The organism is Xanthomonas fragariae (genome assembly GCF_017603965.1).
Taxonomy (GTDB): Bacteria; Pseudomonadota; Gammaproteobacteria; order Xanthomonadales; family Xanthomonadaceae; genus Xanthomonas; species Xanthomonas fragariae_A.
On record NZ_CP071955.1, the window covers coordinates 3,794,829 to 3,852,499 of the forward strand.

The window sequence follows — 57,671 nt, forward strand, 5'->3', positions numbered from 1 at the left end:
GCAGCAGCAAGCCGCGCTAGCCAATCGCTCAAGGCGAGGCGATACGCCGCCTGTTCTGCTGCATCGAGCGTGTTGCACAGGTAGCCCAGCGTGATGTGAAATTGGAAGTTGGTGTAATCCGGTCGCTGCAAGCGGGTCAGCGTCATCAGCGCCTGACGTGCCGCTTGCAGGCGCTGCGCGGTCTGCGCATCAGCGGGCCGTAACGGAATGAGCAGATTGTCGTTGCCACCGGCCCTCGCAGCAGCGGGATCGACCAGGAAGCGGCATGCGCCCAGCGGCGCAGCGGTGCGGTGCGTCAGCCGCGCAAGGAAGCTGGCATTGATGTCGCTCAACGCCACATCGCGCCCCAGATCGCTCGGCCACGGCCCGCGCGCGCGGTCGATCTCATTGACCCCACCGAATAACGTCACGTGGTAACTGCTCGGCGGCAGCAACGCGAGCTTGTTGGCGAAGCGGTGCTCGGGCAGTTCGCGGTAGATATCCAGCACGCGGTCGAAGCTGTCATAGCCATCGCCCTGCTGTTCAAGATGGCCAACAAACGTATTGCCGGCAAACGACATCGGCCGTCTGGAGCGCAGGAACTTGCGGCCCACATCCGGCAGTGGCGGTGTCTTGGCGAGCGTTGGCAGAGCGGTGGCCGACACCGCGGCGCCGGCAGCGGCAGCCAACAGGCGGCGTCGGCTGATGGTGGTGTCCAGAAATGACGACATGCGGAGTTCCTCAGAGTTTGACATTGACACCGACCATCACGGTGGGGGCCATCTTCCAGGCCGATTGCACATATTCCTGATGGCGACCGATGCGGTATTCGTAGCCCTGGCCGGCCAGATTGAGGACGTCCAGGCTCACTGCCACCGCTGGCGATACATCCCAGGCCAGCTTCAGATCGATGCGATCCAGCGGTTGCTGGTAGCGGTTGCGATAGAACTCCTGCTGGTTGCTATAGTTGGGGTAGCGGTCGTCCCATAGCTCGCCGGTATGGCTCCAGGCCAGCGAGGTGCGCAGCGAGCCACGGGCATAGTTCAGAGTCAGATTCCATAGCTGCTTGGGCTGCTGTGGCAGCACCGCCAGCGTGGTGCGGGTGCCATCGCCGAGCATCACTGGGTAGTCCACATCCAGGAACGTGACATTGGCACCGACCGACAGGCCGGCGAGTGCGGGCAGCCACGGGCCTATTTCCTTGACCGCACCGAGTTCGGCACCACGCATGCGCACCGGCCGGTCGGTATTGCGTGGCTGGGTGACCAGTACCTGCTGGCCGTCGATGGTTTGCAGCTGGCCGTAACGGAAAATCTCATCGTCGATGGTCTTCTGGAACAGCGCGATCGACAGCAGGCTGCCGCCATCGTCGAAGGTCCAGTCGTGGCCAAGGTCCAGATTCTGCGAGCGGCGCGGTTGCAGGTCAGGGTTGCCCCGGTTGAGCGTTGGCGGGGTGCTGCCCAGCGTGAGCACACCGCCGTTCAACGCCATCTGGTCCAGGCGCGGTCGCCCGATCGAACGAGACACTCCAAAGCGCAGCGTGCCGTTGGCGCTGGTCTGCAGTTGGCCAGCAAGCGATGGCAGCCAGTTGCGGTAGGTGCGCACCGCAGTAACCGGTGTCCAGGCGGTTCCGTTCAATTGCTGGCCGGTGCTGCCAAAACGCGTCTGCTCCAGGCGCACGCCACCAGCCAACCGCCAGCGTTCACCGCGCCATTGCGCCTGGGCGAAGCCGGCGCGCACCTGCTCATCGACGCCGTAACTGCCGCTGTTATGCGCATTGGTGTCCACTACCCCGCGCGCATCGCCGGCGACGGCATCCCAGCGTGCGTCAGCCAGTGCCGGGTCGATGGTCATCATCGGCATGGTGCAGCCCAGGGCGCAGGTCGGGCTGCCCAGCACGTCGGCCAATGTGTAAGGCAACCCATTCCAAGTGGTGCGCTGTACCGATGTCTGCATGTGCGTGCGCACCTGTCGCACGCCCCACGCCAGACCCAACCCACGACTATCCTCGTCCATGTTGCGACGCAGCTCCAGTTGCAGGTCGCTGACCCGTTCGGCGTAGCCGGTGCGCTCCTGCTGGTGATAGAGGTTTGCATAGCGCGCCGGGTCGTCGGCCAGCGCGGGGTCCAGGGGCGTGAATGCGGGCAGGCTGCCGCTCCAGTCGAAACCGTATGCCAGGCGATTTTGCTGGAAGCGATCCCAGGTTTGCGGGTTGTCCACCGTGGCGCGCGAGGTGCTTGCCCGCAGTGCGCCGCGCCACTGTGCCGGCAGCTCGGCCAGCAGCTCGCCATTGATACCGGTCAGCCCGCGCTTCCAGCGCAGCTGCCCCAGCTCGACGACCTGGTTGAGGTTGTCCAGCGTGCCGCTTTGCGGGCCAGTGCGGGTCAGGCGTGCGTCGTTCTGCACCTGGGCGGACTGCGTGTCGCGGTCGGAGGCCTCGCGCTGGCGGAACGCATAACCGGACACATGGCCGCTGAGCGGGCCATCCGGCTGCCAATCCACACGCATGGTCACGCCGCGGCGTTCGCGGGTGTTGTCGTAGTTGTACCAACGGCGTTCACTGGGCACTGCATCACCAACCCCGCCATAGGCCACCGGAGCGCGCGTGCCATCGGCGTTGTACCAGTTCAAGCCGCCACCGTTTTCCTGCTGCGGCACCGAGATCACCCGACGCCAGACGCTAGCGGCGCCTAAAAAAGCAAACTCACCGTCGCGCCCGAAGCGCTTGCCCCACTTCAGCTCTCCTTCGCCCACCGGCGTACGGCCGCCATAACGCTGTTCCATCAAGTTGGCGCCACCCTTTGCCGAGAAGGTCAGCAGGCCGTCTGGGCGGCCAAAGCCAGTCGCGGTGACCAGGTTGGTGACACCACCGATCGCGCCGCCGTCGTTTTCCGGCAGCAGCGACTTCACCACATCGATGCGGTCGACAAAGTTAGCCGGCAGCACATCCATCATTGCCTGGCGGCTGCCGATGTCGTTGCTGGCGAAAGCAAAGCCATCGATCAGCATGCTGTTGTAGTTGCCGTTGAGACCGCGCACCGTCACGTAACGCGGTTCGCCCTGGTACTCCACGGTGCTCACGCCGGTGACGCGTCGCAGTGCATCGCCGACGTTAAAATCCGGCAGTTGCCCGATGCTGTCGGCGGCGACCGAATCCACGATGGTGGGTGCGGCCTGCTTGGTGGCGATGGCACGTGTGTTCTGCGACTGGAACGAGGTGCGTACCTGCACCGCATCCATCGTTTGCGCGTCGGCCTCGGCGGGCGCCTCGGCAGCGCTGGCCGATGGGGCAAGCCAGCCGGTCAAAGCCAGCCCCAGCGCAAGCGACAACGCATGCCGGGCCTGTGGGTAAGGCCGGGGGGGACGATGAGGGCGGGAATAAGAATGCAACAAGCACATGGCACGATCCGACGTCGGGCGGCCCCAGCGTGGGGTCGCAGGCGGATCAAATTAAGCGGCTTATTTAAAACGATTATGACAACGGCGGACGTTTCGCCCCGCACGCGCCCTTTCTTCGCAAAAGAGGCCATCCGCTCGCATTACCGTCGCCGCAGCGAGCGCATGCTGCTGGATCCGATCCGACGCACCGGGCAGGTCACGCGCGCCAGTGGACTCAGCGTTCCCGGTAGCGCCGGTCTGGGGGACAACGATACCCATTGCGCAGCATTGGCGGAGGCCGGTGTACGGGATTGGCAGCCAATCGCCGGACTTGGTCTATCCGTACATCGCCGAAGGGTTCGCCGCTGGTGTGATCGCTGCGGGTAGCGTGCGCTGCAATGCGCATGCAAACGCGGCGCGCTTGGCCGGATCGTTGCATCGCCGTATCCGGCGTTTCTGGTCGGGCAGGTGCAGGCACACATCACCGCGCTGCTGGGCGCGGCCATGCTGTCGTTCAAGGAAACGCTGTTCTAAGAGCGGCTAACGAAACGTAGCGAGCAGTCGTCAGGTGGGTGCGGACGGCGCGCAGGAACCGCAGTGTACGCGTGGTACATGCCGATTCCGAGCACCGGCTGCGCCCACCTGGCGGTGAGCGCAGTCGTTTTGTTAGCCGCTCTAAACCAATCGATGGACCACCTGATGCGGTGCGCCGGCGTTGCCGTGAGGCGTCGTTTCGCATCGCAGCGGCATACTTCGCCTCGGTTGCGAATTGTCATATGGCAAGCGGTTTACTGGCTGCCCCTGTGCTCTCGAGGTCTTCATGCGTATTGGTCCTCCGCAACTGTCTGCCGCGCATACCACCGCGCTGGCGACACCGACCCACACCAGCGCGAGCATGCCAATGGAGGTGCCGCACGTACCAGGCGGCGACCAGCCACTGCGTGCACGTCCTCGTCGGTCGGTCGCCATTGCACCACCGCTGGTGCCATTGAACGAAAGCGGCATGAGCGGCAAGCAGGCGTTGGTGGCGCTAGACAGCGAGTTCTCCGAGCAGCGCCTGGCCGAAGTGCAGGCGCGGCAGATCACCTTGCAGGCAGCGCAAAGCAGGCTTGCCACGCATCTGGGGCCGGCCGACACAGGCAGCATCGCGGCACGCTTTGCCGCCGGAACGCTGGAGCCGGTCTACCTGGATACCGCCGTATTCAAGCAAATGGCGAGCGGCCTGACCAAGCGTGCACGTGCAGCGGCAGGTCCGGTTCTGGTCGATGCGCAGCAAGGCCGTATCACCTTCGATATGCAGCGTGCGTTTGCGCCTGGCGACAGCTTCAGCGACGCAGCACTTGTCGCATTGAGCAAGGCGCTGGATCTGCCAAGCCATGGGCTGACAACTCCGGATTGTCTGCAGCCCGCCCCCCCCCAGCTGCACCGCAAGTTGCAGCAAGCCGCGCGATACCACGGCCACGAGATGCCAGCGCGCGACGGCGGCGCAGCGTTCTTCAAGGCCAACGACCATCATCTGGTGGCTGGCAAGGAAGCGCTGCTGCGCAAGCGCCGCAAAGAGCTGGTTCACGGCAACTATTTCCAGGCGCCCAGCACGCGCGCACTGGGCAAGGACGTGATGATACATCGTGGCTTGTTCGACAACCACGCCGGCATTCCGGAAAACTCGCTTGCCGCCATTGATCGCGCCTACGCGCAGGGGTATCGCACCCTGGAGCTGGATGTCGAAGTCAGTGCCGACGGCGTGCCGGTATTGATGCACGACTTCACCATTGGCCGCATGACCGACGACCCGCAGAACAAATTGGTCTCGCAGCTGCCGTTCGCCCAGTTGCGCGACATGCAGCTGGTGATCCGCAACCCGGTCGATGGCAACTTCATCAAGACCGATCAGACCATTGCCGCCGTGGAGCAGGCGCTGGAGCACGCGTTGCAAAAGCCGGAGGCGATGTCGGTGGCGCTGGATTGCAAGGAAGACACCGGCGAGGCGGTGGCGATGCTGCTGATGCGTCGGCCGGATCTGCGCAAGGGGGCCGCGATCAAGCTGTATGCCAAGTACTACACGGGCGGCTTCGATCAATTTCTGTCCAATCTGTACAAACATTATCAGATCAATCCGCTGCACTCCGAGGATGCGCCCCGCCGTGCTGCGCTCGATCGCCTGCTGGCCAAGATGAACGTGGTGCCGGTCTTCAGTCAGGGCATGCTCGCCGACCCGCAGGTGCGCGATTTCTTCCCGGGCAAGGACGACGGCCCCGAGGGGCTGGCCGAGACCGCGGTGCAATGGCTGGAGAGCTGGAACAGGATGCGCCTGGTCACGGTGGAGGCGGTGTCCACCGATCAGCAAAGCGATGCGGGCAAGGCCATGGAACTGACACGCACACGGTTGCGTCAGCCGGACTCTTCTTATGCGCATGCGGCATTTTCGGCCGGCTACCGCTATGAGGATTTCTCCCTGCCGCGCGCCAACCACGACAAGGACTATTACGTCTGGCGCAACTTCGGCGAGATGCAAAAGATCAGCGGCGAAGCCTTTGGTATCAAGCGCACCACCGCCGGTGCCTTTCGCGACGCTGGTGAAAGCCTGTTGACGGACCAAGTCGAAGAAGAACTGCTCGCGCTGCTGGAAAACCGCACGCTGGCGCGCGGCCATACCGGCGTGGAACTGGACCTGCCGCCGGAAACGCCCATCGATACCGCACGCGATGCGGACATCGTGCAGCAGCGCACCCGCGAATTTCGCGACGCGTCCAAGCCAGCCGACCCGATCGCGATTGGGGCAGTCCGCGAAGGCCGCGTTCTGGATCGCTCGGCAGACCTCCCGTACGACGCGGCGGCAAGACGCGCAGTGGATGCCCGCGCCGAATCCCTGGGGCTACTGACCGATAAGTACCGTGGCGCACCGGTGACCCATTACCTCAACGAGCAAGCCAAGCAGAGCGAGCCTGAGTGATGCCGAAAGGAGCGCGCTGACGCGCGGTCGCGGTATATGCGCCCTGCGCTCGCCAGCGCAGCGGGCGGTCTGACAGCCGCTCTTGGTGGCTCGCGGTGATGCAGCAGCATTGCCGCCTGCGCTTGCGCCAGCGCATCACTGCAATGCAAGTGCCGCTCGATGGTGGACAGCTTGCAATTTTCCCAGGTGCCGCGATAACGCCGCCGCGTAGGCAACAACAGATTCACATGGTCCAGTGCGGAAATCGGGTCGCCCCGCCCCGCCGCGCCAGCCGGTAGCGCGTCTTCAAGCAGCGGCCGTTGTAGCTGGACAGCACCGTCTGCGGCGACAGCCAGATAAGGCAAGCGACAACGCTTCACGCGGAATCGGTTGCGGCACAAAGGCTTCGATCAGATGCAGGCCAGGAGCCATTTCTTTGCCGGGCAAATGCCGGTTGGTAGAGGCTGTACGCACTGGCGTGTGCGGCCAGACCGCACGCTCGCGCAGACCGATCATTTTGCGTAAACCGGCGATGTTGGCGCCTTGCTGCGGTGCAGGTATCGGCGCGATAGACATTGCACGCGATGTAAGCGGACGCTTTGCGGCATTGGCCGTCGACAGCAATGGCCGCTTGTGGCGCACGTGGTGCTCCACCCACGCAAACACAGAGGATCGCGCGCAGGCGGTGCAGCCGCCGGCAACTGCAGCGCATCCGCATCGAACAACAGAGCCAGTACCGTCAACACCAGCGACCTGGGCGATTGGCCTTTGCCTTCTTCATGCGCGGCCAGCACCGGCCCTACGCAGGCCGGGCAGCCGGCGCTGCAATCGCTTTGCAGGTCGCGCGCATCGCGCCATCACCGCGACGGTGCCACCACGTGGAGCGCATTGACCACAGACGGGTTCCACAGCAAGTCGTGATAGCGCCGTTGCAGGCGCTGGGTGAGCAGCGCGCCATCGCGGCTGGGCCGGCCATCGGTAGTGGCCAGCGTACGTTCGGCGGTTTCGGTGCGGGGAGGGAGCAAGGGCAAACGGAGGCATACGGCAAAGCTCCCAAAGACGGAGATCAAATAAAAAGGATGTCTCAGGGCATGAGACAAGCGACCAGCCCGCGTCACTGAGAAGATTCGGCAAGCCGGGTATCCTTCCCCCCCCACAGCGTCACCGTTGCCTCGCACGCTGTGGGCTCCCCCACATTGAAGAGCCGCCGTGCCCGTGTCCCACAACGTCACTGCTCCGCATTACAAGACCGCTTCCGCACGCCGCGCCGATGTCCTCGTGCATGCCGCCGGACTCTTTTGGGCCATTGTCGGCGGCGCATGGATGGTCTGGCGCGCCCACGCAAGCCAGACGATGCTGCCGGCCATCTGCGTCTACGCGCTGGGGCTGCTGGTGATGTTCGCCTGCTCGGCTGCCTACAACTTCGCCCCGTCGCAGCGCCAACCGATGCTGCGCAAGTTCGACCACGCCGGCATCTTCGTCATGATCGCCGGCTCCTACACACCGTTTTTTCTTGTCACGCTCGACGGCATCTGGTGCTGGGCGATGCTGGTGGCGGTCTGGAGCGTGGCCTTGTTCGGCGTGTTCGCCAAATTGTGCTTGCCCGGCATCGCCAAGAGCTTCTGGGTGGCGATCTACCTGTTGCTGGGCTGGGCCGGCATCGTGGTCATCAAACCGATCATAGCCGGCCTGGACAGTACCGTGCTCTGGCTCATCGCCGTTGGCGGCGCGTTCTACACCGTGGGCGTGACCTTCTACGTGCGTAAATCGATGGTGTACAACCGCGCCATCTGGCACGCCCACGTGCTGGGCGGCGCCTTGTCGCACTGGTATGCGATCTGGCTGTGTCTGCGGCCGTTGGGTGGGGTTTAGAGGGGCTAACAAAACTGCAGCTTTGAGTTTGCCTCAAAGCTGGCTCTTGACCGCGGTTTCTACCTGCCCCGGCGACTGGAAGCCGGGCAGGCGCGCCACTTCGCTGCCATCCTTGAACAACGCCAGGGTCGGCGTCTGCCGCAAGCCCAGGCCGCGGAAGAAGTCCTCGCCAACCACTTCCAGCTTCACCTTGAGAAGTGCAACGCCTATGGCGTCTTCGCTCGCGGCGAACTTGGCCAACGACATATCGAGCATCTTGCAGCCAGGGCAATTGTCCTTGTAGTAGTCGACCAGCAAGCGCGGATGCGCAGCCAGGGCGGCGACGTAGTCGTCAGGCGTGGAGGCGTGGAAGGTCTGCATAGGGGGATGTCTTTGTACAGGCAAGAATGTGGTCGGTCCAACGTTGGATCTTGGTGGCGTCGCGTTCGCCGTGGGGCATCTGTTCGATCTCCAGCCGCGGGTAGCGCGTACCGAAGAACGCGGCGATGCGCCGCGCCGCGCCACAGTAATTCTCCTCGCCCCACTGCGTCTCGCCGGTGCCGAACACCGCCAGGCGTTCCGGCTTGCCGACCGCATTGACGAGCTCTTCGATGAAGCGCTTCATCTCCGGCGGCGTGCGCCCGGCATTGATGCTCCAGCTGCCGAGGATGTAGAGGTCATACTCGGCGCCGTTGGGGCAGGCCTGAGCAAGCGTCTGGATGTCGGTATCGATCCAGGTTACCGCATGGCCCAGCTCTTCGCAGCGCGCGTTGATCGCACGCGCGACATCGCGCGTGTTGCCGCTGAGCGAGGTGTGGACGAGGAGGATGCGCATCTCGGAAAAGCAATCACTCAATAACGAGTTTCAGTTCTTCAAGTCGAATGGCCATTGCTTCGACGCTGACTCCAAAAGATTCGGACAACGATACGAAGTGGGAGCCGTTGTAATAAGTCGCGCTCGCAAGCTTCCTAGAGACGTGACGGAGAGTCGGAAGAGCTTCAATCACTTTGAAAATAGGCTTGCTCAGTAGAGCAAATGCGGTCTGCTCATCAAGGGCGAAAACACCCAGGAAGCGAGACTTAAATTCTTCAGTGAGAAGTTTCTCTGGCAGCAAAAAGTAGGTCGCGAACTTGTCTGCCTCAAGTTCGGTTCGATTGCGCGCTTGCCGAACTCGGTCTAACGGCTGATCCCGATGTAGCTCTGTTTGATCGGGATGAAGAATTGCGTGACCGATCTCATGAGCCGCAGTGAAACGCATGACTCTCGGGTCAGCATCCGTTGCGATTTTGATGGATCGAGTCGATTGATCAATCATGCCCGCGACCGAAACTTGGCGGCTGCCGTTGATCATCCAACCAAGACTAGAATGAAGGGTGAAGTCGAAACCCAGAAGCTCCGCGGCAAGCTGCGGATCTAAGACGTCAATCGGGTGCACGTTCTGGCTAAGCCCGAGATCTGTCCGCTTCTTCCAAATCGCGCGTTGCAACTCTTTAGCCTGTGCCTCTATCGACTCAAAGCTATGGCTTTTCTTTGTAGAGAAGGCCTTACCGTCCGAACTCGCAAATCGATACCGATTCTGGTCATTGCCCGCTTGCCAGCACGCCTCAATTTCTTCCATGTGCGCGTACGGGTTCTCCAGTCGTATGCGACTAGACGAGATGCGTGGATCCAATCGCTTGCTCATGGTGCCCCCGTACTTGTACAGAGAGGTGTTGATAGTTCCGCCTCAGAGATCGTCGAAGCCGTTATCCGAATTGGTCTTCTTGTAGCTGGCATTGCGCATTTCGAAGAAGTCGGTCTTGGTCTCGGTGAAGTTGTCGGCATAGGCCTTGATCCACGGCATCACATTGTCGTTGGCGCCTTCGTACAGCTTCTCGATGCCGAGCATGCCAGCCATCTTGTTGGCGCGGTACTTCACGTAGCGGATCATCTCGTCCACGTCGATGCCGTCGATGCCGTCCAGCACTTCAGCCGTCCACACCGTTTCCAGGTCGATCGCGTGCTCGAAGGCCTTGTGCACGTAGTCGGTGAGCTGGTCGCCCTGTAGCGCCTGGTTCTCGCCGATGATGGCGCGAATCAATTCGCTGATGAACTTCGAATGCGCCAGCTCATCGCGGTTGATGAAGCTGATGATCTTACCGGTGCCGGTCATGCGGTTCTGACGGACCAGATTGTAGAAATACGCAAAGCCGGAATAGAAGTTGATGCCTTCCAGGATCGAGGACTGGATCAACGCGCGGATCAGCGTTTCGGCGCTCTTGTCGCGCAGGAAGTCGTCGTAGGCGCCCATGATCGGCGCGTTGCGCTTGATGATGGTCGGGTGCGTGCGCGCAATCTCGAACACGCGATTCTGATCGGCAAGGCCGGTGATCGAGGCCAGCACATAGCTGTAGCTCTCGTTATGGATCACTTCCTGCTGGCCGATGATCGCAGCATTGGCATGCGCGGCCGGGTCGGTGATGTATTCGGCGACGTTGTAGATGAAGCGCGTCTGCGGCGAATCCAGCGTGGCCAGCAAGCCGATAATCGAATCGTAGGCGTTTTTCTCGCGCGCGGACAGCTCGTTGTACTGGCGTGCGTCGCCCTTCATATCCACCTCGTCGGGGATCCAGAAGTTGGTCGACAGTTCCTTGTAGGCCCGATAAAAGGACGGGTACGGGATGTCGTTCCAGTTGAGGATGCCGGAGGTCTGGCCATTGATGATGGCGGTGGAGCGATTGGGGTGACGCGGCTCCAGGATCTTGATGCGCTCAAGCGGTGTTGCGGACATGGGTCTCACTCGTATTTCAAGCGTTGCGCGTACAGAACGGGAACGACGGCGCAACAAATCAATCTGGAGGAAAGCCCCCCTGAGTCAGGGGGCGCGCCGAAGGCACGGGGGAACTGAAGCGCGATGCCCTTTCAGCTCGAACACCACTCGCATTCGCTGATGTCGATGTCGTTGGAACGCACGTAGTACGTGGTCTTCAACCCTTCGCGCCAGGCGGTCATGTGCAGATCCAGCAACGTGCTGGCGCGGATGGTGCTGGGCACGTAGAAGTTGAAGCTGATCGACTGGTCGATGTGACGCTGACGCCGCGCGTTCTGGCGCACGCTGGCGAACTGGTCGACCTTGTAGGCGCCCTTTTCGTAGTACGGCCAGGTGTCCAGCGACAGGCCCGGAGCGGCGACCGGACGACGGAAATCCTTCTTTTCTTCGTAGTAGAACGCGCTGTAGATCGGGTCGATCGAGGCAGTGGAGCCGGCGATCTGCGCGGTGCTCATGTTCGGCGCCACCGCCAGCATCCAGGCGTTGCGCACGCCATTGACGGCCACCTGCGCGGACAACTCCAGCCACTGCGGGCTGTTGTAGTCGCGCACACGGAAGTACTCGCCGGTGTGCCAGTCGCTGCCGCGGAACACGCTGTAGGTGCCCTTTTCCTTGGCCAGCTGCATGCTCGCCTGGATGGTCAGATAGTTGATGCGCTCGTACAGCTCGTCGCTGTAATCCTCGGCTTCCTTGGCATTCCAATGGATCGCCTTCTGCGCGAGCAGGTGGTGCCAGCCGAAGGTGCCCAGGCCGATGGCGCGGTACTTCTGGTTGGTGATGGTGGCCTGCGGCACCGGCAGCTGATTCAGGTCGATCACGTTGTCGAGCATGCGCACCTGGATCGGAATCAACCGCTCCAGCACGTCGGCGCCAAGCAGATCGGCCTGGTCGGCCTGCGCGGTGATCGCGCGGCCCAGGTTGATCGAGGACAGGTTGCACACGACGAAGTCGCCCGCCTTCTTGGTGGTGACGATCTGATTGCCGCTGATGATCTCCTGCATCATCCGCGTCGGGCTCATGTTCTGCAGGATCTCGGTGCACAGGTTGGACGAATAGACCATGCCTTCGTGCTTGTTCGGATTCTTGCGATTGACTTCATCGCGATAGAACATGAAAGGGTTCCCGGTTTCCAGCTGGCTGACCATGATCCGCTTGAAGATCTCGATGGCCTTGACCGTCTTGCGGGTGATCCGCTCGTCGGCGACCACTTCCTCGTACTTGCGGCGGAAGCTGCTGTTGGCGTCGCCCTTCTTCTCGTCGTAGAAGTCCTGCAGGTACCAGCCCTTGATCCGCTTCACTTCGTGCGGATCGAACAAGTACCAGTCGCCGCGACGCTCGACCGCTTCCATGAACAGGTCGGGGATGCACACCGAGGTGAACACGTCGTGCGCGCGCAGACGCTGGTCGCCGTTGTTCAGACGCAGGTCCAGGAACGACTCGATGTCGCGGTGGAAGATGTCCAGATAAACCGCGATGGCGCCCTTGCGCTGGCCCAGCTGATCCACCGACACGGCGGTGTTGTTGAGCTGCTTGATCCACGGCACCACGCCGCCGGACGAATTGGACACGCCGCGGATCGCCGACCCCGACGAACGCACATAGCCCAGATACGCGCCCACGCCGCCGCCGTGCTTGGACACGCGCGCCACGTCGGTATTGGAGTCGTAGATACCCTGCAGGCTGTCGTCAACGGTGTCGATGAAGCAGCTAGACAGCTGGCCACCGACCTTGCCCGCGTTGGCCAGCGTCGGGGTAGCCACGGTCATATAGAGATTGGACAGCGCCCAATAGGCCTCACCCACCAGCTGCATGCGGCGCTCGCGGCTGCCCTTGCCGTTGCCGGCTTCATCCTGCATCAGGTACAGCGCGATGGTCAGCCAGCGCTCCTGCGGCAGCTCGAACACGCCACGCGAACTGTCGGTGGCCAGGTAACGGGTGGCCAGCAGGTAGAGGCCGTTGTAGGCGAAGAAGGTGTCGCGCTCGGGCGCGATCATCTTGCCTGCTTCGATCAACTCTTCCTTGGAGTAGCTGCGCAGAATGTCGTTGGAATAGATATTGCGGTCGGCCAGGCTCTCCTGCAAGCCGACGAACGAGCCGTACTTCTGGCTGGCGTCGTAGAAACGGTTGCGGCTGGCGCGCTTGTACAGGCGGCGCAGATACAGACGCGCAGCGAAGTGCTCCCACTCCGGGGTGGTCAGATCGACGCGGGCCTCGGCCTCGCGGATCAGATGGTCGACCAGGTCGTCGGCATTGACACTGTCCTTGCGCTCCACGAAACCGAACACCGAACGCTTGTAGTCGGCCACGTCCAGCTGCGGAAATTCGGCATGGATCTGGTCGATGGCGCGCTCCAGACGCTGCGGCTCGAACGGGATCCGGCGGTTGCCGGCTTCTTTGGTGATCCAGGTGGCGACGGTTTGTTCTTCGATTGTCTGTGCGTGCATTGCAATGGCTTGGCGAGGAGGCGGCACGACATCCGACGGATCGGTCACTTCTGGCGCGCCGCGACCAGGCAAGCTGACACTGGCGGCACCGCTGGTGGTAGCTGGGGTAGCGGCGGCGATCGCGGCAAGGGTGTCGTTGGTGGTCATGCGTCTTCCCATATGTGGTTACACAAGCCCATCTCTTAGACGGGAACCGGAGCGTGGCGAATCTTTGTAGAGACTGCGGCGACCAACGCTCGATGCTCGCGGCCGTGCCACCACCTCCAAAAAGGCCATTACCGGCACCGCGCGTAGTGCATGCACGCAGCTTGGATAGGTCTGGAAGATGGGCGACATGAGGAACATGCGGACCATCACATTGCAGCTGCAAACTGAGCTTAAGGCTGAGTGATCCAGGACATCCAACACCGGGATTAAAACGCGATCAGATCCAGCGTGACCACAAGATAGTGTGGTTAGGGGCAGGAATCAACCCCAGCAGATGTGTATTTTTCTGACTGCGTAAAGGTCACAACATGCTTGTCACCCCAAGCTACCGAGCTAGCTGCACGGTAGACGCGTCGACTAAATTGCAAATTCTTAAGAGATCTTAAGGAGTCGAGTCGGGGCCGCCCGGACGAGATGTTGCTCGTCGCCCCGACCATCGCCCGCGCCCACATCAGATCTCAGTCGGGCCGACGTGGTGGCGCTTGCGGTAGCGGATCGAGGACCACACCGAGGCGGCGATGAAGGCCACACCGATCAGGCCGGTGAGCACTTCCGGCACGTGGTAGACGGTGCCCACCAGCATGATGATCGCCAGCACACCGATGGCGTAATGGGCGCCGTGCTCCAGGAATACGAATTCGTCCAACGTGCCCTTGTGCACCAGGTAGACCGTCATCGAGCGCACGAACATCGCGCCGATCGCCAGGCCCAGCATGATGATCACCACATCGCGGGTGATCGCGAATGCACCGATCACACCGTCGAACGAGAACGAGGCGTCCAGCACTTCCAGGTACAAAAAGGCGGCAATACCCGAGCGCTTGGCCGGGCCCATGCCATCTTCGCTCTCTTCAGCCTCGAACAGGGCGTCCACGCTGCCGACCAGCAGATACAGCAGGATGCCGCCCAACCCGGCGAACAGCACGCTCTGGAAGATGTCATTGGGCAAAAACAGCCTGGTGCCCAGCAGCACCGACACCGCCACGATCACCGACATCGCATCGGCCTTGCCCAGCTTGCCGACCAACCGCTCCAACGGGCCGAGCCAATGCAGCTTGCGGTCCTGATCGAACAGGAAGTTGAGGAACACCAGCAACAGGAACATGCCGCCGAAGGCGGCGATCGACGGGTAATGATCGGTCAGCACCTGGCTATAGCGGTCCGGCTCCTTCAGCGCCATCTGCATCACCGGCACCAGGCCCATGCCGGTGGCTACCGACACGATCACGATCGGGAACACCAGGCGCATGCCGAACACCGCGATCAGGATGCCGACGGTGAGGAACAACTTCTGCCAGAACGCGTTCATGTGTTTGAGTACGCCGGCGTTGACCACTGCGTTGTCGAACGACAACGACACTTCCAGCACGCTCAGCACCAGGCACAGCCATAGCGCCTGCCAGATCCCCATGGCGGAGGTGTGGCCCCACCAAGCGGCAAAGCCCAGACAGATCGCTGTGACCAAGAACGACATTCTGAAATCGCGAAACATTGACACTCCCAGGCGGGCCGAGACGAATGCAGGACGAACGGGCCAAGGCGGAGGATGCCTGGCAGTCCGGCGTGCGGTGAGGATGGAGGGCCGCGGCGTGACACAACGTCAGACCGGGCGCGGCTCGCCCATTATAGGGAGTGTCACCGCCATCAGGGTCGCATCGTCCGGATCCGCGCGTACGCCAAAGCCCAGGCTCTTGCACATCGCCAGCATGGTGCGGTTCTCGCGCAGCACCTGGCCTTCGATCTGTTTGAGGCCCAGCCAGCGCGCGTACTCGATCATGATCCGCATCAGTTGCCAGCCGATGCCGTGGCCCTTGAGGTCGGAACGGATCAGAATGCCGTACTCGCCACGCTGGTAATCGGCATCGGCATGCAGACGCACCGCGCCGAGCATGTCGCCGCTGTTGGGGTCGATGGCCACCAGCGCGATCGAACGCGCGTAGTCCAGCTGGGTCAGCCGCGCGATGAATTCGTGGCTGAAATGCTTGACGGACTGGAAGAAACGCAGCCGCAGGTCTTCATCGGTGACCCGGGCGAAAAACATGCGGAACAGCGCATCGTCTTCCGGGCGTACCGGCCGCACCAGCGCATGCGCGCCGTCGCCGAGCGCGATCTGGCGCTCCCATTCCTTCGGATACGGAAAGATCGCAAAGCGCGGATGGCCACGGCCTTTATGCAGTTTGCGCGCCGGTGCCACCGCCACGCGTGCGGCCAGCGCGATCACCCCATCGCGGTCGGCCAGCAGCGGGTTGATATCCAACTCGGTGATTTCGGGGATGTCGGCGGCCAGCTGCGCCAGCTTGACCAGTACCAAGGCCACCGCGCGCTCATCGGCCGCCGGCACATCGCGGTAGGCCTTGAGGATGCGCGAGACGCGGGTGCGACCGATCAACTCGTGGGCCAGGCGCAGATCCAGCGGAGGTAATGCCAGTTCGCGATCGTTGATGACTTCCACGGCGCTGCCGCCGCGCCCGAACACGATCGCCGGGCCGAATACCGGGTCGTCGGCGATGCCGGCAATCAACTCGCGCGCCTTGGGGCGCACCACGGTGGGCTGCACGATCACCGCTTCGATGATGGCGTCGGCGTGCCCGGCACGTGCACGCGCCAGGAGGCCGGCTGCCACTTCGCGCACCGCCGCTACGCTGGACAGGTTCAAGCGCACGCCATCGACATCGGACGTGCGCGCGCTGTCGCTGGGCAGCACTTTCAAGGTCACCGTGCGGCCAATGGCCAGCAGCGGGTCGGCCAGCAAGGCGGCCTCGTTGGCGGTGGCGGCGACTTGCAAGGGCACGATCGGAATGCCGTAGGCAGCCAGCAACCGGTTGGTGGCGACCGGATCCAGCCAACGCCGGCCTGCGGTAAGTGCTTCATCGACCACTGCGCGGGCGATGCCGGCATCCACCACGAAATCTTGCGGCAGGCTGGGCGGGGTTTCCATTAACGCCGCCTGCGCTTCGCGATAGCGCACCAGGTGGGTGAAGCCGCGCACCGCATCCGATTCGGTGGCATAGGTGGGCACGTGCGCGGCATTGAGCGCGGCAATCGCCTGATCGTCCTGGCCCAACCACACCGCAAACACCGGTTTTTCGCGCTGACAGCGGCTGCGCTGGTCCAGCGTGCGGGTCAGCGCCTTGGCCGCATCGGCCGAGGAGGTAAACGCAGTCGGCACGTTGACCACCAGAAGCGCGTCGTTCTCCGGGTCGTCCAGCAAGGCTTGGATCGCTGCGGCGTACCGTGGCCCGTCGGCATCGATCATGATGTCCACCGGATTGCTGCGCGACCAGCCTTGCGGCAACGATTGATCCAGCCGCTCCAGGGTCTCGGCCGACAACTCGGCCAAGGTGCCGCCGCGCAACACCAGCTGATCCACCGCCAGGTGCCCCACCCCGCCGCCATTACTGAGAATGGCCAGCCGCCGGCCCGGAAAACTGCCGAGCCGGCCAAGTGTCTCGGCTGCGGCAAACAATTCGTCCAACGCGCCTACCCGCAACAACCCGGCACGCGCGAACGCCGCGCCATACACCGCATCCGAGCCGGCCAGGGCCTGCGCATGGGTGTCGGCATTGGGATCGATGCGGAACTGGCGGCCGGATTTGACCACCACCACCGGTTTGGCACGCGCAGCGGCGCGTGCGGCCGACATGAACTTGCGCGCATCGCCGATGCGCTCGACGTAAAGCAGGATCGCGCGGGTGCGGTAGTCGGTGGCGAAGTAGTCGAGCAGATCGCCAAAGTCGACATCCAGCGTATCGCCCAGCGACACTACCGCCGAAAACCCGACCGAGCGCGCCACGCCCCACTCCACCAGCGCGGCGGCAATCGCGCTGGATTCGGAAATCAGCGCCAGATCGCCGGCCTGCGGGCAATGCGCGGCGATGCTGGCGTTGAGCCGTGCGTGCGGGGCGATCACGCCCAGGCAATGCGGGCCAAGGATGCGCATGCCCTTGGCGCGCGCCGCCGCTTCCATCCGCGCGGCCGGCGAGCCCGTGCCGCTGCCTAGCCCTGCAGTCAGGATAATCGCCACCGCGACCCCGCGCCGCGCCGCGATGGAGACGATGCGCGGCACGATCCGCGCCGGGGCGGTGATCACCACCAGATCCGGCACCCAGGCCAGATCGGTCAACCGCGCCACCGTGCGCACGCCGTCGATCTGGCTATAACGCGGGCTCACCCAACCGATCCGCCCGGGAAATCCGGCCGCCCGCAGATTACGCACCACTGCGCGCCCGGCCGAGCGATCGCGCGGACTGCCACCCACCACCGCCACGGTGTCGGGACGAAAGACCTGCTGCAGGTGATACGTACTCATCGGACGGGGGACGCGAATGCCATCGCATTACGGTACACGCACTGGTGTGCGGGTGCGTGGATAGATCGCGTGCGGTGCATGCCGAGTACGCTGCCAGACCGCACCTCACGCACATGACAGCACCCGCATTTCCGACATTGCATCGATCCATGCGGACCGCTTGGCTCCACGCACGGCGCTTCGTACGCCAGGCATCTGCACTAGCCCATGGAGTGGCATCAGTACAGACGAGTCGCCCCCGTGCAGCAACCATCAGGAACGCGGGCCGGCGAGCGACTAAACTCCACTTTTACCAGCGAGGCAGACAATGCGCGTCACCCAAACATGCTTGAGCTTGATCATGGCGGCGGTAACCGGCACGACGTGCTGTGTCACCGCCTGCGCCGCGCCGAGGGAAACACGCAGCGGGGCGCAGGCGACCATGACAGACAGTCGGCCGACCGCATCCACGTTGTCCTTTCAACAATCCTGGCAAAACAGCCTTGTCGCGGAAAAGGGGGCAGCGAATGGTTGTTTTAAAGCGGAATATCCTTCCAACCAGTGGAAACCGGTGGCCTGCCGACAAGCCAGCAAGGCAGAACCATCACGCAGACCGACTGTCGCGACGGCGCTGAGGCGGGCAGACGACTCCATTACCGACTACGCGTTGAAAGCAAATGGCTTGATTCGAAAAGCGGAGGGCAGCTTCCCGGAAGTCAGCGGGGTGCACTTCATATATGGCAATGGCACAACGGTCGGCGCGGACGAATTCAGCCTGCAATTGGACTCCGACGCCGACGCAACGACCGGGGCATGTGCAGGCCATGCCAACTGCCACGTCTGGCAGCAATTCATCTACGCGATGCACGGAGAAGGTGCGGTATTCATGCAATATTGGCTGATCAATTACGGCAGTGCATGCCCGGGCGGATGGTCGGGTGATGGCTCCGGCAGCTGTTACAGGAACAGTGACGATATCGCCGTGCCACCCATCGCCGCCAACCGACTGGGTAGCCTCAAGCTCATCGCCGAGGTCAACGCAGGCGGCAGCGATACGGTCACGCTGTTAAATGGGACGCAGGCCTACCGCGTCAGCGGCTCGGACAGCGTGCTGCAGTTGGCGTCGGTATGGACGGGCGCGGACTTCAACATTCTCGGCAACGGCAACGGCACGGGTGCCTTCCTCAATACCGGTTCCTCGGTCACCACCCGGTTGGCGGTGGACGATGGCACCAGCAAGGCGCCACGCTGTATCGGCAACGGTGCGGTGACCGGTGAGACCAACGATCTGCACCTGGGTAGGTGCACTGCCTCCGGCGGTAGCTCACCCGCTATCCGGTTCACCGGCACCAATTAACCGATGCATGCGCCGGGCATGCAGCGGCGCCTGAAGGCGGCACGGCGGTGGGCTCAGATCCGAGTGGAGCTACAACAACGTGCCGCTAAGGATCGCGGCAGCGATACTGAAATAAATCACCAGTCCGGTGACGTCGACCAAGGTGGCCACGAACGGCGCCGAGGCACTGGCCGGGTCGAAGCCGAAGCGTTGCAGCACGAACGGCAGCATCGAGCCGGAGAGCGAACCGAAGGTGACGATGCCGATCAGCGCTGCGCCGATGGTCAACGCCACCATCTGCCAGTGCGGGCCGTAGTCGTACAGGCCGGCGGTCTGCCAGATGGTGATGCGCACGATCGCCAGGATGCCGAGAATGGTGCCCAGGGTGAGCCCGGTCGGCAGTTCGCGCAGCGCCACTTTCCACCAGTCGCCCAGGCGTAATTCGCGCAGTGCCAGCGAACGGATCAGCAGCGAGGTGGCCTGCGAGCCGGAGTTGCCACCCGAGCTCATGATCAGCGGAATGAACAAGGTCAGCACCACCGCCTTGGAGAGCTCGTCTTCGAAGTGCTGCATCGCGCTGGCGGTGAGCATTTCGCCCAGGAACAGCACGCTCAGCCAGCCGGCGCGCTTCTTGATCATCTGGCCGAAGCCAATTTGCATGTACGGCTTGTCCAGCGCTTCCATGCCGCCGAACTTGTGCACGTCCTCGGTGGATTCGGCGATCAATGCGTCGAGCACATCGTCCACGGTGACGATGCCGAGCATGTGGCCATGCGTATCCACCACCGGGATGGCAAGCAGGTCGTGGCGACGGATCAGCCGTGCGACTTCTTCCTGGTCCAGCGTCGGGTTCACCGTGACTGGCGGATTGACCTGTGCCACGTCCAGGATCAGCGCCTCTGGCGCACCGGTAATCAGCCGGCGCATGGTCACCATTTGGTGGAGCACGCGGGTGTGCGGATCGAGCAGATAGATGGCATACACCGTCTCGCGGCTGCGCTCCACCTCACGGATGTGCTGCAGGGTGCGGCCCACCGTCCAGTCGGCCGGCACCGCTACGAACTCAGTGGTCATCAGCGCGCCGGCGATGTTGGGCGGGTAGCGCATCAGCGCCTGGATCGACAGCCGCGCCTCGGCACTGAGCAGCCACAGCAACGGCTGGCGCTGGTCGGCATCCAGGCCATGGAAAATGTCGGTGGCACGGTCGTCGGCCATCTGCCCAAGCAGGGACGCGGCCTGCTCGGCCGGCAGTTGCGCGACCAGGCCACTGGCATCGTGCAGCTCGGGTTGTTCGAGCAACTTCACCGCACGCGGCTGCGGCAACGCGGCCAGCACCTGCGCTGCGTCGTCGCGGTCGAGGGTGTTGAGATATTCCACCGCATCGGCCGTGTTGAGCTCGGCCAGGGGTGCGGTCAGTGCATCGACGCCTTGGGCAGGGCGCAGGGTCTGGTTGTACATGGGGTTCGCCTGGTGACGACCGTCGTCGATGACAGCTGGCGAACCTCAAGCCTCAGGCGCGCGTCAGCTGGGTCATCGACCCGGGTCTAGGGTGACTGTCGCTGGACATGAGAAAGGGCTCCGGTGAAGTGCGTACCGACCGGTGATCCGGGAAGCGGCGCGGCGCAGTCTGCGCGCCTCAGTCGGCTTGGTCAATGCCCTGTGCGATCGCCGCTTAAGTGGACTTCCGGGAAGCCGATCCGGCAGACCGCGATGGCCGCGCGCGCGCCGGCTACCAACGATCAGGCGGTCGCCGTGGACTGGAGCCATCTCGGTCCCACTGCTGAATTGGCCTGCAGCGATCATGCTGGCGGCGCGCGGCCCCCTGAGGCGATCGCCATACCTCGCCTGGGCGCTGGCAACCCCGATGCTGTCTGACATCCGGGCACGCCACCACTGGTACACCGACTCGGACAAGGCGCGCCGTCCGTGGCCAGACTGTAATGACGGCCAAGGCTCCTTGCTACGATCCGCTTCCCTGCACCCCCTGCATCACGTTGCCCGCTGCCATTGCGTCGGCCATCGCATCCACGTCGCATCGCTGCGCCTCAGGAGTTATCCATGTGGTCTTCCAGGTCTTTTCTGCTACGTCGCATCAGCCCGGTGTGCCTGTGCGTGACCGCTGGCTGGAGCGCGATTGGCATGGCGCAGGCCAGGCTTCCCGACAGTACGCCTGTGGAGTCGCATGAAACCGCGCCACACACGGCGCACGAGTGGGGCTACACCGGTCCGGAAGGCGCCGAGCACTGGTCAAAACTGGCAAAAGAAAACGTGCTGTGCGGCAACGGCCAGCAGAACAGTCCCATCGATTTGAAAGACGCCATCGACGCCGATCTGGGCAGCTTGTCGCTGGATTACGCCGCCGTGCCGCTAGCGGTGCGCAACACCGGCCACTCCATCCAACTGGATCTGCATGACGGCGGCAGGATGTGGACCGGCGGCAAACAGTACGAGGCATTGCAACTGCATTTCCATCATCCAAGCGAGCACTTGTTGAACGGCCGGCGTTTCCCGATGGAGGCGCATATCGTGCACCAGGGCCCGGATGGAACGCTGGGCGTGCTGGCAATCTTCTTTGAAACCGGCACCGCCAATCCCGCCTTCCAGCGTGTGTTGGACGCCATGCCGAAAGACAAGAATCACACGCAACTGGTCGCCAACGCCTTGATACGCGCCAGTGATTTTCTTCCGCCCAAGAATCAGCGCAGCTTCTATCGCTACGAAGGATCGTTGACCACGCCGCCTTGCAGCGAAACGGTGGATTGGGTGGTGCTCACTCAGCCGGTGCAGGTGTCGGAGGCGCAGATCAACGCATTTGAACGCGTCTATTCGTTCAACGCCCGCCCGCTGCAGCCGCTGGATCGCCGCTTTCTGCTCAAAAGCAGATGATTGTTTGATCCGACCGTTCACAGCTCACTGCACGGCACGGGCTGAACGGCGCGGTTGCCACAGAAGCGCGCACGTTACGCTGGTATCTACCGTGTAGAGACTCATGCGCCGGTGCTCGCATCGAGCCACGCGTGGCTCGCTCGGCGGCATCGCCACCGAATGCGGCACGTTGGCGCGAGTCGGTCAGCCACCTTGCGCTGCATAATGCATGCCTCAACGGAGAGTGCACATGCATAGCGGCGGTCTGGAACTGGCTCTGGTGCTGATGCTGGCCGCCATCGTAGCAGTGCCGGTTTTCAAACACTTGGGCCTGGGTGCGGTGTTGGCCTATCTGGTCGCCGGTGTGATGCTCGGGCCCGACGGCGTGGGCGTGGTGCAGGATGCCGAGCGCATCAGCGGCGCGGCCGAAATCGGCGTGGTGATGCTGCTGTTCGTGATCGGCCTGGAACTGTCGCCGGCACGTTTGAAGGTGATGCGCCATTCGGTATTCGGCGCTGGCGCTACCCAGGTGGTGGTGACCGCGGTGATCCTGGGCAGCTTGCTGATGGCGGGCGATCTGGGCTGGAAAAGCGCGCTGATCGTCGGCGTAGCGCTGGCGCTGTCGTCCACCGCAGTGGGCCTGCAACTGCTGGCCGAACGCAAGGCGCTCAGTAGCGACTACGGGCGCCTGGCGTTCGCCATTTTGCTGTTTCAGGATCTGATCGCGATCCCGTTGCTGGCGGCCATTCCGCTACTCGGCGGCAGCAAGAACGCCGCGCTGGAATGGCCCGACGTGGCCAAGGCGATCGCGGCATTGGCGCTGGTCATTCTGTGCGGGCGCTTTGTGCTGCGGTATCTGTTCAACATTGTGGCGCGCACGCGCATGCCGGAAGTGTTCACCGCCAGCGCCTTGCTGGTGGTGTTGGGCACCGCCTGGATCATGCAGGAGGCCGGACTGAGCGCCAGCCTGGGCGCGTTTTTGGCCGGCGTGCTGCTGGCCGATTCGGAATTCCGCCACGAGCTCGAATCGCAGATCGAACCGTTCGAAGGCTTGCTGCTGGGCCTGTTCTTCATCTCGGTCGGCATGGGTATCGATCTCGATCGCGTGGTCGCCGAGCCGTGGTTGATTGCTGCCGGTGTGTCGATATTGCTGGTGGTGAAGTTTTCGCTGCTGGTCGGGATCGGCAGCCTGGCCAAGCTGCCACTGCGTAGCAGCCTGATGCTGGGTAGCGTGTTGTGGCTGGGGGGCGAATTCGCGTTCGTGGTGTTCAATGAGGCCGATCGGGTCGGCTTGTTGGAGCCGGCCAATCACGACCGGCTGGTGGCGATCGTCGGCGTGTCGATGGCGCTGACGCCACTGTTGTTGCTTGGCGTGCAGCGCATCCTCAACGGGCCGCTGCGCGTGCATGCGCCCAAATCCGATCGCCCGTTCGACACCATCGAGGCGCAAACGCCCAAGGTGCTGGTCGCCGGCATGGGCCGCTTCGGCCAAGTGGTCGCACGCTTGCTCACTGCGCGGCATGTGCCGTTCGTGGCGCTGGAACACAACCCGGACACCGTGGAAGACCTGCGCCGGTTCGGCAGCCAGCTCTATTACGGCGACCCGACCCGCCCCGAGTTGCTGCGCGCTGCCGGCGCCGACCGCATCAAGGTGTTCGTGATTGCAGTGGACGACCCGGAAACCAACATCAAGACGGTGCTGCTGATCCGCCGCCTGTACCCGCAAGCCACGGTGTTGGCGCGTGCTCGAAATCGTCAGCACGCCTGGAAGCTGATGGACATGGGCGCAGAACCGTTCCGCGAAGTGTTCGCTTCCAGCCTGCAACTGGGCGAACGCGTGCTGACCTCGCTCGGCCTGGGCGAAGCGCGCGCGCGGGAACACGTAAAACGCTTCCGCCAACACGACCAAGACCTGCTGCGTCGCCAGCATCTGGTCTACGACGACGAGGCCAAGGTGATCCAGACCGCACGCGATGCACGCGCGGATCTGATGAATCTGTTCGAAGCCGACGTCAAGGCGGATGTCGATGGCGAGGCCGCGCCAACCACGCAGGATCGCTGAGCTTTTCGTAGGAGTGCGCCTGCGCGCGATGGGGCGTTATCGGTAGAGCCCCGTCGCGCGCAGGCACGCTCCTACGCGGATTCCCTGCATCCGCAGCGGCTGCATGTCGCTCGTAATTCCTCAGCGATGCGGTGTGCGCGATGCGGTTTTGCTGACCGACTTGTCCGCTGCGCTTTTGCCAGCCGCAGCTTTGCCGATGGTCTTCGCAGCGGCCTTTGCGACCTTCTTGGTTACGCGTCTGGTCACTGCTTTCTTTACGGCACTGCCCGACGACGCAGCCGCGTCTTGCGACGGTTTTGCTGCTGCGACCGATGCACGTTTGGCTGGCGCCTTGCGCACTTTCTTCGCCGTCTCCTTGGTGTTCTTCGCCGTCTTCTTAGTGGCTTTCTTGATCGGCGTTGCAGCGCTGCTACGTGCTTCCGGTGGACGACGCGGCGGTGGTTTGCGCCCCGGGGTGAGTGCGCGCCAGGCGTGCCCACCGTTCATCGCCAGCAAGGCATCGGCAGCCGACGGGCCGGCGCTGCCGGCGGCGTAGTTGGGGAAATCGCTGGGCGGTTGTTTCCATGCATCCAAGATCGGTTGCACGATGCGCCAGGCGCCTTCCACCATCGCCGCATCCTGGAACAGGCCGGCCTCGCCGTTCATGCAGTCCTGCAGCAGGCGCTCGTAGCCCACCGTGTATCCCTTGGGGAACCAATCGCGGTAGCGGAAGTCCATGCGCACTGGTGCGAGCGCGACCTGCGCGCCCGGGCGCTTGACGTCGAACTGCAGCGAAATGCCTTCGTCGGGCTGGATATGCAGCACCAGCCAGTCGGGGCCGTAACCGCCCACTTCGGTGCTGCGGAACGGGGCCAGCGGTGCAGGCTTGAAGCGGATCGCGATCTCGGTGGTGCGCTCGCGCAAACGTTTGCCGGTACGCAGGTAAAACGGCACGCCGGCCCAGCGCCAGGTGTCGACCTGCAGTTTCATCGCCACATAGGTTTCGGTTTCCGAATCTTCCGGCACCGTGTCTTCTTCGCGATACCCCGGCACCGCGCTGCGGCTCACCGCGCCAGAGGCATATTGGCCGCGCACCACGTCTTCGGGCTTGATCGGGCGCACCGCTTCGATCACCTCGGCGCGGCGACGATGCATCGCTTCGGTGGTGAATGCCGCCGGCGGTTCCATCGCAATCATCGCCAGCAACTGGAATAAGTGATTCGGCACCATGTCGCGTAGACAGCCGGTGGGATCGTAGAAGCGCCCACGACCTTCCACACCGATGGTTTCGGCGGCGGTGATTTGCACATGATCGATGCGGTCGCGATTCCACACCGGCTCGAACAAGCCATTGGCGAAACGGAATGCCAGAATGTTCTGCACGGTTTCCTTGCCGAGGAAATGATCGATGCGGAACACCTGATCCTCGTGCAACACGCGTGCGACGGTGGCATTGAGATGCTTGGCGCTGGGCAGATCGTGACCGAACGGTTTCTCCACGATCACCCGACGCCAGCCCTCGCCTTCGCGCTGTTTGACCAGCCCGGCTTCGCCCAGATTGAGCAGCACCGGCTCGAAAAAACGTGCGGCTGTAGCGAGATAGAACAGCACATTGCCCTGGGTGCCGTAGCGCTTGTGCAGTTTCTCCAGCACGCCATCCAGCGCCTGATACGCGCCCAGGTCGGTAAAATCGCCACGTAAATAATGCATGCGCTCGCGTAGCCAGTCCCAGGTGTCGGTATCGAATTCATCGGTCTGGAATTCGGCATCGCGGCTGCCGAGCAGTTCGGTCATCGACTGCCCCATGTTGGTCCGCCACGCGCGTTCGCTGATGTCGCCGTGGTCCATGCCGACGATGGCGAACGGTTCGCCTAACGCACCGGCACGACGCAGGTTGTACAACGCCGGCATCACCAAGCGCTTGGTCAGGTCGCCGCGTGCGCCTAACACCACGATGATGCACGGCGGTGTGGTCTCTTGCTCATTCATGGATGTGTTTCCTTTTCGCCCATGCGTCCGTGCAGGCGTAATGCCGCATTGACCAGGGCCACGTGGGAATACCCTTGCGGGAAGTTGCCGAGCATGCGTTTGCTGCGTGGGTCGTACTCTTCGGCGAGCAGCCCCACGTCATTGCAGAGCCCGAGCAGACGCTCAAGCAATGCGCGGGCCTGCTCGGTGCGACCGAGCAGTGCGTAGTTTTCCACCAGCCAGAAACTGCAGGCCAGGAAGGTGCCCTCGCCGGCCGGCAGCCCATCGGCGCTGTCGTCGGCGCGATAACGTTCGACCAATCCGTCGATGGTGAGATCGCGTGCGATCGCATCGGCGGTGGCGGCGATGCGCGGATCGTCGGCCGACAAAAATCCCACGATCGGAATCAGCAACAACGAGGCGTCCAAACGATCGGAGCCATAGCTCTGTACGAAGTGCCCGTCCGGATGCACGCCTTTCTCCAGCACTTCGGCGTGAATTTCCTCGGCAATACGGCCCCAATGCGCGCGCTTGACGTCCTCAGCATTGGTGATGCCATCGCGTGCGCCGCAATCGAATGCCAGCCATGCCATTACTTTGGAATGCACGAAATGGCGGCGTTCGTCGCGGATTTCCCAGATGCCTTCATCGGGCTGACGCCACAGCGTTTCGAGCGTATCCAGCATCTTTTCCAGCAATGAAGCAGACGAGCCATCGTCATCGGACGGCGGCGCCACGCCTGTTTGGCGTGCGTAATGGAAGGCGCCGATCAACTCGCCATACACATCGAGCTGGCACTGATCCACCGCGCCGTTGCCGATACGCACCGGGCCGGAGTTTTCATAGCCGGGCAACCAATGCGCTTCCCATTCCTGCAGCCGGCGTTCGCCAGCGATGCCGTACAGCGCCTGCAATTGATCCGGCGAACCGGCGATAGTGCGTTGCACCCAATCGCGGAACGAGACGGCTTCATCGCGATACCCGGCCTGCAACAACGCAATCAGCGTGAATACCGAATCGCGCAACCAGCAATAACGATAATCCCAGTTGCGCGCGCCGCCCAGTTGCTCGGGCAACGAGGCAGTGGGCGCGGCGACGATGCCGCCGGTGGGCAGGTAACTCAGCCCCTTCAACACCACCAACGAACGACGCACCTGCTCGGTCCACGGACCGACATCGGTACAGCGACGTGCCCAACCATGCCAGAACGCGGTGGTGCGCTGCAGTGCCTGTTCGGCATCGATCAATGGCGGCGTGGGTTGGTGCGACAGTCCGTGACTTAGCACAAACCAAGTGCTTTGGCCTTCGCGCAAGGTGAAGTCGGTTTCGGTGCCCATGTCTTCGCCGTGCAGCGTTTGCGGCGAGCGCAAGGCGAGTTGATCGGGACCGGCGATGGCGCGGATGCCATCGACGATCCGCGTCACCCATGGCACCGTGCGGCCGTAGTTGAAGCGGAAGGTCAGGCGCATATGCATCGGCACTTCACCCTGTAGGCAACGCACGATCCGCACCAGATGCTGGTGACTGTCGCTCTCGTCGCTGGCGACCATGAAGTCGACCAGCTCTACCGTGCCGCTGTCGGTGATCATCCGCGTATGCAACACCAGACTGTCGTCTTCGTAAGCGCGTTCGCTGCGGCAGTCGGCAGCAGGCGACAACGCCCATTGCCCGTGTTGCGCATCGCCCAGCAACGCTGCGAAGACTGCATCGGAATCGAAACGTGGCAGACACAGCCAGTCGATGGTGCCGCGGTGGTCGACCAGGGCCGCGCTGTGGCAATTACCCAACATTGCGTGGTCCTCGATACGCACGCTCATCGTATGGTCGCTTCCTTCCGGCGAGACAGGATGCAGTTTTACATGTGCGGTGTCGGGACTAGGTTACGAATACTCTGGCAAGCGCAGCAGTGATGACACCGTGTGTTACAAACTGCGTATTCAGTGTCGGATTGCCAATAAGCGTCGTCGTCGGGAATCTTTAGACAGATCACTCGGCAATGGAGCAGATACGCGGCGAAGCGTTTGCGCAGCAGCTGCAAATGGCGGCGCTCCATCGCCAGCACCACCTCTGCTTCCTGCAACAGCCCCGGCGTGACCTGCACTTGCGCATCTGCGGCCAGCCCGGCCGATTGCGTTTGGACACCAGGGCAGTCGGCGAACACGCGCTCGGCGGTGGAGCTACGCAGACGGTTGCGGCTGCACACGAACAGCACCCGCAGCGGTTGCCCGCAGCGCTGGCTCAGCGGCCTTCGCGCAGGAAGCGCGCCATCGACGACACGTCCGGCAGCGCAGGTTCGAACTGGCCGGCCACATCGATAAAGCCACGCATGATTGCGATCTCGCGCGGAGTGCGGTTGAGCGCGTCGCGGCGATCGGCATCGGCGCCGGCACGCAGCAGGCGCTGCACCAGCAGCGGCAGGCCGTGCAGTGCCGCCAGATGCAACGGACCGAAGCCACGTTGATCGGCCACATCCAACGAGACGTCTTCATCGAGCAGACGTTCGACCCCGGCTAGCACCACGTGTTCGTCGCAGGCGGTACCCGGTTCGGCACGCGCGCCCAGCAACAACAGCAACGGGCTGACCCGGCCACCGGCCAGATAGTCCGGGTCGGTGCCGGCCAGCAGCAAGGTGTCCAGCAAGGCCAGCAAGCGGCTCTTGTCGCGCGCGGTAAAGCCGTACAGCGCGGCGCAATGCAGTGGTGCCAGACCTTGGTCGTCGTTGGCGTGCACATCGGCCGCAGCGGTGAGCAGGCGCGCTAGGATGTCTGGCAGGCCCAGCGCGCACGCCAGCATCAGCACGGTGACGCCGCCGGGCAGGCGATGCTCGATCTGCGCGCCTGCTTGCAGCAGTGCAGCAACGATCTCAGTCTGGCGCATGCTCACTGCCGCCGACAGCGGCGTCGCGCCACTAGTGGCGGCGCGCTGCGGATCGGCGCCGCGCTCCAGCAGATGTGCGACGACACCAAGATGGCCGCCACCGGCTGCACGCAGCAACGCAGTGCAGCCTTGTGCGTCGACGGCATCGACCGGCAGGCCGAGGTCGATCAGGCGACGCACCGCATCGATGTCGCCGGTCATCGCTGCGGCCGGCACGTCCGCTTCGCGCAACGTGCGGCGCGGCAGCGACCAGATGCGCCAATCCAGCCAGTCGGCCAGATCGCGACGACCGGTCGACAGCGCCACACCCAGCGGAGTCTGCCCATCGGCAGCGCGCGCTTCCGGCGAGGCGCCTTGCTTGACCAGCAATTTCAGCGAGGCTTCACGGCCCAGCGCGGTGGCCAGATGCAGTGCAGTCATGCCGTGGCTGTCGCGTGCTTCGCGGTCCACGCCATGTTCCAGCAACCACTGCTGCAGGCGCAGCCAGCCCAAACGCACCGCAAGCGACAACGGCGGATCCCCGGCCGCCGACGGCGCGAACGGGTCGGCGCCGCGTTCGAGCAATTCCAGCGCCAACTGTTCCAGCCCGCGCGATGCCGCATCGTGCTGCACGCAGGCGCTGAGCAAACGCGTCAAACCGCCTGCGCCGGCCGGTGACACGCCATGATGCAGCAGCGCCTGCAATGCCGGCACCGCCTCCACGCCACGTGAGAGCAACGCAAACATCGGCACATCGCCGCATGCATCGCGCACTTCGGCATCGGCGCCGTGGCGCAGCAGCCAGTCGACCGCTTCGGCGTTCGAGGCCAGATGCGCGTCGTGCAGCAGGCCGCCGAGTTCTTCCGGGCCGCACAGCCGGGCCAGCGCGACCAACCCATCGCGTTGCCCGAACTGCAGGCCTTCGCGCAGCAGCACCAAGGGCGGGCGATCGGGCAGTACCGCAACGCCGCTAGTGTCGCCGTGTCCATCGCTCACCGCAGCCGGCAATGGGTAGCTGGGGTCGAGCAATTGCACGATCGCCCAGCGCCCGGCTTCGGCGGCCACATCCACGGCGCGACGGCCGTGCACATCGGCGCTGCCGGCGGGCACCTGCAGATCCAGCAGGCGCCGGATCAATGCCGGCGACACGCTGTCGGCGGCGCAGGCCAGCATCACGGCATTGCGGCCGTGGCCATCGATGGCCAGCACATCGGCCTTGCGTGCGACCAGGCATTCGAGCACCGCGCTGCGCGCCTGCCGCGCCGCGTCCAGCCACGGGGTACGACCGAGCAGGTCGCACGCTTCCAGATTGGCGCCGGCCGATAACAACGCTTCGACAATATCGCCGTGCCCGGCCAATGCAGCTTCGTGCAGGGCGCTGCGGCGCTGACGGTCGCGCGCATCCACGCGCGCCTTGTGCTTGAGCAGCAAGTGCACGCCGGCCGGGTCGTCTTCTTCGGTGCCGGCCGCGGCCAGCAGCACTGGTGCGCCGCCTTCCGGTTCGGAGTGCGCACCGCGTTCCAGCAGAAACTTGGCCAGACGCCAGTTGCCGACCTGACAAGCCATCGCCAGGGGCGAGTGGCCTTCGTTATTGAGCGCGTCGAGCTCGGCGGCGGCATCGCGCAACAGCGCGGCCACGCCCGGGTCGGAACTGCGCACCGCGTGATGCAATGGGGTGTTGCCGTCGTTGTCGGTGGCGCGCGGGTCGGCACCGTTGGCCAACAACGTCATTACCGCATCCGGGCGGCCATGCCAGCTGTCGCGTGTGGCGGCCAGCAATGGGGTCATGCCGCGATGCGATTGGTTGACGTCGACGCGACGTACGATCAACGCGCGCAGCAGGCGCAGATCCGGCAGCACTGCCGCCAGTGCGGGCAGGCTGCGTTGATCGCGCCACTCCGGCAGCGGCATTGCCTGCGGGTCGGCACCGGCCTCAAGCAACTGCAGCGCACGATCCACGCGGCCGCTGCGGGCGGCTTCGAACAATTCGGGCACCAGCTGATGCTGGGCGACCGGCTCCAGTGGGCGCGGTTCGGCAGCGGCTTCGAAGAAAAAATCGGCGGCGCACAACGCGGCCGGCGCATCGCTGCGCGCAGGTGCGGCGGTGCGTTGCAGCAGCAGATGCGCAACCGGCAGCAGCACGCTGGCGGCAATCGTCAAGCCCCAACGCAGGCCGCCAGACAACCAGCCCGGCCAGGCCAGCGCCACGGCCAGCGTACACATTGCCAGCACCAGCGCGGCCGCCAGCAGGCCGCGCCAGGCATGCAATTCCTGCGTGGCCAGCGCGTGCCAACGCGGCGCCAAGGCACCACCGTCGCGTTCGACCTCGCCCCATAGCGGCCAGGTCCGCCACAGCCCAAGCAAGGCGGCGCTGACCGCCACGCTCAAGGCCAACGCGGCGGCCAGACTGCCGCTATCGCGCAGGGCGGTCAGCGGCCAACTGATCAACGCAGCCAGGGCCAACAAGCCTACTCCCCAGATCGTCAGCAACGGCGGCAGTGACTGCGCGATCGCACGCGCCTGTGTCGGCAGTGCGCGCGTTCCGCGTGCCCACGACGACGCCAACGCGAAGGCCGGTTGCGCTAGCCACAACGTGACGGCAGCAACGCTGCTGCCGATGCCACCGAGCAAGCACAACACCGCACCGGCCACGCAGGCCAGCGCTGCGGCCCGCCACCGCGCGGTACGCTGTGGCTCAGTCATAGTCGCACTCGCCCGCCAGCACCACCGTCTTGGGCAGTTGCAGGTAGAAGCCGTGCTTGCTCAGCGCCTCGCGCACCGTTGCCACGTCGGCCTGCGCCAGACGGCGCTCCGGCGTCAGCGCCACCTCCAGCACGAACGCGAACGGCCACAGCTGCGCGCGCACGGCGTCGGGAAGACCGGAGAAGTCCTCACGCGTGGCGAGATAGACGAAGGTGTCCTGCTTGCGTTGGCTTTTATAGACGTAGGCGTGCATGCGCGCGTGGTCGCGCTCGAAGGAAGGTGGGTCGCAGGATTGTGTCCCAATTGCGCCGACGGCGAAAGCGCGGCACGCGCGAAAATCCCAGCCGCGTCAGCGACATGACCGTCACGTTCAGTTGCGCCATCCACGGGACACGGACACGCCGTCGATATACTGAGAGCACTTTTTGCCAGCCAGACCATCGTGAGCCAAGCGCAACATTCGTCCCAGATGGCCCCGGTCGCCGTCACCGCGTTCACTTCCACCACCGCGCTCGGCGCCGGGCTCGCCCCCCAGGTGGCCGCGCTGACTGCCCGCCGCAGCGGCCTGCGTCGCAACGATTTCGGCCTGCAACCGCTGCAGTGCTGGATCGGCCGCGTCGATGGCCTGGAAGACATGGCGCTGCCCGATGCCCTGCAAGGCTGGGACTGCCGTAACAATCGCCTGGCCTGGCTGGCCCTGCAGCAGGACGGCCTAGCTGCTGCGGTGCAGGCCGCCGCGCAGCGCTACGGCGCCAAGCGCGTGGCGGTGCTCATCGGCACCTCGACCTCCAGTGTCGGTGCCAGCGAAGAGGCGTATACGCGTTTGATCGAAGATGCCGACGGCGCACGCTTCCCGCACGATCTGGATCGCCCGATCGTGCATACCCCGCATTCGCTGGGCGACTTCGTGCAGCACGCCACCGGCCTGCGCGGCCCGTGCTTGACCGTGGCCACGGCGTGTTCGTCCAGCGCCAAGGTGTTCGCCCAGGCCGCGCGGCTGATCGACGCCGGAGTGGTGGACGCCGCGCTGGTCGGCGGTGTGGACACTTTATGCGGCAGCGTGCTGTTCGGCTTCAACGCGCTGCAGGTGGTCGCACCCGAGCCGTGCCAGCCGTTCGATGCGCGCCGGGTCGGCCTGAGCCTGGGCGAGGCCGGCGGCTTTGCGCTGCTCGAACGCCCCGCCGCGGCACCGGACGCAACGCTATGGCTGTATGGCTATGGCGAATCCAGCGATGCGCACCATATGTCCGCACCGCATCCGCAGGGCCTGGGTGCGCAGCTGGCAATGCGCGGCGCACTCGAACGCGCCGGTCTGGAGCCTGCAGCGGTGGGCTATCTGAATCTGCACGGCACCGCCACGCCGGCCAACGACAGCGTGGAAGCGGCGGCGGTGGCGGCGGTGTTCCCCGCCACCCTGCACGCCAGCTCGACCAAGGCCTGGGTAGGCCATACGCTGGGCGCGGCCGGCATCGTGGAATCGGTGATCGCGCTGCTGGCGCTGCGCGACGGCGTGCTGCCGGGCACGCTCAACAGCGAGGTCCCCGACCCCGCCTGCGGCCCGCAGATCCGTTTCGACAACGCCCATTCCAAGATCGATTACGCAATGAACAATTCCTTCGGCTTTGGCGGCAACAATTGTTCGCTGCTGTTCGGGCGGGCATGCTGATGCTGGCTGCCACCATCGAAGGGATCGGGTTCTGGACCCAGGGCCTGCCCACCTGGGACGCCGCGCTCGCGTTCGTGCGCGGCGGCGAGCTACAGGACACCGCGGCACGCCCGGCACCGCAGTTACTGGCCGCCAACGAACGCCGCCGCGCGCCGGACACGGTGGCGGTGTCGCTGGAAGCCGCGCTGGCGGCCTGCACCGCTGCCGGCCGCGAACCGGCGCGCCTGCCGTCGGTGTTCACTTCCACCTATGGCGATCTGGCCATCACCGACTACATGTGCACCACCCTGGCCAGCGACCCGACCGCCATCTCGCCGACCAAGTTCCACAACTCGGTGCACAACGCCGCGGCTGGCTACTGGACCATCGGTACCGGGGCGATGACCCCGGCCACGGCGATCAGCGCCAGTGCCGCCAGTTTCGCGCAGGGCCTGCTCGAGGCACTGGTGCAGCTCACCGCCAGCGTGGACTCGGTGTTGCTGGCCGCTTACGATGCCCGCTCGATCGGGCCGCTGGGCCGGGTGGCGCCCAGCCAGGGCCTGCTCGGCGCGGCGCTGGTGTTGGGCGCGCCCGGCCAGGCCGGCAAACCGCAGTTGCAGATGCGCCTGGACGACGGCACGCCGTCGCCCGCTGATGGCCCGTTGTCGCGGCATGCCGCCGGCAATGCGATGGCGCCGATGCTGCCACTGTTCGACCTGCTCGCCCACAGCGGCAACAGCGGCAACAGCGTCGCACTGTACGCCGGCCCAGGCCGCGTGCTGCGCGTGGAGGTCCAGCGGTGAGCCGGCTGCCGTTGAGCCGCGAGGACACCGCGATTTTAGTGCCGGCCTTGAATGAGGCGCTGCGCATCCGCGAAGTGGTCAACGATGCGCTGACTTACTGCTCGCACGTGATCGTGATCGACGACGGCTCCGACGATGGCACCGCCGATTGCATCGCCGATCTGCCGATCACCTTGATCCGCCATCCGCAGCGCATGGGTAAAGGCGCCGCGTTACGTAGCGGTTTTGCGCAAGCCCAGCGTCTGGGCATGCGCGCAGTGATGACCATGGACGGCGACGGCCAGCACAAGGCGGCCGATTTCCCACGTCTGCTGGCTGCCGCCAACCGTCACCCCGGTTGTGTAATCGTCGGCGCACGCATGCGCAGGCGCGCCACCCAGCCCACCCTCCGCCGCATCGGCAACGATTTTGGCGACTGGGGCATCGCCTGGGCCTGCGGCTTCCAACTGGTCGACAGCCAGAGCGGCCAACGGCTGTATCCGGCCTCGGTGTTCAGCCTGCCCGACGTGCCTGGCGAAGGCTTCGTGTTCGAAGCGCAATTGCTGATTTCCGCCGCCCGCCAGGCCGGCGCGCGCGTGGTCGCAGTGCCGATCGAAACCCGCTATGCCGGCACCTCGCCCGGCACGTTTCGCAAGAGCCATTTCCGGCTGGTGCGCGATCTTTGGGAAATCACCTCGCATGTGGTCGCCCAAGCCTGGAACTACGGGCATATCTGGCGCGAGTACCGCCGCGTACACGCCAACCCGGTGCTGATTGACGACGCTGACGGCGAATTTGCTACTGTGCCTGCGGTCACCAAGAGCAACCAATCCCCATGAATGCACAGCGTGCCGATGTCGTTATCACTGGTGGTGGCCTGGCCGGCCTGAGTCTGGCCCTGCAGCTACGCCAACGCGATCCCGAGCTGGCGATCACCGTGCTGGAGCGCCGCGCGCACCCGGTGCGCGAGGCCGCGTTCAAGGTCGGTGAATCCACGGTGGAAATCGGCGCGCATTATTTCGCCGAGGTGCTGGGTTTACGTGAGCATCTGGAAACCGAGCAGATCCGCAAGTTCGGTTTTCGGTTCTTTTTTTCCGACAAGCGCGGGGACATCGATCGCTGCACCGAGCTGGGCGTCAGCCAGATCCTGCCGACGCCGTCGTGGCAGATCGATCGCGGTCGCTTCGAAAATTTTCTCGGCGAACGCGCCCGCGCGCAGGGCATCGCCTTTGTCGACAGCTGCAGCGTCAAGGGCGTGGATCTGTCCGATGACGATGCCGACCACGCCGTGCGCTACGAGCGCGCCGGCGAGCCCGGCACGCTGAGCGCACGCTGGGTGGTGGATGCCAGCGGCCGCGCTGGCCTGCTCAAGCGCAAGCTGGGCCTGACGCAGGACAACGCGCACGACGCCAATGCGGTGTGGTGGCGCGTGGAAGGTTTGATCGACCCCAATGGCTGGTCGCAGGACAGCAGCTGGCTGCAGCGCTGCACCCCGCCGGATCGCTGGCGCTCGACCAACCACATGTGCGGGCCGGGCTATTGGTTCTGGCTGATTCCGCTCTCCTCCGGTGCGCATTCGCTGGGCATCGTCTGCGATGCGGACATGCATCCGCTGGAGACGATGAACACGCACGAGAAGGCGATGACCTGGCTGCGCACGCATCAGCCGCAGGTCGCCGCCACCCTCGACAAGGCCGACTACCGGTTGCAGGACTTTCTGTTCCTGCGCAAGTTTTCGTATAGCTGCAAGCAGGTGTTCTCGACGCAGCGCTGGGCACTGACCGGCGAAGCCGGGTTGTTCCTGGACCCGTTCTATTCACCGGGCAGCGACTTCATCGCCATTTCCAATACCTACATCTGCGAACTGATCGGCCGCGACCGCGCCGGCAAATCGCTCAGCCCGTACGCCGAGCTGTATCAGCAGCTGTATTTCTCGTTCTACGAAAGCACCCTGACCCTGTATCAGGATCAGTACGCACTGTTCGGCGACGAACAGGTCATGCCGGTCAAGGTGATCTGGGATTACACCTACTACTGGTCGTTGCTGGCGCCGCTGTTCTGCAGCGGGCGCATTGCCGATCTCAGCTTGCTGGCGCGCATGAAGACCGACTTCCTGTACGCGCGCGACATGAATCTGGCGATGCAACGCGTGCTGCACGACTGGGGCGTGCACAACATCGCACAAGGTGTGGCCACCGGCGACGGACGATTGCTGGATCAGTATCTGATCGGCTGGTTCAACGAACTCAATAGCGCGTTGCACGACACGCTGGACGACGAAGCCTTTGCCGCACGCATCCACAGCAATATCGCGCGCATGGCAGTGCTGGCGCGCGAGATCCTGCAGCAGGCACGTCAACGCCACCCCGACCTGCCCGACCACGGCCTGGACGCATTGACCGCCAACGCCAGCGGCAATCAGATCCTCACCGCGACTTGGTACGCCGATGCGGCGTAGTTAAGAGCCGCTAACAAAACGTCGATGCGCGCACGCCGGCTGGCCTGCGTGCGCCGATGCTCGCTGAGGCGCTGCGCATGATCGGGCAGATACTGCCGAGCGTGCCGGTGACGGCGCAGTTCGCGGCTGATCGTGCTGGGCGCGCGCTCCAACGCATCGGCGATGGCCCGCATCGACATCCCGGTTTCATATAACGCATGCAAACGGTATCGTTCTGACAGGTCCAGGCGGCTGGATGGCATGGGCAACTCCACTTGGCGGTGAAGTCGTCAGGTCAGGTCGCCTGGACCACTTCACAACCGTTGATGTTGCGATCCAGAGTTGAAGACGCCCCCGAAATTCACTGAGAATCCCGGGAGGTTCTTGAAACAGTTAACTTCAAGCCGCGTCAACATTTAAGACCTATTATCAATATCATGAACATACAACAAATTATTCAGCCCATCCCACCATTGATGCCGATAACCTGGCCATTGATGTAACCGGCAACCTCCGAGCATAGGAACGCGACCAATGCTGCGACTTCGTCGGGCTTGCCGACGCGCCCGGCCGGCACCAGTTGCTTGATCACTTCGGGCGCGAAGCTTTCGCCGACCATCTCGCTTTCGATCACGCCCGGCGCAACGACATTCACCGCAATGCCGCGGCTGGCCATTTCGCGCGACAGCGATTTGCTGGCGCCGTGCAGCGCGGCCTTGGCCGCGGCGTAGTTGGTCTGGCCGCGATTGCCCAGCACCGCCGCCACCGACGACACGCTGACGATACGGCCCCAACGCGTACGCGCCATCGGCAGCAACAGCGGCTGGGTGGCATTGAAGAAACCATGCAGCGACACATCGATGACCCGATGCCACTGCTCGGCGGTCATGCCCGCCATCGGCGCGTCGTCGTGGATGCCGGCGTTGTTGACCACGATCTGGATCGGGCCGACTTCCAGCAGGCTTGCCAGCGCCGCGGCACTGGCCTGGGCATCGGCCACATCGAACGCCACCGCTTCTGCGCTACCGGCGTCGGCGACAATCGCTGCAACTACCTCTTCGGCTCGGGCGATATTGCGATTGGCATGCACGATCACGTGCCGGCCCTGCGCTGCCAGATGCCGGCAGATCGCACCGCCCAGATCGCCGCTACCGCCGGTGACAAGGGCGCGGCGCTGTGGAATGGAAGTGCTCATGAAAGCCTCGATGGAAGCTGCGGAAACGACGGCGGAAAGAGCTTCATCCTAACGACTGGCAGCAAGCGCAGGAATAGATCGCCAGCATTTTGATCGCCCACATTCCGTAGGAGCGCGCCAGCGCGCGATGGCGTTATCGCTCGCCGTATCGCGCGCAAGCGCGCTCCTACAGTTAGGTGGCCTGCGCAGCACCCAACATCACCGTGGCACGCCCTTCTGCCAGCAACTGCTCGCCGTGGGTCAAGCGAAAACTGTACTGCTGGCTATCCTCGCCCTGCATCAATACCTGTGCTTCGCACACGATCGCATCGGCCAGCTCGTCCAGATAGGCGACATGCAGCTCCACCGCACGCAGCGCCACCAGCATGCCCGGGCGCACCGGCGTGCCGGATGCGCGGCCAAGCAAGCCGCCATGTACGGCGATGGCTTGCGCACCGTATTCGCACAGATGCAGTGCGCGCAGGCGGCCATTGGCGCGTAGCGGATGCGTAGCGCTGCGATGCGTGCCACTGCGCAACACGATGCGCTGCGCATCCCAGTGGACCACTTCTTCCCACAGACACATATTGCCCTGGTGCGGAATCAATGCGGCAATCGCCTCACGTCCTTGCATGCGTTTCTCCAGTTGCTGCGCGTTCCAGCGCCGGCTCGCGCGACACCAGCAGGGCCAGAATGAAATTGAACAACACACCCAGCGCCACCGTGCTGCCGATCGCACGCAACACCGGAATGCTGGACGCGGCCAACAAGGCGAACACCAGCAAGGTCATCAGGCTGCAAACGATCAGCGCATGCAGCGTGCGTAGCTGGTCGGCGTGATCGTCGCCTGCGTGGTCGAAAAACAGCGCGTAATCCAGGCCCAGCCCGGCCGCCAGGATCAGCGCGATCAGATGGAACAGGTTGAGCTCCACGCCGGTGCCGCGCAGGATCGCCAGGATCAGCACGGTGGTCAGCGCCATCGGCAGCAATACGCGCACGATCCGGCGCGGGCTGCGCAATGCAATCGCCACCGTCACTGCCAACAACAATGCGGCCAGCACCAACGCACCGAGCACGCGTCCGCGATAGGCCGCGACCAGGGATTCGGACGCGTCTTTCAGATCCAGCAATTGCGCGCCGCTGCCCTGCACCGCTGCGGCCAATACCGCCGGATCGCGTAATCCGGTCAGCGACACCAGTGCGGTGCTGCGATCGCTGCGCCCCAGCAACAGCCCGCCCACCGAGGTCGCCAGCGGCGAGCCGGCCAGATCCTTGGGCAGCAGCGGTGCGGCGCGCTTGGCGGCATCCAGATCCTGCAGGAATGGCGCAAAAGCATCGCTGCGGAACGGCGTGGCGGCCACCGCGCGGTCGGTCAGCGCACGTGCCTGCGCGGCATCGGGCAACGCGGCCTGACGCGCACGCTGGGTCTTGGCGCTGGGCAGATAACGCGCAGCCATGTCGTAGCCGGTCAGCGCACCGGCGCGCACCAGTGCGTCCAGCCGCGGGCGCAACTGCTCGCTGGCCTGCAACGCCGCCTCGTCGTTGGCTGCGGGCAACGCGAGCACGTAACGCACATCCGGCGCGCCCAGTTCCTGGCGCAACTGGGTGTCCTGTGCCAAGGCCTTGGGTGGCACCGGGGTCAATTTCGACAGATCGTTCTGCCAGAACTGCCCCGGCGCAAACGCGATCACGGCGATGCCGATCAGCGCAGTCACCGCCAGGCTGTTGCGCGGCCGCGGCAGCCGCGCGATGCCGCGCCACAGCGCGGCAAGCAAGCGCGAATCGGCGTAGTCGCGTGGGGCCGGATCGATCAACCACGGCAGCAACCAGCGCGTGGTGATCGCCGCAGTGGCCAGCCCGGCGATGGTGAACACCGCCAGCTGCCGCAGACCATCCACCCCCGAAAACAAGAAGGTGACATAGGCGATGCAGGTGGACACCACGCCGGTGGCCAGCGTCGGCCACAACTGCCGCGCGTTGTCGCGCGGATCCAGGCCCGGGCGCTGGTGACTGAACAAGTGGATCGGATAATCCTGCACCACGCCGATCAGGGTGAACCCGAACGCCACGGTAATGCCATGCACGCCATCGAACAACAATGCCACCGCGCCCAGGCCAGCCAGCCCCGCGCTTGCCAGCGGCAACACGCCGAGCACCGGAATCTTCCAGCTGCGGTAGGCGACCAGCAGCAGCAAGACCAGGCCCACCGTATCCAGCGTGCCGATCCACTGCGCCTCGCCTTGCGTGCGCGCGGTAATTTCCACCGCGAATGCGCCTGGGCCGGTCAGCGTCAGTCGCGTCCTGGTGCCTTTGCTGACCCTGGCGAAGGCCGCTTGTACGGCCTCGTAAGCCAGCTGCTGGCCGGTGGGGTCGAACCCGGCTACGCGCGTCTGCACGATCAGCAAGGCCGAGGTACCGGCACGATCGAACCACACTGCGTTGCGCGTCTGCGGTGCGGCAGCCGGCTGCAAGATTTCTGCAAAATGCAGCACTTCCAGCGTGGGATCGCGCGGCAACAGCGGCTCCACTATCGCGGCCGCGGGCGAGCCCAGATCCTGCACGCGCGACTGCAATGCCGCTTCCAGGGTTTGCGCATCCAGCGGCGTCTTGTCGAAGCTGTCGCTGAGCAGATAACGGTACGGCAGCAAGCGCTCGGGAATCGCATCGAGCCCCGCATTGCCACCATTGCCCACCAGCACGAACAACTCCGGCTGTGCAGCCAGGGCGCTCCGCAACTGCTGCGACTGCTCCGCCAGCGTGGCCGGGTCGCTATTGGATAAGGACATCAGCAACAGCCGCGAACCAGGGCCTTCGCCAAGTTCTTCGATGAGGAGTTTTTGCGCAGGCGTGCGCGGGGCGGGCATGAATTTGCGAAGGTCTCCTGACACCCTGAGCGTCTGGCTCAAACAGAAACCTGCGACCGCCAGCAGTGCCAGCCACAGCAGCGCCAGCCCGATGCGGCGGTTTGCATTCAATTCAAGCGGCATACCAAAGCCCTGCTACGACGGCAGAATGTCGGCTGGCCGCGCGCGCGATGACGCCGCAAAAGCGTCTTTATTCTGCTCGGCGCATACGGCACCAGCGCCTCTTGCTTGCCGAGGACGGTCGTTTGTCTGTTGCTAAAAGCGTGTCCCGACTGCGCACGCAAGACCCACACGCAGTGCGTCACTCGCCAAAACCATGGCACAACGTCGTCAGCGCCGCCGCATCGATGACGCTCGCAGCGTCACGTGCCGCACCGGCCAGCAGCGTGCGTTGCACCTCGCCCTTGACAGGCAGGCTTTCGATGCAACGCAGCTCATCGTTGCGTCCGTACAGACGCAACTCGCGCACCTGCTTGGCGACGGCGGCGTCCTTGGGCTGCAGCGTCAGTTGCCACGCCTTAGGCTGGCCTTGTCCACTGACGCGGTATTGCTGTTCCAGCAGCGCGCGGTCGCCGACCAGCAACGCGCCGAAGCCGGACTTCAATCCGGCCAATTCGGGCACGCGGCTCAGCGAAAACCGCCGCGGCGGTTTGCCTTCGCGTTCCAGCACGCCTTCGTCGCCTTTCAAGGTGGTGGTCTCGCGATACGGCAGGCTGACTTCGCGCACCAGCGTCTGCGCATCCGGGCGACGGTAGTGGCCCTGCACGCGCAGCGGCGTCTTCAGCAGAGCAGAACCACGCAGTTCGACAAACTCGGTGCCGACCGGCGCGGGGCGAGCCAAGCCCTGCAGCACTTGACCGACGTCCAGCGTCTCAGGCGGTGCGGCGCATAGCGGTGCGGCGCTGAACAGCAGTATCAGCATCCACGGCAGGGTGCGGCACATCGGCATGGTGGGTGTTCCAGAAATCGTAGAAGTTGAACCAGTTGTAAGGCGCGCAGCATGTGTAATGTTCCAGCCTGGCGGCGTAATCGCGCATGAGTAACGCAAGCGCCGGCGCACGCTGGCGACGCGGTACCTCCAGGCCTTCGCTGAACGTCTCGAACGCAAGTTCGTAATGATTGCCGCCGCGATACAGGCCGAACGCCAGCACCACTGGCACCTTGAGCGCAGCGGCGATCAACCATGGCGAAGTCGGAAACATCGCGTTACGGCCGAGGAACATCGCAGGTAGCGCCGGGTCGCCCTCGCGCGGGCGATCGATCAGCAGCGCGACCAGCGCACCGGCGTCGGTGGCCTCCTTGATCGCCATGACGATCGAGGTGGCATCCATGCCGGCATCGATGATATCGGCAGCCAATTGCGGATTGAGCGCGCCCAGCAGATCGGTCATGGCGCGGTTGTGCGCCTTGTCCAGCACCACCTTGACCTGCACGTCCGGGCGTTCGGTGGCCAGCACGCGCAGCGCGTCGAAGCTGCCCAGATGCGAGCCGAAGATCAGCACGCCGCGGCTGCGCTCCATTTGCGTGTGCAGTTGATCCAGCCCGGTAATGTCGACACGGAAGCGCTGCATCTGCCCGCACAGCATGTACACGCGGTCCAGGATCGTCGAGGCGAAGGTATGGATATGCCGAGCCACATCGCGCAGCCTGGCCGGGCGTCCCAACACGCGCGCCAGGTAGGCGCGCGACGCGGCGCGCTCGGGCGCACGCACCAGCAAAAAGTAAAGCGTGATCGGGTATAGCAGCGTCCGTGCCACCGACCGTCCGGCGTGCCGGGCGATGCCGCGGATCAACCACAGCGCAAAACGCCCGCCACCTTCCGGACGCTTCTTCCAATGCTTGCTCATGCCGCCGCCTCCGCTACCAGTTCGCCACTGACCAGCAACACGCCTGCACGTTGCACGCGAAAACGCCAACGCGGGCCATCGCCATCCAGCGTCACCGAGGCGGTCTGGCCGGGCAGCAACGGCTGTACGAACTTTACCTGCGGCAAACGTGCTGCGGCCCTTGGACCATGCAGCGCTTCCACCGCCTGCAGCACATGGTCGAGCACGACCACGCCAGGCACCACGGGGCGACCGGGAAAATGCCCGGGTAGGCAGGGATGATCATGCGGCACAACGAAATCCATAAGCGCAGAACTCAGATCCTGGGTTGAAGCATTGCAGCCACGACCTTGTGTGCCTGCTCGGTCAATTGTTGGCGGTCCGGCGCATCCGGAACGGTCACCGCGATCGGGTCGCCAATGCGTACGCGAATGATGCCGGGGCGCACCCTGAACAGACCATCCACCGGCAGCACCTTGCCACAGCCATCCACGGCAACCGGCACGACCTGCACACCAGCATCGATAGCGGCCTGCAGCAGCCCGGCCTTGAATGGCAATAGTGCGCCAGTACGACTGCGCGTGCCTTCGGGAAACAGACACAACTGTTTACCCTCGCGCAGCAGCGCAGCGGCCTGGCGTCGCACCATCGCCCCGGCACGGCGGCTGTCGCGGTCCAGAAACAGCATGCCGGTGGCCCGCGCATACCAATTCACGAACGGCACCTTGAGCATTTCGTCTTTGAGCAGAAACCGCAGCGGCACCGGCAGGGCCATGAACAGCACGCAAATATCGATGACGGACTGATGATTGCTGACGAACAGATAATTCCTGGACCAGTCCACCCGCTCGCGGCCTTCCACGATCAGTTTGGCCCCGGCGCCACGCAGCAGCACCGGCGACCACATCCAGCCACCCATGCGCAGCAGCCGATCAGCATCACGCGTGATCGCCAGCACCGCCAATGCATACACGATCCCGCCTGCGGTGAACGTCAGCGTGAAGGCTAATTGCAATAGGTTGAACACAGCCCACGCCAATCGCAACGGCATCCTTGGCAACGGCATTTTTGTCTTGTCCCGGAAAATATGCACGTACGTCGCTATCCATGGCCACGCACTCAGCGCAGCAGATCGCGCCAGAATTCCGGCCCGAGCCGCGCCATCTGGTGCAGGAAGTCTGGCAGATTACGATAGGGACGCTGTGGAAACCAGCGACCGCGCAATAGATATTCAGCCACAAAGAAGCCGCCAACTACGCCATAGGCCAGCAGATTGGCGAACAGCGAGGCACGTGCATCGCTGATTGTCAGCGGAGAATCGTATCCCAATTGCACCAGCACGCCACTGGGTTCGGCACATAGACCGAGCACTAGGTTGACCAGGGTCAGACCACACAACAGCAGCGCCCAGGCCAGGGTGAGACGGCGGGTATAGCGGTATTGCTCGGGCGAGATCGGCATGCCGGCCTGGCGATACAGCCCTTCGACAATGCAGGTGATCAGCGGCGTGCGCCCGGGGCGCAGGCTGCGCCCGAAGAACCAGGCGATCCCGCCGGTGAACACCACCGGCGGCGCGGCCAGCAGCAACATCGCGTACGGTGAGTGCCACAATGCGCCCAGGCCGACCAATGTCAGCAGCGCCAAAGCCCAGGCCCAGGCCCGGCGCGCGGCCATCGGTTCGATCAACACCATCAGCACCAACAAACTGCCCGCGATGACGGCCAGATCGGGGCGATGGCTGGCATTGGCCCAATGCGCCAGCGGCGAATACGCCAGCGCCAACAGCACGCCCAGCCCAAGCACCCACGGGGGCGCATCGCTAGGCGCTGACGGCGGGACCTCAGACGGTCTTGTGGGTTTGGACATGCGCCGACAATGCGCGCAGCGACGCGAAGATACGACGATTTTCATCGGTGTCCGAGCGCAGCTGGAAGCCATAGCGCTTGCTGATCGCCAGCGCCAGTTCCAGCGCGTCGATCGAGTCGAGCCCCAACCCGGTATTGAACAGCGGCGCCTCCGGATCGATGTCGGCGGGCTGGACGTCTTCCACGTTCAGACTTTCGACCAGGAGTTCGGCCAGTTCACGTTCGGCGGCGGTTTGCGAGGACATCCGGAGCTTCCACAGGTGAGGGTCGAGCGAGGAGATTGAGAACAAGCAACAAGCATCGCGGGCGACCATTGGATTTCGATGGGCACCGCGTCGAACCGCAGTGTACGTTGCCGCACCTGCCGATCCGGGCACCGACCACGTTCGACTGGCGGCCGCACCGCCATGTTGTCGGCTGTTGTTCGAAGTGGATCGGCGGCCGGCACAGCTGTAAGGGCCGTCTGTCAGGCTATCATGTCTGAATGATGCTCGCTCGCTGCAGGTTCGTTCCAAGATGACTTCCACTGCTGTTAGCTCAACCCCGGAAGCCGGTCCGGCCCTAGGCCCCGAGTGTCCGGATGTCTTGATCATCGGTGGCGGTCCGGCAGGTTGCGCGGCGGCCATTGTGCTTGCCGAGCTCGGCTGGTCGGTCACCCTGCTCGAAAAAGAGCAGCACCCGCGCTTCCATATCGGCGAATCGTTGCTGCCGATGAACATGCCGATCCTTGAGCGCCTGGGTGTGCTCGAAGACGTGCGTGATATCGGTGTGCTCAAGCTTGGCGCCGATTTCCCCAACGATAGCGGCGGCTACAACACCTTCCGTTTTTCGCATGCGCTCGATGCCAGAGCCGATTACGCCTTTCAGGTACCGCGTGCGCAGTTCGATCAAATGCTGTTCAAGCGCGCGCGCGCGGTCGGCGTGGATGCGCGCGAGCAGGTCAAGGTCGAGCGGATGGAGTTCGATGGCAAACAACCGGTGCTGCAGGCACGCACTGTGGACGGCGGCGTGCAGCACTTCCGCCCGCGCTATCTGCTCGATGCCAGCGGTCGCGACACTTTTTTGGGCAACCGCTTCAAGCTAAAACGCGCCAATGCCAGGCATCAATCGGCCGCATTGTTCAGCCATTTTCGTGGGGTGGCGCGCCGACCGGGCGAGGATGCCGGCAACATCAGCATCTACCGGCATGCGCATGGCTGGATGTGGCTGATCCCGCTGCCGGACGACATCATGAGCGTAGGCGCGGTCTGCTACCCGGAATATATGAAGACGCGCAAGGGCGACAGCGAAGGCTTTTTCATGCGCACGCTGGCGCTCAATCCGGAGCTCAGTGCGCGCATGATGGGCGCCGAGCGCGTGGCACCGGTGCACGCCACCGGCAACTATTCCTACGAATGCACGCAAATGGCCGGGCCGCGTTGGTTGATGCTGGGCGATGCCTATACGTTCGTCGACCCGATGTTTTCGTCCGGCGTGTATCTGGCCATGCATAGCGCCGAGCGCGGTGCAGCAATGGTGGATCAGGCTCTGCGCGCGCCGCAGCACGAGGCAAAACTGCAACGCGCGCTGCAGCGCGACCTCGCGCGCGGCGTGGATGAATTCAAATGGTTCATCTACCGCTTCACCTCACCGACCATGCGCGCCTTATTCGCGCAACCGCAGAACACCTTGCAGATGGAACAGGCGGTCGTCGCGATGCTGGCCGGCGATGTCTTCGACAGCCCGAAAGTGCGCCTGCGCCTGCGTGCCTTCCGCGCCATTTATGCACTCACCACCTTGTCGATGATGCCGCACGCCTGGCACTCCTGGCGCCAACGCCGACGCCAAGCCAAGCTCGGTTTCGACGGCGACACCTTGCAAAGAGACGCGCAATGACCGCGTCCCAGGCCCAGACCACGCGCGCTGTGCGCCATCCCCGCCTGCAGGTCGATTATGTCGACCAGACCGACCCATTCACACTGCTGGCCAATCCGCACGTATTGGCCGTGTTCGGCTTTGGCGATGCCGCACCACGCCTGGACGACCCGCGTTATCTACGCGTGCCGTTGCAGCCGTATCGGGCCAGCGTGCTGGAAGTGTGGCGCACCAATGCGTCGGTGCGCAGTGGCCGCGACGGCAACATTGCCTGGTCCAGCGACGGGCACCTGCAATTCGGCGTGATCGAGATCGACGAGCAGGATGTCGACATCGAAGGAGCCGCTGCGAAAGCGTACGCGCAGATCACTGCGTTCGTCAGCGGCAGCCAGACACCGCGCCTGCTGCGTATCTGGAATTGCCTGGATGCGATCACTTTGGGCACCGGTGACCGCGAACGCTATCGGCAATTCTGCGTGGGCCGCGCACGTGGCCTGGGCGCGTTCGATACCGCACAGTTGCCCGCCGCCACTGCGGTCGGGCGCTGTGATGCCGAACGTATCATCCAGATCTACTGGCTGGCAGCCGCCGATGCCGGCACTCCGTTGGAAAATCCACGCCAGGTCAGCGCATACAACTACCCGCGCCAGTACGGCCCGCAGCCGCCAAGTTTTGCGCGCGCCATGCTGCCGCCTGCCGGCAGCGACATGCCGCTGCTGCTGTCAGGCACCGCCGCCGTGGTCGGGCATGCCTCAATGCACGCCGGTCAATTACTGACGCAGATGGAAGAAGCCTTCGCCAACTTCGACGCCCTGCTCGGCGCCGCGCGTCAGCACGCACCGACCCTACCCGCGCAGTTCGGCGCAGGCACGCGCCTGAAGGTCTACGTGCGCGAACACGACGACCTGCCCAAGGTCGCGCAAGCCCTGGACGCCCGCTTCGGCGATGCCGTTCCGCGCTTGTTGCTGCATGCAGTGATCTGCCGCGCTGAGCTGGCGGTGGAGATCGATGGGGTGCATGGGTGTGATATGCAGGCAGTCAATCCCGACGCTTGATACAACACACCGGTAACGCTCCATGTGAGACCCGCAATCAGCCGTTGAGCAACCCCAGCACCACCTCGCGCGGCAGTTTGCCGGTTTCGTTGCGTGGCAGTGCGGCAAGTTTGCGCAGGCGGCGTGGGAGGAAGACGGTGTCGACGCTGAGGCGTAGTGCGTCCAGGATCTGCGCTTCGTCCAGGGTTGGGGCAACCACCAGTGCGGCGATGCGACCGACCGCCTGACCGGGGTCGGGTGCGAGTTGCACGATGGTGCCGTCGACGACGCCGGGAATGGCGAGGAGGCGACGGGTGAGATCGGCCAGCGATGCGCGTTTTCCGGCAATTTCCAGCAAATCGGCTTGCCGGCCGCGCACCCGGAAACGGCCGTCGTCGGCCACATCCATCATGTCGGCCAGCAACACTGGCGTGGCCAGATGCGGCGCGTACACCAGGGTGCCGGTCGCCTGCGTCTCAAGACGTACGCCCGGCAGTGGTGTCCAGGCGGCTTCCAGCGCGGTGCGGCGCACAGCGAACACGCAGGTTTCGGTGGAACCGAACATCTCGCGCACTTCACCGCCAAAACGCGCTTCGGCAGCGGCCGCGATTTCCTGCGCCAGCGGCGCGGTAGCGGACACGATGCCAACCAGCGGCGGCAAACGCACGCCGGATTCGATCAACGCACGCAGATGTACTGGTGTAGTCACCAACACGCGCGGTTCGGGGACATCGGCCAGCGCGTGCGCCACATCGTCCGGGAAGAACGGCCGCCCGGCATGCACCGCCAGTGAGGTCACCATCGGCAGCAGCACCGACAGTTCCATGCCGTACATATGCTGCGGCGGCACCGTGGCGACCACATGTGGCACCGCGTCGGTGTGCGCCCACAGGCTTTGCAGCGCGACCAGATCCTGGCGCGTGCTAGTTAAGAAACTGCCCCAGGTTTTTGGATTGGGCTGCGGGCTGCCGGTGCTGCCGGAGGTGAAGCCGATCGCCACCAAAGCATCGTCGGCCAACTGTGGAATCGGTCCCTCGGCCTGCGGCAACTCGGCCGGCAGCTGCCAATAGCGTGGCGGTGCCAACTCCAGCGCCAGATCGCCCAGGCAATAGGCGTCGGCATGGCGCTCCTGCACTTCGCCGACCACAGCCGGTGCGCGCGAGGATGGCAGCAGCGACACCTGACCACGCAGCGCGCAGGCGTAGAAAGCAACCATGAAGCGGTAGCGGTCTTCGCATAGATTCACCGCGTGCTGGCCGTCCGGCAATTGCTGGGCCAGACCGTGCACGTGCGCGATGAAGGTGGCCAGAGCGACCGACTGCCCCGTGCGCCAAGCCAGCGGCCGGTCAGGCGCGCCAACGGCCATCGGATGGAAAACAGAAGAAGCAGGCAGGCTGGACATGTGAACCGACGATCGCAAAATCACGCTAGCTTGGCCGCCACCCGGGCTGCTGGCAAGTCGGGAGGTTTCCGTGTGCGGCGAAGAGCATCTGTCGCAGCTGCCGGGTGGGCACCGCCAGCGTTCGGGCGTGTAAAGGTGGCGTTTTGCGCGTTCCTTCCACATCCGCCTGGCTACTGCCTGCGACGTTTTTGGTCGCCGCTTTCAAAGTGAGTTGGTCAGAGCATCTGCACTGCGCTTCTGGCGCGCGTTGCCGGCCGCGCCCGCATCGCTGCTGTTCACTGCATCTGCCATCGTCGCCCAGCATACCGAATGGCCGGGTTCGCCACTTTCAATGGCTCTGCATTTCGATGAGGCGACATCTACAGTCTCCACACATGACCTGTAGCCCAAGCCCGCTGCGGAAGCGAACTGCTAGGCTTGCCCGCTCTCCATCTGCGTCCGTTCGTTTCCGATGCCCAGATTGTTGCCGTTGACTCTTCTGCTGGTGGCCGCCACTGCGCATGCGCAATCGGCCGCACCGCTTACCATCGAACAGGTGATGGCCGACCCGGATTGGATCGGGCCGCCGGTGGAACAGGCTTGGTGGCAGTGGGACGGCAAGCAGGTGCAATACCTGCTCAAACGCAATGGCAGCCCTGTGCGCGACACCTATCGCCGGAGCACCAGCGGTGCCGCGGCAGAACGTGTGGCCGACAACGCCCGTGCCGGCCTGGATGCGGCAAACCCTATCTACGACGCAACCCGGCAACGTATGCTGTTTGCGCGCAATGGCGACGTTTTTTTGCGCGATCTGCGCTCCGGTGCGCTGACCCAACTGACCCGCAGCAACGAAGTCGAATCGCGACCACAGTTCGCCAGCGATGGCGGTGCTATCTGGCGTACAGGCAACGACTGGTACCACTGGCGTGCCGATGGCGGCACCGCGCAGGTTGCGGTGGTCAAGGCCGAGCGCGACCCCAACGCGGCGCCCAAGGCCGATGTGTTGCGTGAGCAACAACTGGCCACGCTTGCCACGTTGCGCCGCGATCGCGAGCAGCGCGATGCTCTGCGCACTCAGGAAGATGCCTGGCGACGCGCTGATGCGACGCGCGCGGCAGCGCCAGTCTATCTCGGCGATGAGGTGGAGATCGTCGACAGCGCGTTGTCACCAGACGGCCGCCATTTGCTGGTGGTCACCCAGGCCAAGAGTGCCGCAGAAGGCCAAGCCGGCAAGATGCCCAAGTATGTGACCGAATCCGGTTACGAAGAATTCCAGGAAGTGCGCACTCGCGTCGGCCGCAATGCGCCGATGGCGCATGCGCTGTGGCTGGTGGACGTCGCAACAAGCAGCGCCAAACCGCTGCCCTTCGACGCGCTGCCGGGCATCGCCGTCGATCCACTGGCTGCGCTGCGCAAGGCGGCCAAGCGCGATGCTCTCAAAGGCAACCGCGCGGTTCGCGTGGAAAGCGATGGCGAAGGTAGCGGGCCGGCGGTGCATTGGAGCGATGACGGCCGCAACGTGGCGGTGGAAATCCGTGCGGTGGACAACAAGGACCGCTGGATCGCCAGCGTGGATCTGGACAAAGCCCAGTTGCAGCCGCGTCATCGCCTGAGCGACAGCGCGTGGATCAACTGGGACTTCAACGACTTCGGCTGGCTGCCCGACAACCGCACGCTGTGGTTGCTGTCGGAAGAATCCGGCTATTCGCAGCTGTACACGGTAGAAGGCGACGGCAAGCCACGCCAGCGCACGCGTGGCAAATGGGAAGTGTCGATGCCGGTGCCCAGCGCCGATGGCAGCGGCATGTTCTTTTTGTGCAATCAGAAATGGCCGGGAGATTACGAAGTCTGCAAGCTCGATCTGCGCACCGATCAGCTCACTGCAGTCACTGCATTGAAGGGCGTGGAAGGCTTCAGTCTGTCGCCGAACGGTCAGCAGGTGTTGGTGCGCTATTCCGGCAGCTACCTGCCGGCGCAGCTGGCGGTGGTGCCGGCTGCAGGCGGCCGAGCCACGGTGCTGACCGACACGCGCACGCCGGCATTCAAGGCGCAATCGTGGAGCGCACCGCAGTACGTGCAGGTACCGTCCAGGCACGGCGCCGGCACGGTGTGGGGCAAGTATTACGGCCCGCAAAATCCGGTGCCTGGCAAGCAGTATCCGATCGTGATGTTCGTGCACGGCGCCGGTTACCTGCAGAACGTGTCGGAGCGCTATACGCCGTATTTCCGCGAGCAGATGTTCCACAACCTGCTGGTGCAGCAGGGCTACATCGTGCTGGATCTGGACTATCGCGCATCGGAAGGCTACGGCCGCGACTGGCGTACCGCGATCTACCGCAACATGGGTCACCCGGAGCTTGAGGACTATCTGGACGGTCTGGATTGGCTGGCGACGCAGAAGCAGGGCGATCGCATGCGCGCCGGCATTTACGGCGGGTCGTACGGGGGCTTCTTGACCTACATGGCGCTGTTCCGCAGCCCCGGTACCTTCAAGGCCGGGGCCGCACTGCGGCCGGTCGGTGATTGGATGCAATACAACCACGAGTACACCTCCAACATCCTCAACACGCCCGATCTCGATCCGGCGGCGTACAAGGCGTCTTCGGCGATCAATTACGCCGAGGGGCTGCGCGACCATTTGCTGATCGCGCACGGCATGATCGACGACAACGTGTTCTTCAAGGACTCGGTGGACATGACCCAGAAGCTGATGGAGCTGCACAAGGACAACTGGCAGGTGTCGCCGTATCCACTGGAACGCCACGGCTTTACGCATGCCGATTCGTGGTTGGACGAGTACAAGCGCATCCTCAAACTGTTCAACGAGCAGGTGAAGCCGTAAGGCGCGCGGTTGCGATGCGGCAGGGCGATGGGTGATACCTCGCCCTGCTGTCGACATGCCGTGCATCAGAGTTGCCGGACCTTGCCGCAGGCATCAGCGGTCGCATAGCGCGCGCGCTGTGCTGTGCCTTGATCTGGCACAGGTTGCTTTGCACTCACCTCAACGTACGCAACTGGCTCTAAGCTTGGCGCAAGATCGGCAGATCACTGGCGCGTTGCGCTCCTCTGCCCGGTCCGCCGCCTGACCGGTGCGCCGTCGGCATAGCGGCAGCCTTCCATTCAACAGTCGGCGCACATAAGGTAGATGCGATGGGCCTGTGGGACCGTTTATTGGGACGCAAGACCGCAGCGGCGAAGACGCCGCGCGAAGAACCGGCAATGGCGCCGATGCCTGCCGCAGACGCTACGGAGGCCGCCGCCGATATTGATCCGGTATTGCAGCCGGCGCTGACAGCGTTTCAGCGCGGCGACCACGTGGGCGCTTACAACGCTGCCCAGGTACAGCTGCAAGTCGGTGCGGATGCGCAACGCTTGTGCGCGCTGGCATTGAGCGCACTGGACAGGTATCGGGAGGCATATCCGCACTGGCTGGCGCTGTACGAGCTGGAGCCCACGGCGCACAGCGCGCTGCAACTGGCAACCACGTCGGTGATGTGCAACGAGATCGATCGTGGCGAAGAATGGCTGCTGACCTTCGACGATTTGAACGCGCAAGAACGTTCAACCTCGCCCGCCACTGCACGTACCAGCTTCCTCGCCGCGCTGACTCGCGCCGGCCACGGTGCGCACGCGCTGCCGCACTTGGAATGGTTACGCGAGGCGTATGCCGGGATGTCGATCACCGACAACCATTTTCTGCATGTGCGCGGGCTGCCATTGTTCGATGCATTCCTGGAGCGCAGCACGCCGTTGTTGCGTGAATGCCTGCCAGCCAACGCGCTGCCCGGCTGGTATGCGCAACTGCAGCCATCGCTGGATCCTCCTGGCCAGGCCGCAGTGGCCGCACACATCGCGTCGCTGCAATGAGCACGTCAGTAACCGGGTCACCACGACCAGGCGGCGGCTTCGTCACGTCGTTGGCATGGGTGTCGTTGTTGCTGGGGGTGGTCAGTGCGATGGCCAATCTGTTGCAGATCGTGATGCTCGCGATCATGCCGGACGCCACTTCAATGGGGCTGCCCGAAGGCATCACATTGCCGGCGTCATGGCAATGGTTGATCGATCATGCGTTGTTGTTGTCGGTTGTGGGCGTCGTGCTGTCCGCCGCATTTGCGTGGCTCAGCTGGGCGTTGCTGCGGCGACGCGAATGGGCGCGGGTGGGGTTCGTGGTGGTGTTGCTGGCGACAGGGCTACTCAATTTCGGCGGCCTTGCCTTGATCGGGCCATTGTTCGAGGGTGTGCAGGCAATGCTACCCGCCGATGTACTGCATAGCCCGGAGTGGCCGGAAATGCAGGCGCGCTTGCAGGCGACCCGCCAAGCCGCGTTGCTATTGACCGGCCTGGGCGCCTTGGCGATCGGCTGCGTGCATGCAGCGGTGGCATGGCGGCTATGCACTTCCGCGGTATGTGCGGAGTTTGCGTCGTCACGCTCGGACTAAGCGTTCGCTTAGGTTTGATCCACTCCTCGGACGGCTTCGACAGCGTGCAGTTAGGTGTCCGGAGACCTCTAAGCTATGACTGGATTAATTTTGCGGAGGCTGACAGCTTAGCCCCCGAGTTCGCGGCAACGGTCCTGTACTTGGATGTAGATGCGTTTCGAGTGAGCAGTCGCGGGCAAACTTGGCGGAGCTATTGGACGACGTGAAGCTTGATGAGATGCGTCGCGCGCTGTTTGGTGGCCGCTGTTAGAGGCAACTGACGCACAAGTCGGTGACGCGTATCTCAACGTGTTGCGGCGAGCCGCCAGCAAGCTCGCGATGTAGGTGCGAGCGAGCGCCGTGGACGCCGACCTGCGGCGCCTGGCAGGCTTTTTCGAGCTGTTCATCGGCCTGCTCAGCGCAGGCGGTTCACAAGGAACGCCGCCCGCTCATCGCTCAGACGCGCGAACGAAGACAGGAACCGCATAGCGCGCGATCTGGTGCGCTAGGTTGAATGCTGGCTGCGCCGTGACCGGAGGGGTCCGCGTCCGACGCAGCGTTAGGTCGATCTTCCACGGCAAGCCCAGATCGGCCAGCGCCTCGCCAAGCCGCGCCAGGCCAATAAAGTCGAGTGTGCTGGAGGTTATGCACAGGTCGATATCGGAATTGGGCCGGTTCGTTCCGCGTGCGCGCGATCCGTACAGGCATACCTCTTCCACCGCGACCCACTGGGCGAAGACCGCGCCCATGCACTGCCAGTGCGCAGCGGCCACGCCGCCTGGCGCTGGGGCGTCAACGTCGCTCATCGCGAAACGCCTCAAGGCGTGCGGCGAGCGATTCGAGTAGCGGCAGATGGCGCTGGGCGATGGCGCAGGCAAGCTCGCCCGCGATGACTCCGTGGTGCGACTTTGCCGCCAGCGTTCTGCACGCACACATCTCCATCCACAGCTCGCCGTCGCCGACGACACCTCGCGCGAAGGCCTCGCGGAATGTGTCCCGCGGTCCATGCAAATCGATCAGGCCCTGCCAGCACAGGTACTCGTTGAGCGCATGCCACGCCATGTCGTGACAGATCTCGAACACCTTGATGAGGCCTTGGTCGGTGAGGTTGCCCGCCCCGAAGGTCGCTTCACCGATCTGAATGCGCGCCCACGCGAGCGTTTGCGCGAACTTGTCGGCGCGTTGCTCCCAGCGTGCGGGACAGTCGAGTGGGTCGGCCGCATCGACCGGTTCGGGCAGTGCGCTGAGATCGGTCATAACAGTTCGCGGGCAAGGCGCGAGCGCCAGCCGGCCACGGCGGCCGTGTCACGCCGTTCGACTTCCGGTGGAAAGACGCGACGCTTGTACGCGAAATAGACGTCGCGCAGGTCCCCTTCTTCCAAGGCGTTGTAAGTCAGGAAGAAGGCGCGGCGGTGGGACCGGCTTCTATTGGGGCTGGATCGGTGGGGCAGAAACGCGCTGAACACGACCGCGTCGCCGGGCAACAGGTAGAGCGCCTCCCACGGAATCGAGCATGCATCCACCAACTGACCCTGCGCATGGGGAAGCAGGGTGCGACCGCACGCGAACTCGCGATCGACCTGCAGCGCTCCATTTTCCGCCGTTGTTTCGTCCACCGCGACCATTACCGAGACCGCCTCCTGCTTCAGCAGGCGCCAAGCAGGCGCGTCCTGATGCGGCGCGTAGCCCCCGCCGCCCGCCGGCTTGAGGTTAAGCTTTTCCTTGAAAAGCACATACGGCCGCCCCACGGCGGCGGAGACCGCGTCATGCATCGCCGGGTTGGCGAACACTGCCGGCGCCTCGGGGCAATGCTCAAGAAACGCCTCGACCCGATTGAGAAGACGCGTGCCCCCGGGTCCGGGTTCGAAATACTTCATCCAGCGACCGGCGATTTCCGGTGCGGCTTCGAGGAAATCGGCCAGCACTCGCAATCGGTCGAGGGCCGCACCCGAAAATGCCGATCGCAGCACGATATAGCCGTGCCGCCGGAACGCCGAAGCGCACTGGAGGTGCTCGTCAAGGAACTGCACGGGGTTGCTCGCGAAGGTCGCTCTCCCCGAACGCGGCCGGGTAGCGGGCGAGGTAGTAGTCGTGCGCGTCCAGCAGAGGGCGCGCCAACAGCTCGCGAATCCCCTGCGCGAAGTACAGCGCCATGCTGCAACACCCGACGATCCCGGCGGCCGTGGCTGCAGCCACGTCGGCGGACGTGTGCTGCAGCAGCCATCCGAAGCCGCCGAGCCCGACCGGCACGGCCGCTTGGCTCAACCACTTGCCCCAACTTGAGAGCCGTGCCCGGAACGCCGCCGGTGTCGCCGCGCTCCGATACGCCGCGCACCGCGCGTTATGCAGCCCGGTCCCTACGCCGCACGCGAACGAGCCGACCGCCAGCGTCTCCGCAGATGCACATACGGCGTAGAGGCTAATGCCCGCGCCGATGAGCGCAACGCTGCCGGCAGCCACCGGCAAAGATGACACCGAATCACGCCGACGCGGTGTCAGGCGGCTGCCTGCCCAGAGTCCGATGGCCATGGCGGCGCCGAACGCGCCCACATACCACGCGGGCTGCTGTTGCTCATGGAGAACGAGAACGGGCACTGTCAGGGAGACAAACGGAATGACGCACCCGTTGATGACCGCGCCGATCACGTTCCAGTCCCGCTCTGCCGGAATGCGAATCGACAGCCGCACCCCCGCCGTCAGACTGGTGAACCAGCCATCGCGCACCCCACCCGGCAACGACGCCTCGTGGGCACGGATCGAGGCAGTCAACAGCAGCGTAACCACGAGCATCGCCGCGTTGACCGCGAGGGCCAGCGACAACGGGATCCAAGTCGCGCCGAATCCGGCGAGCAGCGGCGCCAGCAGAAAGACGAGGGCCTGTGAGGCGGTAATCGCCGCAAAAGCCTGCCCGAGGCGTTCACGCGGCACTAACGACGGAATGATGCTGCCGGACACGGCCGTCATCAGGCTCACGCCCAACGCAAGCGAGCCGACAATGAGCTCGGTGACCAGCGGGCGGTAGTGCCCGTCCCACGTCGCAGCCCAAAGCGCGATCACGCCTGCAAGCGACCAAAGGTCCGCGGCGAGGGCACAGGCCTTGCGCGACCAGCGATCAGCCAGCGGCGCGAGGATGGGGAGGCTGACCAGCCCGCACAACGAAAAAATGAGCGCCAACCGCGTGAAGTCGGCCTTGGATCCGGTGCGTGCCAGCAGCCACCACGACAGACTCAGGAAGCTGCAGCGACCGCCGAGGATGGCGAGGAACTGCCCGGTCCGAAAGCGGACGAAGTCAGGCGACGGCACGCGCGGGTGCCTCGGGGCGCAATAGGTTGTGCGGCGCCTGCCCGATGTGCCATAAGGTGGCGCCGGTGGCCTCGACGAACGCCGACTGGTGACAGGTCATCAGGACCGTCCCTGCGCGGGCTGCATCATGGATCAGCTCGACGAGCGCGTCGGCGGTCATCCGGTCGAGTCCGTTAAATGGTTCGTCCAGCACGAGCAGCGGGCGCTCGATCAGCAACGCGGCCAGATGCATGAATTTCTTGCGGGTGCCGAGCGACGCCTCGCCGAACGTCGTGCCGAGGTAGGGCTCGACGTTGAGGCGGTGGACGAGGTATGTAAATCGCGCGCCTCCCACGGCCTCGCCCTGTCCATGCGCGCGCGCCACCAGGCGTGCGTACTCTTCTCCCGTCACGAATGGGTAAAACGTAGCCGCATCCGGGACGAAGGCCAGATTACGGCGCGCGTCGACGAAATTGCGCTTCAGATCGTATCCCGCAATGGAGATCCGGCCGCGATACGGAATGACGCCGCACACGGCGCCCAACAAGGTCGATTTGCCTGCACCATTAGGGCCTGCGATGACGTGACAGCCGGTCGGAAACGCGTGCGTCAGCTCATCAAAGATCTTCGCCCGCCCGTACGAGATCGTCAGTTCAGTCAAGGACAGTGGAAGCATGGTCATCGCGCCCATACGGACGCCACCCAGGAGGTGGCAACTACGAGAGGAATGGAGAACAACAATCCGGCGGCGATCGTGTGCCTAGGCAACGCGCGGTAGGCGACGTACTGGCACACGCTGAGCAGAGTCGCACAGATCGCCACCAGCGCTCCATAACGCAGCCCGCTGCGGGCCGCAACCAGGGACAGGACGCCGGCGAACAGTAACGCCGGACCTTCGACCGCCACGATCGCCTGGAGAACCCGCACCGGACGCGCGATCGGCAACGGCGCGAGAACTCCCGCATAGGCCCGTTGGTGCCCCGTCAGCGTGCCGAAACCGAGCCCGAGAACACCCGTCGCGAGTGCCGCATAGGTGGCGGCTAATCCGACCGCGCGGGACGGTGTTCCGTCGGACCGTGCAACCAGCAGGCCAACAAAGACCCCAAGCGCGGCGACCAGCGCCAGCGTAAGGCGGTAGGCGCCGTGCCTTCCGCGGTACAGGCCCATCCAATACAGGGCTGTCAGCGTGGTGCACCGCCATGCGGCAAGTCCGCCTGCCGCGCAGCGCTTAGCTTGGCGTGGCCGAAAGTCGCGGGCTAACGGCGGGCAGCGCCCGAGCCAGACGACGGCGGCGATGATGGCGGTCGCCGCAAGCATCCTCGCGCCAGGTCTTGCGTCCGCGCACGCAAGAATGGCCGCCCCGACGCCGATCGCCGCGACGGCGTAACGCGCGCGCAGTATCGCCAACTGCACGGTGAGTGCGATCGCGCTGACCGCCAGCATGGCCACGC

Annotated in this window: 45 protein-coding genes, 1 other RNA gene and 4 pseudogenes (2 of these 50 cut by a window edge); 15 read left to right on the forward strand and 35 right to left on the reverse strand. The window is 64.3% G+C overall.

Annotation, left to right across the window (positions count from 1 at the left end; translation table 11 throughout):
• Window positions 1-710: the 5' portion of a DUF1868 domain-containing protein gene (locus J5I97_RS18120; protein WP_208588010.1), read on the reverse strand. It extends 79 nt beyond the left edge of the window; only the first 710 of its 789 coding nucleotides appear in the window; it begins with the start codon at window positions 708-710; its stop codon lies off the left edge, out of view.
• 10 nt (window positions 711-720) lie between these two features.
• Window positions 721-3,378, reverse strand: a complete 2,658-nt coding sequence (locus J5I97_RS18125; RefSeq protein ID WP_208588011.1) for a TonB-dependent receptor — start codon at window positions 3,376-3,378, stop codon at window positions 721-723.
• Between the two features lie 243 nt (window positions 3,379-3,621).
• On the opposite strand from J5I97_RS18125, the pseudogene J5I97_RS20705 reads away from it, so the two are divergent.
• Window positions 3,622-3,891: pseudogene (locus J5I97_RS20705) on the forward strand (hypothetical protein); the annotation flags it as partial.
• Window positions 3,892-3,895: 4 nt separating this feature from the next.
• Here J5I97_RS20705 and J5I97_RS18130 read toward each other — a convergent pair.
• Window positions 3,896-3,971, reverse strand: a non-coding RNA gene (locus tag J5I97_RS18130) — sX9 sRNA.
• Window positions 3,972-4,177: 206 nt separating this feature from the next.
• On the opposite strand from J5I97_RS18130, the gene avrBs2 reads away from it, so the two are divergent.
• A complete protein-coding gene (avrBs2, locus tag J5I97_RS18135) occupies window positions 4,178-6,310 on the forward strand; it encodes a type III secretion system effector avirulence protein AvrBs2 (RefSeq protein ID WP_208588012.1) in 2,133 nt (710 codons plus the stop codon).
• A gap of 146 nt (window positions 6,311-6,456) precedes the next feature.
• Here avrBs2 and J5I97_RS18140 read toward each other — a convergent pair.
• A pseudogene (locus J5I97_RS18140) lies at window positions 6,457-7,113 on the reverse strand (hypothetical protein); the annotation flags it as partial.
• A 33-nt stretch (window positions 7,114-7,146) separates the two neighbouring features.
• Entirely contained in the window at window positions 7,147-7,314 is a 168-nt protein-coding gene (locus J5I97_RS18145) for a hypothetical protein (RefSeq protein ID WP_208591846.1), read from the reverse strand.
• Window positions 7,315-7,498: 184 nt separating this feature from the next.
• Between J5I97_RS18145 and trhA the strand changes: the two genes are divergently transcribed.
• Complete coding sequence (trhA, locus tag J5I97_RS18150; protein WP_208588013.1) at window positions 7,499-8,161, forward strand: PAQR family membrane homeostasis protein TrhA; 663 nt, start codon at window positions 7,499-7,501, stop codon at window positions 8,159-8,161.
• A gap of 33 nt (window positions 8,162-8,194) precedes the next feature.
• On the opposite strand, the gene J5I97_RS18155 is transcribed toward trhA, so the two are convergent.
• The 7 genes from J5I97_RS18155 to J5I97_RS18185 form a co-directional block, all read right to left on the reverse strand.
• Complete coding sequence (locus J5I97_RS18155; protein WP_208588014.1) at window positions 8,195-8,521, reverse strand: thioredoxin family protein; 327 nt, start codon at window positions 8,519-8,521, stop codon at window positions 8,195-8,197.
• Complete coding sequence (locus J5I97_RS18160) at window positions 8,493-8,975, reverse strand: flavodoxin (protein WP_208588015.1); 483 nt, start codon at window positions 8,973-8,975, stop codon at window positions 8,493-8,495. Before J5I97_RS18160 ends, J5I97_RS18155 begins: the two co-directional genes overlap by 29 nt.
• Window positions 8,976-8,988: 13 nt before the next feature.
• Window positions 8,989-9,825, reverse strand: coding sequence for an ImmA/IrrE family metallo-endopeptidase (locus tag J5I97_RS18165; protein WP_208588016.1), 837 nt, complete (start codon window positions 9,823-9,825; stop codon window positions 8,989-8,991).
• A gap of 42 nt (window positions 9,826-9,867) precedes the next feature.
• Window positions 9,868-10,911: a ribonucleotide-diphosphate reductase subunit beta gene (locus J5I97_RS18170; protein ID WP_208588017.1), complete on the reverse strand. Its 1,044-nt coding sequence runs from the start codon at window positions 10,909-10,911 to the stop codon at window positions 9,868-9,870.
• A gap of 131 nt (window positions 10,912-11,042) precedes the next feature.
• The gene (locus J5I97_RS18175) at window positions 11,043-13,541 is read right to left on the reverse strand and encodes a ribonucleoside-diphosphate reductase subunit alpha (RefSeq protein ID WP_208588018.1); all 2,499 of its coding nucleotides are present in this window, start codon (window positions 13,539-13,541) and stop codon (window positions 11,043-11,045) included.
• Between the two features lie 511 nt (window positions 13,542-14,052).
• A complete protein-coding gene (locus J5I97_RS18180; RefSeq protein ID WP_208588019.1) occupies window positions 14,053-15,093 on the reverse strand; it encodes a DUF475 domain-containing protein in 1,041 nt (346 codons plus the stop codon).
• 108 nt (window positions 15,094-15,201) lie between these two features.
• Entirely contained in the window at window positions 15,202-17,910 is a 2,709-nt protein-coding gene (locus tag J5I97_RS18185; RefSeq protein WP_208588020.1) for a bifunctional acetate--CoA ligase family protein/GNAT family N-acetyltransferase, read from the reverse strand.
• Window positions 17,911-18,250: 340 nt separating this feature from the next.
• Between J5I97_RS18185 and J5I97_RS18190 the strand changes: the two genes are divergently transcribed.
• Complete coding sequence (locus J5I97_RS18190) at window positions 18,251-19,246, forward strand: hypothetical protein (protein ID WP_208588022.1); 996 nt, start codon at window positions 18,251-18,253, stop codon at window positions 19,244-19,246.
• 69 nt (window positions 19,247-19,315) lie between these two features.
• Here J5I97_RS18190 and mgtE read toward each other — a convergent pair whose 3' ends face one another.
• Window positions 19,316-20,683, reverse strand: coding sequence for a magnesium transporter (mgtE, locus tag J5I97_RS18195; protein WP_208588024.1), 1,368 nt, complete (start codon window positions 20,681-20,683; stop codon window positions 19,316-19,318).
• A 600-nt stretch (window positions 20,684-21,283) separates the two neighbouring features.
• Here mgtE and J5I97_RS18200 point away from each other — a divergent pair.
• Together J5I97_RS18200 and J5I97_RS18205 are read left to right on the forward strand one after the other, a co-directional pair.
• The gene (locus J5I97_RS18200; protein WP_208588026.1) at window positions 21,284-22,111 is read left to right on the forward strand and encodes a carbonic anhydrase; all 828 of its coding nucleotides are present in this window, start codon (window positions 21,284-21,286) and stop codon (window positions 22,109-22,111) included.
• Between the two features lie 229 nt (window positions 22,112-22,340).
• The gene (locus J5I97_RS18205) at window positions 22,341-24,152 is read left to right on the forward strand and encodes a monovalent cation:proton antiporter-2 (CPA2) family protein (protein ID WP_208588028.1); all 1,812 of its coding nucleotides are present in this window, start codon (window positions 22,341-22,343) and stop codon (window positions 24,150-24,152) included.
• Window positions 24,153-24,272: 120 nt separating this feature from the next.
• Here J5I97_RS18205 and zwf read toward each other — a convergent pair whose 3' ends face one another.
• From zwf to J5I97_RS18230, 5 genes and pseudogenes are all read right to left on the reverse strand, one after another.
• On the reverse strand, window positions 24,273-26,120 hold the full coding sequence (gene zwf, locus J5I97_RS18210; RefSeq protein ID WP_208588030.1) for a glucose-6-phosphate dehydrogenase: 1,848 nt from the start codon (window positions 26,118-26,120) through the stop codon (window positions 24,273-24,275).
• On the reverse strand, window positions 26,117-27,916 hold the full coding sequence (locus J5I97_RS18215; RefSeq protein ID WP_208588032.1) for a glycoside hydrolase family 15 protein: 1,800 nt from the start codon (window positions 27,914-27,916) through the stop codon (window positions 26,117-26,119). The genes zwf and J5I97_RS18215 overlap by 4 nt, the downstream gene beginning before the upstream one ends.
• Before the next feature lie 63 nt (window positions 27,917-27,979).
• Window positions 27,980-28,311: pseudogene (locus tag J5I97_RS18220) on the reverse strand (phosphotyrosine protein phosphatase).
• A gap of 26 nt (window positions 28,312-28,337) precedes the next feature.
• Window positions 28,338-31,658, reverse strand: a complete 3,321-nt coding sequence (locus J5I97_RS18225; RefSeq protein ID WP_208588034.1) for an ankyrin repeat domain-containing protein — start codon at window positions 31,656-31,658, stop codon at window positions 28,338-28,340.
• Complete coding sequence (locus J5I97_RS18230) at window positions 31,651-31,911, reverse strand: YcgL domain-containing protein (RefSeq protein WP_208588036.1); 261 nt, start codon at window positions 31,909-31,911, stop codon at window positions 31,651-31,653. The genes J5I97_RS18225 and J5I97_RS18230 overlap by 8 nt, the downstream gene beginning before the upstream one ends.
• Window positions 31,912-32,127: 216 nt before the next feature.
• On the opposite strand from J5I97_RS18230, the gene J5I97_RS18235 reads away from it, so the two are divergent.
• Genes J5I97_RS18235 through J5I97_RS18250 form a run of 4 tightly spaced genes read left to right on the forward strand, consistent with a single transcriptional unit; the run spans window position 32,128 to window position 36,543 of the window.
• A complete protein-coding gene (locus J5I97_RS18235; RefSeq protein WP_208591812.1) occupies window positions 32,128-33,324 on the forward strand; it encodes a beta-ketoacyl-[acyl-carrier-protein] synthase family protein in 1,197 nt (398 codons plus the stop codon).
• A complete protein-coding gene (locus tag J5I97_RS18240; protein WP_208588038.1) occupies window positions 33,324-34,106 on the forward strand; it encodes a beta-ketoacyl synthase chain length factor in 783 nt (260 codons plus the stop codon). The genes J5I97_RS18235 and J5I97_RS18240 overlap by 1 nt, the downstream gene beginning before the upstream one ends.
• On the forward strand, window positions 34,103-34,924 hold the full coding sequence (locus J5I97_RS18245) for a glycosyltransferase family 2 protein (protein ID WP_208588039.1): 822 nt from the start codon (window positions 34,103-34,105) through the stop codon (window positions 34,922-34,924). The genes J5I97_RS18240 and J5I97_RS18245 overlap by 4 nt, the downstream gene beginning before the upstream one ends.
• A complete protein-coding gene (locus J5I97_RS18250; RefSeq protein WP_208588041.1) occupies window positions 34,921-36,543 on the forward strand; it encodes an NAD(P)/FAD-dependent oxidoreductase in 1,623 nt (540 codons plus the stop codon). The genes J5I97_RS18245 and J5I97_RS18250 overlap by 4 nt, the downstream gene beginning before the upstream one ends.
• A gap of 20 nt (window positions 36,544-36,563) precedes the next feature.
• Here J5I97_RS18250 and J5I97_RS18255 read toward each other — a convergent pair.
• The 10 genes and pseudogenes from J5I97_RS18255 to xanC all read right to left on the reverse strand — a co-directional run.
• Window positions 36,564-36,785: pseudogene (locus tag J5I97_RS18255) on the reverse strand (helix-turn-helix domain-containing protein); the annotation flags it as partial.
• A gap of 194 nt (window positions 36,786-36,979) precedes the next feature.
• The gene (gene fabG, locus J5I97_RS18260; protein ID WP_208588042.1) at window positions 36,980-37,717 is read right to left on the reverse strand and encodes a 3-oxoacyl-ACP reductase FabG; all 738 of its coding nucleotides are present in this window, start codon (window positions 37,715-37,717) and stop codon (window positions 36,980-36,982) included.
• Between the two features lie 172 nt (window positions 37,718-37,889).
• Window positions 37,890-38,330 carry a phosphotransferase gene (locus J5I97_RS18265; protein ID WP_208588043.1) on the reverse strand — a complete coding sequence of 147 codons (441 nt, stop codon included), beginning with the start codon at window positions 38,328-38,330 and terminating at the stop codon, window positions 37,890-37,892.
• On the reverse strand, window positions 38,317-40,683 hold the full coding sequence (locus tag J5I97_RS18270; RefSeq protein ID WP_208588044.1) for an MMPL family transporter: 2,367 nt from the start codon (window positions 40,681-40,683) through the stop codon (window positions 38,317-38,319). Before J5I97_RS18270 ends, J5I97_RS18265 begins: the two co-directional genes overlap by 14 nt.
• A gap of 178 nt (window positions 40,684-40,861) precedes the next feature.
• On the reverse strand, window positions 40,862-41,509 hold the full coding sequence (locus J5I97_RS18275) for a LolA-related protein (RefSeq protein ID WP_345776685.1): 648 nt from the start codon (window positions 41,507-41,509) through the stop codon (window positions 40,862-40,864).
• Entirely contained in the window at window positions 41,433-42,407 is a 975-nt protein-coding gene (locus tag J5I97_RS18280; protein ID WP_208588045.1) for an acyltransferase, read from the reverse strand. Before J5I97_RS18280 ends, J5I97_RS18275 begins: the two co-directional genes overlap by 77 nt.
• On the reverse strand, window positions 42,404-42,691 hold the full coding sequence (locus J5I97_RS18285) for a hypothetical protein (protein ID WP_002809656.1): 288 nt from the start codon (window positions 42,689-42,691) through the stop codon (window positions 42,404-42,406). The genes J5I97_RS18280 and J5I97_RS18285 overlap by 4 nt, the downstream gene beginning before the upstream one ends.
• Before the next feature lie 11 nt (window positions 42,692-42,702).
• Window positions 42,703-43,452 carry a lysophospholipid acyltransferase family protein gene (locus tag J5I97_RS18290; RefSeq protein ID WP_208588046.1) on the reverse strand — a complete coding sequence of 250 codons (750 nt, stop codon included), beginning with the start codon at window positions 43,450-43,452 and terminating at the stop codon, window positions 42,703-42,705.
• Between the two features lie 53 nt (window positions 43,453-43,505).
• Window positions 43,506-44,189 (reverse strand): ketosynthase, encoded by a 684-nt coding sequence (locus J5I97_RS18295; RefSeq protein ID WP_208591815.1) that lies wholly within the window; start codon window positions 44,187-44,189, stop codon window positions 43,506-43,508.
• Window positions 44,190-44,226: 37 nt separating this feature from the next.
• A complete protein-coding gene (gene xanC, locus J5I97_RS18300; RefSeq protein WP_208591814.1) occupies window positions 44,227-44,496 on the reverse strand; it encodes a xanthomonadin biosynthesis acyl carrier protein XanC in 270 nt (89 codons plus the stop codon).
• Between the two features lie 271 nt (window positions 44,497-44,767).
• On the opposite strand from xanC, the gene J5I97_RS18305 reads away from it, so the two are divergent.
• Both J5I97_RS18305 and J5I97_RS18310 read left to right on the forward strand, forming a co-directional pair.
• Window positions 44,768-46,126: an NAD(P)/FAD-dependent oxidoreductase gene (locus J5I97_RS18305; RefSeq protein WP_208588047.1), complete on the forward strand. Its 1,359-nt coding sequence runs from the start codon at window positions 44,768-44,770 to the stop codon at window positions 46,124-46,126.
• Window positions 46,123-47,160: a pteridine-dependent deoxygenase gene (locus J5I97_RS18310; protein ID WP_208588048.1), complete on the forward strand. Its 1,038-nt coding sequence runs from the start codon at window positions 46,123-46,125 to the stop codon at window positions 47,158-47,160. Before J5I97_RS18305 ends, J5I97_RS18310 begins: the two co-directional genes overlap by 4 nt.
• Window positions 47,161-47,197: 37 nt before the next feature.
• Here J5I97_RS18310 and J5I97_RS18315 read toward each other — a convergent pair whose 3' ends face one another.
• Entirely contained in the window at window positions 47,198-48,541 is a 1,344-nt protein-coding gene (locus J5I97_RS18315; protein ID WP_208588049.1) for an AMP-binding protein, read from the reverse strand.
• Window positions 48,542-49,001: 460 nt separating this feature from the next.
• Here J5I97_RS18315 and J5I97_RS18320 point away from each other — a divergent pair, with 460 nt between their 5' ends.
• The 3 genes from J5I97_RS18320 to J5I97_RS18330 all read left to right on the forward strand — a co-directional run bounded on the left by J5I97_RS18320 (window position 49,002) and on the right by J5I97_RS18330 (window position 52,959).
• Window positions 49,002-51,362: a S9 family peptidase gene (locus J5I97_RS18320; protein ID WP_208591816.1), complete on the forward strand. Its 2,361-nt coding sequence runs from the start codon at window positions 49,002-49,004 to the stop codon at window positions 51,360-51,362.
• 308 nt (window positions 51,363-51,670) lie between these two features.
• Window positions 51,671-52,387 carry a hypothetical protein gene (locus J5I97_RS18325; RefSeq protein WP_208588051.1) on the forward strand — a complete coding sequence of 239 codons (717 nt, stop codon included), beginning with the start codon at window positions 51,671-51,673 and terminating at the stop codon, window positions 52,385-52,387.
• Complete coding sequence (locus J5I97_RS18330) at window positions 52,384-52,959, forward strand: hypothetical protein (protein WP_208588053.1); 576 nt, start codon at window positions 52,384-52,386, stop codon at window positions 52,957-52,959. The genes J5I97_RS18325 and J5I97_RS18330 overlap by 4 nt, the downstream gene beginning before the upstream one ends.
• A gap of 428 nt (window positions 52,960-53,387) precedes the next feature.
• On the opposite strand, the gene J5I97_RS18335 is transcribed toward J5I97_RS18330, so the two are convergent.
• The 6 genes in view from J5I97_RS18335 to J5I97_RS18360 are tightly spaced (each overlapping or abutting the next) and all read right to left on the reverse strand, a layout consistent with a single transcriptional unit that may run on beyond the window.
• Window positions 53,388-53,744 (reverse strand): nucleotidyltransferase family protein, encoded by a 357-nt coding sequence (locus J5I97_RS18335; RefSeq protein ID WP_208588055.1) that lies wholly within the window; start codon window positions 53,742-53,744, stop codon window positions 53,388-53,390.
• On the reverse strand, window positions 53,731-54,195 hold the full coding sequence (locus J5I97_RS18340) for a nucleotidyltransferase substrate binding protein (protein WP_208588057.1): 465 nt from the start codon (window positions 54,193-54,195) through the stop codon (window positions 53,731-53,733). Before J5I97_RS18340 ends, J5I97_RS18335 begins: the two co-directional genes overlap by 14 nt.
• Complete coding sequence (locus tag J5I97_RS18345; protein WP_208588059.1) at window positions 54,192-54,968, reverse strand: phytanoyl-CoA dioxygenase family protein; 777 nt, start codon at window positions 54,966-54,968, stop codon at window positions 54,192-54,194. Before J5I97_RS18345 ends, J5I97_RS18340 begins: the two co-directional genes overlap by 4 nt.
• On the reverse strand, window positions 54,955-56,241 hold the full coding sequence (locus J5I97_RS18350) for an MFS transporter (RefSeq protein WP_208588061.1): 1,287 nt from the start codon (window positions 56,239-56,241) through the stop codon (window positions 54,955-54,957). Before J5I97_RS18350 ends, J5I97_RS18345 begins: the two co-directional genes overlap by 14 nt.
• On the reverse strand, window positions 56,228-56,911 hold the full coding sequence (locus J5I97_RS18355; RefSeq protein WP_208588063.1) for an ABC transporter ATP-binding protein: 684 nt from the start codon (window positions 56,909-56,911) through the stop codon (window positions 56,228-56,230). Before J5I97_RS18355 ends, J5I97_RS18350 begins: the two co-directional genes overlap by 14 nt.
• On the reverse strand, window positions 56,899-57,671 hold the 3' portion of the coding sequence (locus tag J5I97_RS18360) for a hypothetical protein (RefSeq protein ID WP_208588065.1). 433 nt of this gene lie beyond the right edge of the window; 773 of the gene's 1,206 nt are visible here — the last part of the coding sequence; its start codon lies beyond the right edge, outside the window — the gene reads right to left on this strand; it ends in the stop codon at window positions 56,899-56,901. The genes J5I97_RS18355 and J5I97_RS18360 overlap by 13 nt, the downstream gene beginning before the upstream one ends.

Coding starts and splice junctions, on each gene's coding strand:
- J5I97_RS18170 (WP_208588017.1), bottom strand. CDS start 10,911: ATGTCCGCAACACCGCTTGAGCGCATCAAGATCCTGGAGCCGCGTCAC.
- J5I97_RS18175 (WP_208588018.1), bottom strand. CDS start 13,541: ATGACCACCAACGACACCCTTGCCGCGATCGCCGCCGCTACCCCAGCT.
- J5I97_RS18185 (WP_208588020.1), bottom strand. CDS start 17,910: ATGAGTACGTATCACCTGCAGCAGGTCTTTCGTCCCGACACCGTGGCG.
- J5I97_RS18275 (WP_345776685.1), bottom strand. CDS start 41,509: ATGCCGATGTGCCGCACCCTGCCGTGGATGCTGATACTGCTGTTCAGC.
- J5I97_RS18180 (WP_208588019.1), bottom strand. CDS start 15,093: ATGTTTCGCGATTTCAGAATGTCGTTCTTGGTCACAGCGATCTGTCTG.
- J5I97_RS18235 (WP_208591812.1), top strand. CDS start 32,128: ATGGCCCCGGTCGCCGTCACCGCGTTCACTTCCACCACCGCGCTCGGC.
- J5I97_RS18325 (WP_208588051.1), top strand. CDS start 51,671: ATGGGCCTGTGGGACCGTTTATTGGGACGCAAGACCGCAGCGGCGAAG.
- J5I97_RS18285 (WP_002809656.1), bottom strand. CDS start 42,691: ATGGATTTCGTTGTGCCGCATGATCATCCCTGCCTACCCGGGCATTTT.
- J5I97_RS18165 (WP_208588016.1), bottom strand. CDS start 9,825: ATGAGCAAGCGATTGGATCCACGCATCTCGTCTAGTCGCATACGACTG.
- mgtE (WP_208588024.1), bottom strand. CDS start 20,683: ATGTACAACCAGACCCTGCGCCCTGCCCAAGGCGTCGATGCACTGACC.
- J5I97_RS18250 (WP_208588041.1), top strand. CDS start 34,921: ATGAATGCACAGCGTGCCGATGTCGTTATCACTGGTGGTGGCCTGGCC.
- J5I97_RS18215 (WP_208588032.1), bottom strand. CDS start 27,916: ATGAGCGTGCGTATCGAGGACCACGCAATGTTGGGTAATTGCCACAGC.
- J5I97_RS18125 (WP_208588011.1), bottom strand. CDS start 3,378: ATGTGCTTGTTGCATTCTTATTCCCGCCCTCATCGTCCCCCCCGGCCT.
- J5I97_RS18280 (WP_208588045.1), bottom strand. CDS start 42,407: ATGAGCAAGCATTGGAAGAAGCGTCCGGAAGGTGGCGGGCGTTTTGCG.
- J5I97_RS18340 (WP_208588057.1), bottom strand. CDS start 54,195: ATGACCGATCTCAGCGCACTGCCCGAACCGGTCGATGCGGCCGACCCA.
- J5I97_RS18225 (WP_208588034.1), bottom strand. CDS start 31,658: ATGACTGAGCCACAGCGTACCGCGCGGTGGCGGGCCGCAGCGCTGGCC.
- J5I97_RS18290 (WP_208588046.1), bottom strand. CDS start 43,452: ATGCCGTTGCCAAGGATGCCGTTGCGATTGGCGTGGGCTGTGTTCAAC.
- J5I97_RS18315 (WP_208588049.1), bottom strand. CDS start 48,541: ATGTCCAGCCTGCCTGCTTCTTCTGTTTTCCATCCGATGGCCGTTGGC.
- J5I97_RS18190 (WP_208588022.1), top strand. CDS start 18,251: ATGGCGGCGGTAACCGGCACGACGTGCTGTGTCACCGCCTGCGCCGCG.
- J5I97_RS18310 (WP_208588048.1), top strand. CDS start 46,123: ATGACCGCGTCCCAGGCCCAGACCACGCGCGCTGTGCGCCATCCCCGC.
- J5I97_RS18330 (WP_208588053.1), top strand. CDS start 52,384: ATGAGCACGTCAGTAACCGGGTCACCACGACCAGGCGGCGGCTTCGTC.
- zwf (WP_208588030.1), bottom strand. CDS start 26,120: ATGAATGAGCAAGAGACCACACCGCCGTGCATCATCGTGGTGTTAGGC.
- J5I97_RS18240 (WP_208588038.1), top strand. CDS start 33,324: ATGCTGGCTGCCACCATCGAAGGGATCGGGTTCTGGACCCAGGGCCTG.
- J5I97_RS18270 (WP_208588044.1), bottom strand. CDS start 40,683: ATGCCGCTTGAATTGAATGCAAACCGCCGCATCGGGCTGGCGCTGCTG.
- avrBs2 (WP_208588012.1), top strand. CDS start 4,178: ATGCGTATTGGTCCTCCGCAACTGTCTGCCGCGCATACCACCGCGCTG.
- xanC (WP_208591814.1), bottom strand. CDS start 44,496: ATGTCCTCGCAAACCGCCGCCGAACGTGAACTGGCCGAACTCCTGGTC.
- J5I97_RS18160 (WP_208588015.1), bottom strand. CDS start 8,975: ATGCGCATCCTCCTCGTCCACACCTCGCTCAGCGGCAACACGCGCGAT.
- J5I97_RS18230 (WP_208588036.1), bottom strand. CDS start 31,911: ATGCACGCCTACGTCTATAAAAGCCAACGCAAGCAGGACACCTTCGTC.
- J5I97_RS18205 (WP_208588028.1), top strand. CDS start 22,341: ATGCATAGCGGCGGTCTGGAACTGGCTCTGGTGCTGATGCTGGCCGCC.
- J5I97_RS18355 (WP_208588063.1), bottom strand. CDS start 56,911: ATGGGCGCGATGACCATGCTTCCACTGTCCTTGACTGAACTGACGATC.
- J5I97_RS18305 (WP_208588047.1), top strand. CDS start 44,768: ATGACTTCCACTGCTGTTAGCTCAACCCCGGAAGCCGGTCCGGCCCTA.
- fabG (WP_208588042.1), bottom strand. CDS start 37,717: ATGAGCACTTCCATTCCACAGCGCCGCGCCCTTGTCACCGGCGGTAGC.
- J5I97_RS18335 (WP_208588055.1), bottom strand. CDS start 53,744: ATGAGCGACGTTGACGCCCCAGCGCCAGGCGGCGTGGCCGCTGCGCAC.
- J5I97_RS18265 (WP_208588043.1), bottom strand. CDS start 38,330: ATGCAAGGACGTGAGGCGATTGCCGCATTGATTCCGCACCAGGGCAAT.
- J5I97_RS18155 (WP_208588014.1), bottom strand. CDS start 8,521: ATGCAGACCTTCCACGCCTCCACGCCTGACGACTACGTCGCCGCCCTG.
- J5I97_RS18200 (WP_208588026.1), top strand. CDS start 21,284: ATGTGGTCTTCCAGGTCTTTTCTGCTACGTCGCATCAGCCCGGTGTGC.